The sequence below is a fragment of the Streptomyces rugosispiralis genome (genome assembly GCF_024505145.1).
Classification (GTDB): Bacteria; Actinomycetota; Actinomycetes; order Streptomycetales; family Streptomycetaceae; genus Streptomyces; species Streptomyces rugosispiralis.
Genome location: NZ_JANIAA010000005.1, coordinates 1 through 57266, shown reverse-complemented (window position 1 = coordinate 57266; position 57266 = coordinate 1). Strand labels below are relative to the sequence as shown.

At 72.0% G+C, this 57266-nt stretch carries 50 protein-coding genes (1 of these 50 running past the window's edge); 26 read left to right on the top strand and 24 right to left on the bottom strand.

Annotated features, from left to right (window positions below; translation table 11 throughout):
• Nucleotides 1-111, top strand: the 3' end of a protein-coding gene (locus NP777_RS10890) for an NAD(P)/FAD-dependent oxidoreductase (RefSeq protein WP_256649919.1). It extends 1221 nt beyond the left edge of the window; 111 of the gene's 1332 nt are visible here — the last part of the coding sequence; the start codon falls outside the window, past its left edge; its stop codon occupies nucleotides 109-111.
• A gap of 796 nt (nucleotides 112-907) precedes the next feature.
• Here the strand turns inward: NP777_RS10890 and NP777_RS10885 are convergent.
• Nucleotides 908-2155, bottom strand: coding sequence for an MFS transporter (locus tag NP777_RS10885; RefSeq protein WP_256649918.1), 1248 nt, complete (start codon nucleotides 2153-2155; stop codon nucleotides 908-910).
• A 354-nt stretch (nucleotides 2156-2509) separates the two neighbouring features.
• On the opposite strand from NP777_RS10885, the gene NP777_RS10880 reads away from it, so the two are divergent.
• Entirely contained in the window at nucleotides 2510-3271 is a 762-nt protein-coding gene (locus tag NP777_RS10880) for an ArsR/SmtB family transcription factor (protein ID WP_256649917.1), read from the top strand.
• Nucleotides 3272-3285: 14 nt separating this feature from the next.
• On the opposite strand, the gene NP777_RS10875 is transcribed toward NP777_RS10880, so the two are convergent.
• On the bottom strand, nucleotides 3286-4959 hold the full coding sequence (locus tag NP777_RS10875; protein WP_256649916.1) for a regulator: 1674 nt from the start codon (nucleotides 4957-4959) through the stop codon (nucleotides 3286-3288).
• Nucleotides 4960-5163: 204 nt separating this feature from the next.
• Here NP777_RS10875 and lipB point away from each other — a divergent pair, with 204 nt between their 5' ends.
• From lipB to NP777_RS10855, 4 genes are all read left to right on the top strand, one after another.
• Nucleotides 5164-5988, top strand: a complete 825-nt coding sequence (lipB, locus tag NP777_RS10870; RefSeq protein WP_391858479.1) for a lipoyl(octanoyl) transferase LipB — start codon at nucleotides 5164-5166, stop codon at nucleotides 5986-5988.
• A 192-nt stretch (nucleotides 5989-6180) separates the two neighbouring features.
• Nucleotides 6181-7131 carry a lipoyl synthase gene (gene lipA, locus NP777_RS10865; RefSeq protein ID WP_256649915.1) on the top strand — a complete coding sequence of 317 codons (951 nt, stop codon included), beginning with the start codon at nucleotides 6181-6183 and terminating at the stop codon, nucleotides 7129-7131.
• Nucleotides 7132-7385: 254 nt separating this feature from the next.
• Nucleotides 7386-7583, top strand: coding sequence for an SCO2195 family GlnR-regulated protein (locus tag NP777_RS10860; RefSeq protein ID WP_020871972.1), 198 nt, complete (start codon nucleotides 7386-7388; stop codon nucleotides 7581-7583).
• Nucleotides 7584-7593: 10 nt separating this feature from the next.
• Nucleotides 7594-8274, top strand: a complete 681-nt coding sequence (locus NP777_RS10855; protein ID WP_256649914.1) for a DUF4191 domain-containing protein — start codon at nucleotides 7594-7596, stop codon at nucleotides 8272-8274.
• A gap of 108 nt (nucleotides 8275-8382) precedes the next feature.
• Here NP777_RS10855 and NP777_RS10850 read toward each other — a convergent pair whose 3' ends face one another.
• The gene (locus NP777_RS10850) at nucleotides 8383-8850 is read right to left on the bottom strand and encodes an RDD family protein (protein ID WP_256649913.1); all 468 of its coding nucleotides are present in this window, start codon (nucleotides 8848-8850) and stop codon (nucleotides 8383-8385) included.
• A 254-nt stretch (nucleotides 8851-9104) separates the two neighbouring features.
• Between NP777_RS10850 and glnA the strand changes: the two genes are divergently transcribed.
• Nucleotides 9105-10514, top strand: coding sequence for a type I glutamate--ammonia ligase (gene glnA, locus NP777_RS10845; protein WP_256649912.1), 1410 nt, complete (start codon nucleotides 9105-9107; stop codon nucleotides 10512-10514).
• 92 nt (nucleotides 10515-10606) lie between these two features.
• Here glnA and NP777_RS10840 read toward each other — a convergent pair whose 3' ends face one another.
• The 4 genes from NP777_RS10840 to NP777_RS10825 all read right to left on the bottom strand — a co-directional run bounded on the left by NP777_RS10840 (nucleotide 10607) and on the right by NP777_RS10825 (nucleotide 14677).
• Nucleotides 10607-11197 carry an Ig-like domain-containing protein gene (locus tag NP777_RS10840; RefSeq protein ID WP_256649911.1) on the bottom strand — a complete coding sequence of 197 codons (591 nt, stop codon included), beginning with the start codon at nucleotides 11195-11197 and terminating at the stop codon, nucleotides 10607-10609.
• Between the two features lie 413 nt (nucleotides 11198-11610).
• A complete protein-coding gene (locus NP777_RS10835; protein WP_256649910.1) occupies nucleotides 11611-12813 on the bottom strand; it encodes an Ig-like domain-containing protein in 1203 nt (400 codons plus the stop codon).
• Nucleotides 12814-13140: 327 nt separating this feature from the next.
• Complete coding sequence (locus NP777_RS10830) at nucleotides 13141-14031, bottom strand: GNAT family N-acetyltransferase (protein WP_256649909.1); 891 nt, start codon at nucleotides 14029-14031, stop codon at nucleotides 13141-13143.
• A gap of 7 nt (nucleotides 14032-14038) precedes the next feature.
• Nucleotides 14039-14677, bottom strand: coding sequence for a LysE family translocator (locus NP777_RS10825; RefSeq protein ID WP_256649908.1), 639 nt, complete (start codon nucleotides 14675-14677; stop codon nucleotides 14039-14041).
• A gap of 402 nt (nucleotides 14678-15079) precedes the next feature.
• On the opposite strand from NP777_RS10825, the gene NP777_RS10820 reads away from it, so the two are divergent.
• A complete protein-coding gene (locus NP777_RS10820) occupies nucleotides 15080-16873 on the top strand; it encodes an ABC transporter ATP-binding protein (RefSeq protein ID WP_256649907.1) in 1794 nt (597 codons plus the stop codon).
• A 13-nt stretch (nucleotides 16874-16886) separates the two neighbouring features.
• Here NP777_RS10820 and NP777_RS10815 read toward each other — a convergent pair whose 3' ends face one another.
• Together NP777_RS10815 and NP777_RS10810 are read right to left on the bottom strand one after the other, a co-directional pair.
• A complete protein-coding gene (locus tag NP777_RS10815; protein ID WP_256649906.1) occupies nucleotides 16887-17396 on the bottom strand; it encodes an inorganic diphosphatase in 510 nt (169 codons plus the stop codon).
• Between the two features lie 83 nt (nucleotides 17397-17479).
• A complete protein-coding gene (locus NP777_RS10810; protein ID WP_256649905.1) occupies nucleotides 17480-18235 on the bottom strand; it encodes a TetR/AcrR family transcriptional regulator in 756 nt (251 codons plus the stop codon).
• Nucleotides 18236-18355: 120 nt separating this feature from the next.
• Here NP777_RS10810 and NP777_RS10805 point away from each other — a divergent pair, with 120 nt between their 5' ends.
• A complete protein-coding gene (locus NP777_RS10805) occupies nucleotides 18356-19411 on the top strand; it encodes a medium chain dehydrogenase/reductase family protein (RefSeq protein WP_256649904.1) in 1056 nt (351 codons plus the stop codon).
• A 109-nt stretch (nucleotides 19412-19520) separates the two neighbouring features.
• Nucleotides 19521-20153: a GntR family transcriptional regulator gene (locus tag NP777_RS10800; RefSeq protein WP_256649903.1), complete on the top strand. Its 633-nt coding sequence runs from the start codon at nucleotides 19521-19523 to the stop codon at nucleotides 20151-20153.
• A gap of 106 nt (nucleotides 20154-20259) precedes the next feature.
• On the opposite strand, the gene NP777_RS10795 is transcribed toward NP777_RS10800, so the two are convergent.
• The 3 genes from NP777_RS10795 to NP777_RS10785 all read right to left on the bottom strand — a co-directional run bounded on the left by NP777_RS10795 (nucleotide 20260) and on the right by NP777_RS10785 (nucleotide 23125).
• Nucleotides 20260-20655, bottom strand: coding sequence for a cupin domain-containing protein (locus NP777_RS10795; RefSeq protein ID WP_256649902.1), 396 nt, complete (start codon nucleotides 20653-20655; stop codon nucleotides 20260-20262).
• Entirely contained in the window at nucleotides 20652-21461 is an 810-nt protein-coding gene (locus NP777_RS10790; protein ID WP_256649901.1) for a carbon-nitrogen hydrolase family protein, read from the bottom strand. The genes NP777_RS10795 and NP777_RS10790 overlap by 4 nt, the downstream gene beginning before the upstream one ends.
• Nucleotides 21462-21769: 308 nt before the next feature.
• Nucleotides 21770-23125, bottom strand: a complete 1356-nt coding sequence (locus tag NP777_RS10785) for an MFS transporter (RefSeq protein WP_256649900.1) — start codon at nucleotides 23123-23125, stop codon at nucleotides 21770-21772.
• 262 nt (nucleotides 23126-23387) lie between these two features.
• Here NP777_RS10785 and NP777_RS10780 point away from each other — a divergent pair, with 262 nt between their 5' ends.
• Nucleotides 23388-24113, top strand: a complete 726-nt coding sequence (locus NP777_RS10780) for a DUF2848 domain-containing protein (RefSeq protein ID WP_256649899.1) — start codon at nucleotides 23388-23390, stop codon at nucleotides 24111-24113.
• 141 nt (nucleotides 24114-24254) lie between these two features.
• Here NP777_RS10780 and NP777_RS10775 read toward each other — a convergent pair whose 3' ends face one another.
• Nucleotides 24255-24695 carry an SPW repeat protein gene (locus tag NP777_RS10775; RefSeq protein ID WP_256649898.1) on the bottom strand — a complete coding sequence of 147 codons (441 nt, stop codon included), beginning with the start codon at nucleotides 24693-24695 and terminating at the stop codon, nucleotides 24255-24257.
• Nucleotides 24696-24828: 133 nt separating this feature from the next.
• Entirely contained in the window at nucleotides 24829-25200 is a 372-nt protein-coding gene (locus NP777_RS10770) for a 5-carboxymethyl-2-hydroxymuconate Delta-isomerase (protein WP_256649897.1), read from the bottom strand.
• Between the two features lie 133 nt (nucleotides 25201-25333).
• On the opposite strand from NP777_RS10770, the gene NP777_RS10765 reads away from it, so the two are divergent.
• Both NP777_RS10765 and NP777_RS10760 read left to right on the top strand, forming a co-directional pair.
• Nucleotides 25334-25465, top strand: coding sequence for a hypothetical protein (locus NP777_RS10765; protein WP_256649896.1), 132 nt, complete (start codon nucleotides 25334-25336; stop codon nucleotides 25463-25465).
• 72 nt (nucleotides 25466-25537) lie between these two features.
• Nucleotides 25538-26122: a winged helix-turn-helix domain-containing protein gene (locus NP777_RS10760; protein WP_256649895.1), complete on the top strand. Its 585-nt coding sequence runs from the start codon at nucleotides 25538-25540 to the stop codon at nucleotides 26120-26122.
• Nucleotides 26123-26215: 93 nt separating this feature from the next.
• Here the strand turns inward: NP777_RS10760 and NP777_RS10755 are convergent, their stop codons facing one another.
• Nucleotides 26216-28423, bottom strand: coding sequence for an MMPL family transporter (locus NP777_RS10755; protein WP_256649894.1), 2208 nt, complete (start codon nucleotides 28421-28423; stop codon nucleotides 26216-26218).
• Between the two features lie 238 nt (nucleotides 28424-28661).
• Here NP777_RS10755 and NP777_RS10750 point away from each other — a divergent pair, with 238 nt between their 5' ends.
• From NP777_RS10750 to NP777_RS10735, 4 genes are all read left to right on the top strand, one after another.
• The gene (locus NP777_RS10750; RefSeq protein ID WP_256649893.1) at nucleotides 28662-29936 is read left to right on the top strand and encodes a sensor histidine kinase; all 1275 of its coding nucleotides are present in this window, start codon (nucleotides 28662-28664) and stop codon (nucleotides 29934-29936) included.
• A gap of 231 nt (nucleotides 29937-30167) precedes the next feature.
• Nucleotides 30168-30815 carry a LuxR C-terminal-related transcriptional regulator gene (locus NP777_RS10745; RefSeq protein WP_256649891.1) on the top strand — a complete coding sequence of 216 codons (648 nt, stop codon included), beginning with the start codon at nucleotides 30168-30170 and terminating at the stop codon, nucleotides 30813-30815.
• A gap of 138 nt (nucleotides 30816-30953) precedes the next feature.
• Nucleotides 30954-34088 (top strand): alpha-N-acetylglucosaminidase, encoded by a 3135-nt coding sequence (locus NP777_RS10740; RefSeq protein WP_256649890.1) that lies wholly within the window; start codon nucleotides 30954-30956, stop codon nucleotides 34086-34088.
• A 298-nt stretch (nucleotides 34089-34386) separates the two neighbouring features.
• Nucleotides 34387-36327: a hypothetical protein gene (locus tag NP777_RS10735; protein ID WP_256649889.1), complete on the top strand. Its 1941-nt coding sequence runs from the start codon at nucleotides 34387-34389 to the stop codon at nucleotides 36325-36327.
• Nucleotides 36328-36448: 121 nt separating this feature from the next.
• Here the strand turns inward: NP777_RS10735 and pulA are convergent, their stop codons facing one another.
• From pulA to NP777_RS10720, 3 genes are all read right to left on the bottom strand, one after another.
• Nucleotides 36449-39106: a pullulanase-type alpha-1,6-glucosidase gene (pulA, locus tag NP777_RS10730; protein ID WP_256649888.1), complete on the bottom strand. Its 2658-nt coding sequence runs from the start codon at nucleotides 39104-39106 to the stop codon at nucleotides 36449-36451.
• 271 nt (nucleotides 39107-39377) lie between these two features.
• Nucleotides 39378-40766 carry an alpha-amylase gene (locus NP777_RS10725; RefSeq protein ID WP_256649887.1) on the bottom strand — a complete coding sequence of 463 codons (1389 nt, stop codon included), beginning with the start codon at nucleotides 40764-40766 and terminating at the stop codon, nucleotides 39378-39380.
• A 541-nt stretch (nucleotides 40767-41307) separates the two neighbouring features.
• Complete coding sequence (locus NP777_RS10720) at nucleotides 41308-42300, bottom strand: LacI family DNA-binding transcriptional regulator (RefSeq protein ID WP_391858488.1); 993 nt, start codon at nucleotides 42298-42300, stop codon at nucleotides 41308-41310.
• On the opposite strand from NP777_RS10720, the gene NP777_RS10715 reads away from it, so the two are divergent.
• Nucleotides 42245-42571, top strand: coding sequence for a hypothetical protein (locus NP777_RS10715; protein ID WP_256650214.1), 327 nt, complete (start codon nucleotides 42245-42247; stop codon nucleotides 42569-42571). The two genes, NP777_RS10720 and NP777_RS10715, sit on opposite strands and share 56 nt — an antisense overlap.
• Here the strand turns inward: NP777_RS10715 and NP777_RS10710 are convergent.
• The 3 genes from NP777_RS10710 to NP777_RS10700 are packed head-to-tail and all read right to left on the bottom strand — an operon-like array spanning nucleotide 42546 to nucleotide 45690.
• A complete protein-coding gene (locus tag NP777_RS10710; protein WP_256649885.1) occupies nucleotides 42546-43376 on the bottom strand; it encodes a sugar ABC transporter permease in 831 nt (276 codons plus the stop codon). The genes NP777_RS10715 and NP777_RS10710 overlap by 26 nt on opposite strands.
• Before the next feature lie 2 nt (nucleotides 43377-43378).
• Nucleotides 43379-44401 (bottom strand): carbohydrate ABC transporter permease, encoded by a 1023-nt coding sequence (locus NP777_RS10705; protein ID WP_256649884.1) that lies wholly within the window; start codon nucleotides 44399-44401, stop codon nucleotides 43379-43381.
• 11 nt (nucleotides 44402-44412) lie between these two features.
• A complete protein-coding gene (locus tag NP777_RS10700; RefSeq protein ID WP_256649883.1) occupies nucleotides 44413-45690 on the bottom strand; it encodes an extracellular solute-binding protein in 1278 nt (425 codons plus the stop codon).
• 263 nt (nucleotides 45691-45953) lie between these two features.
• On the opposite strand from NP777_RS10700, the gene NP777_RS10695 reads away from it, so the two are divergent.
• From NP777_RS10695 to NP777_RS10660, 8 genes are all read left to right on the top strand, one after another.
• Entirely contained in the window at nucleotides 45954-47624 is a 1671-nt protein-coding gene (locus tag NP777_RS10695; protein WP_256649882.1) for a glycoside hydrolase family 13 protein, read from the top strand.
• A 25-nt stretch (nucleotides 47625-47649) separates the two neighbouring features.
• Complete coding sequence (locus NP777_RS10690; RefSeq protein ID WP_256649880.1) at nucleotides 47650-48702, top strand: LacI family DNA-binding transcriptional regulator; 1053 nt, start codon at nucleotides 47650-47652, stop codon at nucleotides 48700-48702.
• A gap of 492 nt (nucleotides 48703-49194) precedes the next feature.
• The gene (locus NP777_RS10685) at nucleotides 49195-50043 is read left to right on the top strand and encodes a phosphatase PAP2 family protein (protein ID WP_256649879.1); all 849 of its coding nucleotides are present in this window, start codon (nucleotides 49195-49197) and stop codon (nucleotides 50041-50043) included.
• A gap of 141 nt (nucleotides 50044-50184) precedes the next feature.
• Nucleotides 50185-51087 (top strand): HAD family hydrolase, encoded by a 903-nt coding sequence (locus NP777_RS10680; RefSeq protein WP_256649878.1) that lies wholly within the window; start codon nucleotides 50185-50187, stop codon nucleotides 51085-51087.
• 118 nt (nucleotides 51088-51205) lie between these two features.
• On the top strand, nucleotides 51206-52315 hold the full coding sequence (locus NP777_RS10675; RefSeq protein ID WP_256650190.1) for a threonine synthase: 1110 nt from the start codon (nucleotides 51206-51208) through the stop codon (nucleotides 52313-52315).
• Nucleotides 52312-52989, top strand: a complete 678-nt coding sequence (locus tag NP777_RS10670) for a helix-turn-helix transcriptional regulator (protein WP_256649877.1) — start codon at nucleotides 52312-52314, stop codon at nucleotides 52987-52989. Before NP777_RS10675 ends, NP777_RS10670 begins: the two co-directional genes overlap by 4 nt.
• Nucleotides 52989-53915: an aminoglycoside phosphotransferase family protein gene (locus tag NP777_RS10665; protein ID WP_256649876.1), complete on the top strand. Its 927-nt coding sequence runs from the start codon at nucleotides 52989-52991 to the stop codon at nucleotides 53913-53915. Before NP777_RS10670 ends, NP777_RS10665 begins: the two co-directional genes overlap by 1 nt.
• Before the next feature lie 67 nt (nucleotides 53916-53982).
• Nucleotides 53983-54687, top strand: a complete 705-nt coding sequence (locus NP777_RS10660; RefSeq protein ID WP_256649875.1) for an MBL fold metallo-hydrolase — start codon at nucleotides 53983-53985, stop codon at nucleotides 54685-54687.
• Nucleotides 54688-54709: 22 nt separating this feature from the next.
• On the opposite strand, the gene NP777_RS10655 is transcribed toward NP777_RS10660, so the two are convergent.
• From NP777_RS10655 to NP777_RS10645, 3 genes are all read right to left on the bottom strand, one after another.
• Nucleotides 54710-55255 (bottom strand): DinB family protein, encoded by a 546-nt coding sequence (locus tag NP777_RS10655; RefSeq protein WP_256649874.1) that lies wholly within the window; start codon nucleotides 55253-55255, stop codon nucleotides 54710-54712.
• Between the two features lie 572 nt (nucleotides 55256-55827).
• Complete coding sequence (locus NP777_RS10650; protein WP_137977648.1) at nucleotides 55828-56031, bottom strand: DUF397 domain-containing protein; 204 nt, start codon at nucleotides 56029-56031, stop codon at nucleotides 55828-55830.
• Nucleotides 56032-56046: 15 nt separating this feature from the next.
• The gene (locus NP777_RS10645) at nucleotides 56047-56931 is read right to left on the bottom strand and encodes a helix-turn-helix domain-containing protein (RefSeq protein ID WP_256649873.1); all 885 of its coding nucleotides are present in this window, start codon (nucleotides 56929-56931) and stop codon (nucleotides 56047-56049) included.
• Between the last annotated feature and the right edge of the window lie 335 nt (nucleotides 56932-57266).

Here is a 57266-nt window from a genome sequence, read left to right as displayed (position 1 = left end):
GCCCTGGCCTCCGGCCGCCGAGCCGCCCGCGCGGTCCTCAGCGACTTCGGCGCCCCACCCGGCTCGGGCTCCGACGCGAATCCGGGCACGTTGCCCGCGGCTGCGGCCTGACGCGGGGCCCTGGCGGGGCTCACCGCTGAGGGCATGCTCCCGTAACGGCTCACGGCCGGGGAAGACCGGCACCCGCGACGCGGCGGCGTGCCCCGCCGCACCGGCGAGAGCTGAGACTCCCGTACGGCTCGCGCCTTACGGCAGGCCCGACTTCGGCACCCCACCAGGGGCACGGTCCGCGCGGGCTCCGGCGGCCTGACCGGCGGCGGCCTGACCGGCGGCCCCAGCGGCTCGCGGCCCGCGGCTCGCGGCCGGGGAGGACCGGCACCCGCGGCGCGACACCCCCACGGAGCTGGGACATCCGTACAGCTCGCACCCACACGGCACGCCCCACTTCGACACCCCGCCAGGGGCCGGGCCCGCGCGGGCTCCGGCGCCCTGCGCCCAGCAGCGCCGCCTCGCCGAGGTCGTCGGGGACGCTGTCAAGCCGGGCGACGAACAGGACCCGGCGGCCCCAGCGGCCCGCGGCTCGCGGCCGGGGAGGACCGGCACCCGCGGCGCGACACCCCCACGGAGCTGGGACATCCGTACAGCTCGCACCCACACGGCACGCCCCACTTCGACACCCCGCCAGGGGCCGGGCCCGCGCAGGCTCCGGCGCCCTGACCCACGGCGGCCCGACCGGCGCCACCCGCGCGGGGCTGGGCGACTCGCCGCGCGTGCCGGACTTGGTCCCGGGGGCCGGGTCCGGCGCGGGCTTCGGCACCGGCCGCGGCCCGTGCCGCCCTGGCGCGGAATACGGCACGCTCACGGGGGGCTCAGCACATGGGCACCGCGGCTGCCGTACGACTACGCGTCAAGCACCGTCCACAGCCGAGGCGTTGGGCGCGGTGCGGGCCGCGGGACCCGACAGCGCCGCCAGGATCGCGCCGCATACGAAGCATCCGGCCGCGATCACGGCGGACAGCCGCATCCCCGCGTAGAAGGCGGAGCTCGCGGACGCCGCCGCGAGGGTTCCGAACAGGGCCACGCCGATGGCGCTGCCCAGTTGCCGCGCCGCGTTGAACGCGCCCGACGCCGCGCCGCGCACCTCGTGCGGCGCGGCCTCCATCGCCGCGATCGTCGCCGACGGCATGGTGAACGAGGTGCCGAACCCGGTCAGCAGCAGCGGCACGACCAGCAGCGCGTACGGCGTGTTCGGCCCCACGGCCGCCCAGCCGAGCAGCCCCACGGCTCCGGTCAGCAGCCCGGCCACGGCCGGGACGTGGGTGCCGACGCGCGCCGCGACCCGCCCGGACAGCGGCGAGGCGAACGCCACCAGCGCGCCCATCGGCAGCAGCGCCAGACCGGTGGCGAGCGGGTCCCAGCCCCGGTGGCGCTGGAAGTAGAGGGTGGTGAGGAAGAGCAGCCCGTAGAAGCCGAGGTTGAGCAGGACCCCCACGGCCAGGGCGGCCGGGAACCGGAAACCGGTCAGCAGGCGCGGGGGCAGCGCGGGGGCCGCCGCGCGCCGCTCCAGCCACAGGAACAGCGCCCCGGCGAGCGGCGCGGCCGCCAGCGCGCCGAGCACCAGCGGATCGGTCCAGCCGCGCCCGCCCGCCTCGTTCAGCCCGGCCGTCAGGGCGGCCACCGCGACGACGCCGGTGAGCTGGGCGGCGAGGTCCAGCGGCGGACGGTCCGCGCGTGGGCGCGTGCCCGGCACACGGCGGACGGTGAGCCAGATGGCGAGCGCGCCCAGCGGGATGTTGACGAGGAACACGGTCCGCCAGCCCACGCCCCACACCAGCACCCCGCCGAGCACCGGACCGGCCGCGGCGGCGACCCCCGCGATCCCGCCCCACACCCCGAACGCCCGTGCCCGCGCGCCGGGTTCGGGATGCAGCCCCCCGAGCAGCGCGAGCGAGGCGGGCACCATGGTCGCCGCCCCGGCCCCCTGCGCCAGCCGCGCGCCGACCAGGAAACCGGCGGTCGGCGCGAGCGCGCATCCGGCGGAGGCCACCGTGAACAGCCCGAGCCCGGCGAGGAACACCCGCCGATGGCCCAACCGGTCCCCCAGCCCACCGCAGAGCAGCAACAGCCCGGCGAAGACGAGCGTGTACCCGTCCACGATCCTCCCCCAGCCTTCGGCCGGGAGGTGCCCCCTGCAGCGCCCCCTGCCCGGCGCCCAGCCCGGCCCCGATCCGGGGCACGGCCACGTTGACGACGGTGACGTCGAGGATGACCAGGAAGTAGCCCAGGCAGATGGCGAGCAGCGGCCCCTTCCGCACGGCACCCGCCACGGGCGGGTCCGAGGATCGCGGAGGCCGGTGTGTGGAGTACGTCCTCATGCCTCCAGCCTCATGCCTGATCGCTTCGGTGGGGACCGAACCATGGCACGCCCAGGACACGCCTCCTGCCCCGGCCCGGTCCGGTCCGGCACACTTCGGCCCTCGCCGAAGCGACCCCGTCCTACGCTGGAACCATGGCCACCACCACGGATGCCCGTGACGCCGACATCGCTCGCGCGGCCGCGGCGATCGCCGATCCGTCCCGTGCGCGCGTTCTGCGGGCGCTGCTGGAGGGGCGGGCGCTACCCGCCAGTGTGCTGGCGGGCGAGGCCGGGGTCAGCGCGTCCACGGTGAGTGGGCATCTGGCCAAGTTGCTGGAGGCCGGGGTGGTGCGGGTCGAGCGGCATGGGCGGCATCGGTACTACCGGCTGAGCGGTCCCGCCGTCGGCGAGGCGCTCGAGGCGCTGGCCAGGATCGCCCCGCCGCTGCCCGTCACCTCGCTGCGGCAGAGCACCCACGCACACGCCCTGCGCCGGGCGCGCACCTGCTACGACCATGTCGCGGGCGCCCTCGGGGTGGCCCTGATGGCGGCGCTGCTGGAGCGCGGGGTCCTGGAGGGCGGCGACGGGCGCTTCCACCCCGAGACGGCGGAGAACGACCGGCTCTCGGCCCCGGGCAAGGACACCGCGTACCGGCTGACGGCCCCGGGGCGCACGGAGCTGGCGGCCTTCGGCGTGGACGCGGACCAGCTCGCCGGGCGCCGCCAGCTGATCCGCTACTGCGTCGACTGGACCGAGCAGCGCCACCACCTCGCCGGGGCGCTGGGAGCCGCCCTGACGGACCGGCTCTTCGCGCTGGACTGGATCCGCCGTGACAGCCGCCGCCGCGTGATCAACCTGACCGATGCCGGCCGCACCGGTCTGGAGCGCACCTTCGGCGTCGTGCTGGACGCCTGAGCGGCGGCGGGCCGCTACCCCAGCGCCGCCACCCGCTCCCGGTAGCCCCGTACCGGTGCCGCGTCCCGGTACGGCTCCAGACGGCGCTCGAAGTCCCGTACGTACTCCGCCGCCCGCACCGACCGCATCTCCGACGCCTGCTGCGCCGCCTCCGCGCCCAGCCGGCACGCCTGCTCCAGCTCGCCGAGGCCCAGCCGCGCCGTCGCCAGCACCACCCGGCAGAACAGCCGGCTGCGGGCGAAACCGGCGCCGTGGAGCTGGAGGGAGCGCTCCGCGTGCTGGGCGGCGGCGCGGTACTGCTGCAGATCGCGGTGGCAGTGGCCGAATTCGTCGGCCAGCTGCGCCTCGTCGAACAGCCGCGCCCAGTACGGCACCTCGTCCCCCGGCCGGGCCGCCTCCAGCGACCGCTCGGCGCGGGCGAGCGAGGCGGTGCACGCGCGCACCTCGCCCAGCACACCGTGGCCGCGCGCCTCGATCGCGTGCAGCAGCGACTGGAGCACCGGCGGGGCGCCGCCGCCGACCCCCTGCTGGGCCACCCGGGCCAGCTGTACGGCCTCCCGCCCATGGCCGAGATAGACGGCCTGGCGGCTCATCGTGACCAGCACATAGCTGCCGTACGTGCGGTCCCCGGCCGCCTGCGCCAGCCGCAGCGCCTGCACGAAGTAGCGCTGCGCCAGACCGTGGGCGGCGATGTCGAACGAGGTCCATCCGGCCAGCCGGGTCAGATCGGCGATCGCCCCGAACAGCCGCCGCCCGGTCGCCTCGTTGTACGAGCCGCGCAGCATCGGCTCGCCCTCGTGCTCGAGATAGCGCACCAGTGCCTGCCGGGCGTGGCCGCCGCCGTACGTCTGGTCCAGCGCCGCGAACAGCTCGCCGACCGAGCGCAGGGCCGCGATGTCGCCGGTGGTCACCCGGTAGCCAGGGCCGCGCCGGTCGCGGTCGTGGCGCCGCTGGCGGGGCAGCGGCGTCCGGCCGTGCGGACCATGGGCGCTCTGAGGGCCATGGGTGCCATGAGCCCCGTGAGGTCCCTGGGCGCCATGGGCGCCATGGGCGCCATGCGCGCCCTGGCCGACCGCGCGCCCCGCGGCCGCCCCGGCGGGGCCGCCCACCGGGCCGCCCGCCCGGCCGCCCTGCGCGGGCAGCCGCCCGACCCCGGCCCCGGCCGCCCCGGCCCCCGGCCCGGCCCCGGCTCCCGCCGCCGCCCCCGCCGGAGGGGCCCCCGCCGGTGGCTCACCGCGCGCCACCCGGTCGTCGGGCCGCCCGATCAGCCAGTCGCGGCTCGGGACGACGAGACCCGCCGGGGTGAACGCGATCTTGCGCAGCTCCGCATGGCTCCCGGAGTCCTTGCGCCACAGCCCGCTGACGATGTCCACCGCCTCCTGCGGGGTGGCGGCGAACTCCAGCCCCGCGTAGACGGGCGCGCACGCGTCCAGGCCCAGGTCCTGGGCGGTCAGCCGGCGTCCCAGCCGCCGGGTGAACACCTCGGCGATCAGCGCCGGGGTGGTGCCGCGCGGCTGCTGGCCGCGCAGCCACCGGGTCACCGATGTCTTGTCGTACCGCAGGTCCAGGCCGTGCTCCAGTCCGAGCTGGTCCACCCGCCGGGCGAGCCCTGCGTTGGAGAAGCCCGCCTCGGCGATGAGCGCGGCGAGCTGACGATTGGGAATGCGCTGCGGGGGTCGTTCCGTCATCAGCCTGCCGGTCTCCCTGATCGCTCTGTGGAACGGCGCGAATGTAACCGCCGCTCGAGGGCTGATCGTGGCCGTCCGGCTCCATTCATCCGATCGTGTGAGAACGAGCCGGGTGCGGACGTAAGGGGACGCGGTCGTACAGTGGCGGGGGCGCCGCCGCGAGGCTCCGCCACCCATCCGACGCGGGTCGAGAAGGAGCTTGCCGTGACCGCCGTGACCACGTCTTCCCCGGGGTCGGCCCCCGGTTCATCGGCGCTGGCTTACGTCCACCTGGGATTCGGCGCGGACGCCGTGGACTACGAGGAGGCGTGGCAGGAGCAGCGCCGGGTGCACGCCGCCCGCTTCGCGGACGAGATCCCCGACACCTGCCTGCTGCTGGAGCACCCGCCGGTCTACACGGCCGGGCGGCGCACGGCCGACAGCGAGCGCCCGCTGGACGGCACCCCGGTGGTGGACGTCGACCGCGGCGGCAAGATCACCTGGCATGGTCCGGGCCAGCTGGTCGGCTATCCGATCCTCAAGCTGCCGCGCCCGGTGGACGTCATCGCGCACGTCCGCCGCCTGGAGGAGGCGCTGCTGCGCACCTGTGCGGAGTTCGGTCTGGAGACCACCCGGGTCGAGGGCCGCAGCGGGGTGTGGGTGCTGGGCGACCCGGTGGACCAGCGCCCCGCGCTCGGCGGGCTGAAACTGGACTTCGATCCGCGGCTGGCGGACGAGGAGTTCGACGCACGGCTGAACGGTCCTGAGTACGCCCCGTCCAACGCCGGGCAGCGCCGCGAGGACCGCAAGCTGGCCGCCATCGGGGTGCGGATCGCCAAGGGCGTGACGATGCACGGCTTCTCGCTCAACTGCAATCCGGACAACACCTGGTTCGACCGGATCGTGCCGTGCGGCATCCGGGACGCGGGTGTGACCTCGCTCTCGGAGGAGCTGGGCCGGGATGTGCCGATCGCCGAGGTGCTGCCGGTGGTCGAGCGGCATCTGCGGGACGTCCTGGAGTCCGCCGTCCCGCTGCCGCGCGCGGTCTGACCCTCCCGGGCCCACCCGGGCCGTTCCGGGACGGCACGGGCGGGAATGCGTCCTCGCCGCCTTCGGTTGCCCTGGACGTAAATCCGTACGAACCACGGGCGTACCCTGGTGACCGCCGACGATTCGAAAGCCCGCCGGCGAACTCGCCACGCCGAGCCGCCAAGCAGAGTCAAGCAAAGAGGAGTGCCGGACGTGTCCGCAGTCGCACCCGACGGACGCAAGATGCTGCGCCTGGAGGTCCGGAACAGCCAGACCCCCATCGAGCGCAAGCCCGAGTGGATCAAGACCCGGGCGAAGATGGGCCCCGAGTACACCGAGCTGCACGGCCTGGTGAAGCGGGAGGGCCTGCACACCGTGTGCCAGGAGGCGGGCTGTCCGAACATCTATGAGTGCTGGGAGGACCGCGAGGCGACCTTCCTCATCGGCGGCGACCAGTGCACCCGGCGCTGCGACTTCTGCCAGATCGACACCGGCAAGCCGCAGGCGCTGGACCGCGACGAGCCGCGCCGGGTGGCCGAATCCGTACGCACCATGGAGCTGAAGTACGCGACCATCACCGGCGTCGCCCGTGACGACCTGGAGGACGGCGGCGCCTGGCTCTACGCGGAGACCGTGCGCCAGATCCACTCCCTGATGCCGGACACCGGTGTGGAGCTGCTGATCCCGGACTTCAACGCGGTCCCCGAGCAGCTCGCCGAGGTCTTCTCGGCCCGTCCCGAAGTGCTCGCGCACAACGTCGAGACGGTGCCGCGGATCTTCAAGCGCATCCGCCCCGGCTTCCGTTACGAGCGCTCGCTCGAGGTGATCACCAAGGCGCGCGAGGCGGGTCTGGTCACCAAGTCCAACCTGATCCTGGGCATGGGCGAGGAGCGCGAGGAGATCAGCCAGGCGCTCCAGGACCTCCATGACGCGGGCTGCGAGCTGATCACCATCACCCAGTACCTGCGGCCCTCGCCGCGGCACCACCCTGTGGAGCGCTGGGCCAAGCCCCAGGAGTTCGTGGAGCTCAAGGAGGAGGCGGAGGAGATCGGTTACGCGGGCGTCATGTCCGGCCCGCTGGTCCGCTCCTCGTACCGCGCCGGCCGTCTGTACCAGCAGGCCATCGAGCGGCGCAATGTCGCGGTGGCTTCTCCGGCCGTCTGACTCTCCGTCGCCGGTCCGCCGTCACGTTCCGTCGGCGGCCGGCCGTGTGAGCAACACGCTGTGTGATTGCGAGCACACGGAGGTTCGAGGGCTTTGAGAACGCCGCAGGTCAAGGGCGGAATACGGGCCACAGCAGGGCTTCATCGGTGTTTGACCGGCCAGTCACGCACTGGTAACACCATTGGGTAACGATTGAGCCACGCACTGCTTATACGTTGTGCGTAGCGATCATCCGCCGCTTCCGAGGGGTATCCATGCCGGCTGCGCCCGTACGCCCGTCCGTCACCGACGCGCTCCTCGTCCTGGAAGGTCTGCTGCTGCGCGGCGGGCAGCGCACCGCCCGCCGCAACGCCTGGACGGCCGTGCTCGAGGACCGGCGCCGGGCCAAGGACCGGGACGAGGCGGAACACGTGCTGGAGGCCGTGTCCACCGGGGCTTCCCAGGCCACGTAAACTTCGCTGTATGGCGAGGAAGGAAACATCCGAGAACCCCGGGCGGCTGAAGCAGATCGCCCTGACCTACAAGATGACCAAACGGGTCGACCCGAAGGTCACACTTGTCGTCGCCGGCGTGGGGATTGTCACCTTCGGTGTCCTTCTCGCGATCGGCTTCTGGATCGGCCACCCGATCTTCCTGGGCATCCTGGGCTTCGTCCTGGCCTTCCTCGCGATGGCGATCATTTTCGGCCGCCGTGCCGAGCGGGCCGCCTTCGGACAGATGGAGGGCCAGCCGGGCGCGGCCGCCGCGGTGCTGGAGAACGTGGGGCGCGGCTGGTCGGTGACCCCCGCGGTGGCGATGAACCGCAGCCAGGACGTCATCCACCGCGCGGTGGGCAAGGCGGGCGTGGTGCTGGTCGCCGAGGGCAACCCGAACCGGCTCAAGGGCATGCTGGCCGCCGAGAAGAAGAAGATGGCGCGCATCGTCGCGGACGTCCCGGTCCACGATGTGATCGTCGGCTCCGGCGAGGGTCAGGTCGAGATCAAGAAGCTCCGCACCACGCTGCTGAAGCTCCCCCGGGTGCTGCCGGGCGCGCAGGTCACGGTGGTGAACGACCGGCTGCGCGCACTGGGCGACCTGATGAGCAACATGCCGATTCCAAAGGGCCCGATGCCCAAGGGAATGCGGATGCCGAAGGGTCGCTGAGCGCTTCCCGCACCGAAACGGATACCGGACGGCGGCCCGGACTCTCTGTCCGGGCCGCCGTTTCGTAGGTAACGCGGTCGTACACAATCCCTGGCCGATGGCAGGGGCTCAGACCCGGATCTGCACCGCGCGGGAGAGCCGGTCGTGCAGTCCGCGGGTGTCGCGGTCCCAGACCACCGCCGGAATGACCAGCACCAGCAGCACACTGCGCAGCACGGCCCGCGGCAGGCTCAGCCGCACCCCGCCCTCACCGATGACCCGCAGCTTCAGCAGCAGCTTGCCGGGGGTGGCGCCGACGGTGCCCACGGTGACCAGGCTCAGCGCCAGGAAGACCAGCAGCGCCCAGTTCCCGGCGACCTGGGCGTCACGGCCGGAGAGCAGCGCGTAGGAGACCAGCAGGCACAGGCCCCAGTCGATGAAGAGCGCCCCGAAACGGCGGCCCAGCGGCGCGATGGAGCCCGGTCCGCTCTCGGGAAGACCGAGGCCCTGACCCCGGTAGCCGAAGTCGACGCCCATCTCCTCGGCGGCCGCGCGGGGCCCGGAAAGCCACGATCCGATTGCTTGCCTCTTGTCCACCCGTCTACGTTACTGCGACCGCATACGTTCCCCCGGCCGGACCCCTTCCCAGCGGTCCCCGCGACCCCGTACGGCGCCTTTTCCGAGGTCACGAGGGCCCGCGAGCACCCTCGAGCCGGTTAACCTGGGTGAAACAAATGGGTCATGCCCGGGAAATCCCGTCTGCCTATGGTCGGCGGGAGCGCGCCACCGCACATGGAATCGCGCCACCGGACATATCCCCGTCCCACCGCGGCCGGGCTAGGAGGAGTTGGATGTTCCAGAACGCCGACGACGCTCGGAAGTTCATCTCGGACGAGGACGTGAAGTTCGTCGACGTCCGCTTCTGTGACCTTCCCGGCGTCATGCAGCACTTCACCGTACCGGCGGAGGCGTTCGACCCGCACGAGGAGCTGGCCTTCGACGGCTCGTCGATCCGCGGCTTCCAGGCGATCCACGAGTCGGACATGGCCCTGCGTGCCGACCTCTCCACGGCGCGTGTCGACCCGTTCCGCCGGGACAAGACCCTCAACATCAACTTCTTCATCCACGACCCGATCACGGGCGAGCAGTACAGCCGCGACCCGCGCAACATCGCCAAGAAGGCCGAGGCCTACCTCGCCTCCACCGGCATCGCGGACACCGCGTACTTCGGCCCGGAGGCGGAGTTCTACGTCTTCGACAGCGTGCGCTTCGACACCAAGGCGAACGAGTCCTTCTACCACATCGACTCCGAGGCGGGCGCCTGGAACACCGGTGCGCTTCAGGACAACCGTGGTTACAAGGTCCGCTACAAGGGCGGCTACTTCCCGACCCCGCCGGTCGACCACTTCGCCGACCTGCGCGCCGAGATCAGCCTCGAGCTGGACCGGGCCGGCCTCCAGGTCGAGCGCCAGCACCACGAGGTGGGCACCGCCGGCCAGGCCGAGATCAACTACAAGTTCAACACGCTGCTGGCCGCGGCCGACGACCTGATGCTGTTCAAGTACATCGTCAAGAACGTGGCGTGGAAGAACGGCAAGACCGCGACCTTCATGCCGAAGCCGATCTTCGGTGACAACGGCTCGGGCATGCACGTCCACCAGTCGCTGTGGCAGGGCGGCTCCCCGCTCTTCTACGACGAGCAGGGCTACGCGGGTCTGTCGGACACCGCCCGCTACTACATCGGCGGCATCCTCAAGCACGCCCCGTCGCTGCTGGCCTTCACCAACCCGACGGTGAACTCGTACCACCGCCTGGTCCCGGGCTTCGAGGCCCCGGTCAACCTGGTGTACTCGCAGCGTAACCGCTCCGCCGCGATGCGTATCCCGATCACCGGCTCCAACCCGAAGGCCAAGCGCGTGGAGTTCCGCGCCCCGGACTCCTCCGGCAACCCGTACCTGGCCTTCTCCGCCCTGCTCCTCGCGGGTCTGGACGGCATCAAGAACAAGATCGAGCCGGCCGAGCCGATCGACAAGGACCTCTACGAGCTGGCCCCCGAGGAGCACGCGGGCGTCCCGCAGGTCCCGACCTCCCTCCCGGCCGTCCTCGACTCCCTCGAGGCCGACCACGAGTTCCTCCTCCAGGGCGGGGTCTTCACCTCCGACCTGATCGAGACCTGGATCGACTACAAGCGCACCAACGAGATCGCCCCGCTGCAGCTGCGTCCGCACCCGCACGAGTTCGAGCTGTACTTCGACGTGTGAGCCGTGCGCGCTCCGTGCGCCCTCCGGCTCCGTCCGAGCCCCCGCCACCGCCCCGATGGGCGGGGGCGGGGGCTCGGTGGTGTGCGGAAGGGTCATGCCGTCGGGTTGACGGTCTGGGTGTCGGTGCCGGAGGACGGCAGGAAACTGGTGTCGCCGTTGTAGAAGGCGACCACGGGGGCGGTACCGACGCCCAGGGTGCTGAGGGACAGTGTCGCGGTGCCCGCCGTCAGCGGTTGGACGAACGTGCCGCCGCCGATGGCGCCGATGATGAAGGTGACCGTCCCGGTCGGGACGCCCGCGCCGGGCGCGACCGGGGTGACGGTGGCGGTGAACGTCACCGATTCACCCAGCGTGGACGGATTCGGCGTCGAGGACACCGATGTGGTGGTGGCCGACTGGACGACGAGGATGACGTTGGTGCCGGTGGACGGGGAGAAGTTGGTGTCACCGCTGTAGTTGCCGAGGACGGTGTGGGCGCCGACGCTCAGATTGGGGACGGTGACCGAGGTCGTCCCGCCCGACAGGGTTCCGGTCACGGTGGGGCCACCGGTGATGACGAAGGTGACATTGCCGGTGGGGGTTCCGGTGCCGAGCGGGATCACGGTGGCGGTCAGCGTGACCGACTGTCCGAAGGTGATTGGGTTGGGTGAGACCGTGACCAGGGTGATCGTGGGCGTAGCCATGGGTGGCCCTCCAAATGGTGTGGGGTGGTGGGCCATTACTCGCCACGCATGCGGGAGCAAGGCGCGGCTGCGCATCGGAGTCAGGGGTTGCGCGCATACGGCGATCCACGCGGGGGCATCCCGCGTCGCCGTCCCCCGGCAGATGTGGAACCCACCGGTCTGTAGCACCAGTAGGCGCGCGACTCGCCGTCACCCGCCAGGGATGTGCCGCCGAATTACCCCGGATAGCGCAGCGCTCGGCGGCCTTCCCCGCGCACACCATCCGCCCCGTGCGGCGCGCGTTCCCCGTGGCCGGGGCACCGCGTACGCACCGCGCACAGGGCGGGTACGCGCGCCGCCATGTCCCCCGGCGCGGCATGGCTGGGCCCCGCCACCGCCCCTCTCGGGCAGTGGCGGGGCCCAGTGCTGTGCGATCAGGCCGTGGCCATGGTGCCGGTGACGGTCTGGGTGTACTGGGAGACGCCCGAGGCTCCGAAGTCGGCGTCACCCGAGTAGACCGCGCTGACGTCGTACACGCCCGCCGGCAGCGCCTGGTCGGAGAGGAAGGCGAATCCGGCGGCGTCCACGGGCCGTACGGTGCTGACGCTGAACGTCCCCATGTGGATCGTGAAGGTGACCGTGCCCGTCGGGGTGCCGCCGCCGGGCGCGACGGCTGCCACGAAGGCGACGAAGTCGATGGGCGAGCCCGCCCCGGCCGGGTTGGGGTTGGAGCTGAGCGAGGTGCTCGACACCGCCAGGTTCACCACCTGCGTCAGCGTCGCCGACGACGCGGCGAAGTTCGTGTCACCGCTGTAGTTGGCCATCACGGTGTGCGAACCCGTGCCCAGGCCGCTGGTGGTGAACGTCGCCATGCCGCCCGACAGCGGCTGGGTGAACGAACCGCCTCCGCTGCCACTGATCACGAAGGTGACCGTGCCGGTCGGGACCCCGGTGGCGGGCGCGTTCGGCGTGACCGTGGCGGTGAACGTCACCGGCTGCCCGAACACGGATGGGTTCACCGAGGACATCGGCGTCGTGGTCGTGGCCGCGGGCCCGGGGTTCACGGTGTGGGTGCCGGTGCCGGTGGACGGCAGGAAGCTGGCGTCGCCGCTGTAGACGGCGACCACGGTGTGGGCGCCGACGCCGAGAGTGCTGAGGGAGAGCGTCGCCATGCCGCCCGACAGCGGCTGGGTGAACGAACCGCCTCCGCTGCCACTGATCACGAAGGTGACCGTGCCGGTCGGGATCCCGGTGGCGGGCGCGATCGGGGTGACCGTGGCGGTGAACGTCACCGGCTGCCCCGGCGTCGAGGGGTCCGGCGCCGACGTCACCGATGTGGTCGTGGACGCCTGGATCACGACGACGGCCGTGGTGCCGGTGGACGAGGTGAAGTTGGTGTCGCCGTTGTAGGTGGCGGTGACGATGTGGGTGCCGACGCTCAGACCGCTCGCGGTGACCGAGGTGGTCCCGCCGGACAGCGTCCCGGTCAGGGTGGGGCCGCCGCTGACCACGAAGGTGACGGTGCCCGTGGGCGTTCCGGTGCCGAGCGGTATCACGGTGGCGGTGAGCGTGACCGACTGCCCGGCCACGGCGGGGTTCGGTGCCGCCGTGACCAGGGTGATCGTGGGTGAAGCCATGATGGCCCTCCGAGGGGGTGGAGTGGTGGGCCGTCGCTCGCCACGCGGGACGGTGACCGCGGCACGTGGCGGCGCATCAGGGGTTGGGGGTGCGCGCTTACGGCGTCCGACGCGAGATGCGCGTCTCGCCGTCCCCCGGCAGATGTGAAACCCACCGGTCTGTAGCACCAGTAGGCGCGCGACATGCCGCCAACACCATGGATAGACCCCCGAATTACCCCATCCGGCGCAGCGCCCACCCCCTCCGCCGGCGCACCTCACACCCCAGGCGCGGCGCTGCGTGCCCGGCCGTCAACCGCCCGCGCACGCGGGGCGCCTGGCGTGGTGTCAGAGGAAGTGGCCGCTGGCCAGGTAGGGCGCCGGGGGCGGCATGGCGCGGAGGGCCAGATAGCCCTCCTGGCCGATGTCGAGGCGGGCGGCCAGGCCGACGTCGACCGCCCATTCGTTGGCGGGGGTGATGCAGTTGACGAGGGTGTCGCCGCTGGAGGCGGCCAGGGCCTCCCAGAGCAGGTCCTGGGCGGTGGCCGGATGGGCGGCGGCGAGGAGGGCGGCGCGGCCCCGGTCGTCGATGTAGACATAGCCCGGTCTGCCATAGGCGCGGGAGACGACGAGCCGCAGGGTGCGCCGCATATAGGCGTGGTCGGGGCCGTGGCCGGAACCGCGCAGGCGCCGGTCGAGGTGGTTCATCCAGTCGATGTCGTCGTCCCGTCCCTCGTGGAGGCCGGTGATGGCGGGGAGGGTGGCGCGGTCGACGGTGCCGACCATGCGCATCTGGGGGTGGAGCGAGAACCCGGCGAGGCGGTAGCGCCGGGTCGCCCCGGGGTGGACGGTGGAGGAGAACATGCCCTGGCGGCCGTCGGCATGGGCCAGGGTGGCGTCGATCAGCCGACGGCCGATGCCCTTGGCCTGGTGGCCGGGGAGCACGCCGTAGGTGGCGAGGAACCAGAACGGGCCGCGGTTCTGGGAGATGGCGAAGCCGATGACGCCGTCGTCGCCTTCGGATTCGTCCACGGCGACCCAGCAGCCGCCGGGGTCCTCGGTGCGGAAGTGGCGCATCCGGTCGATCCACTGCCGGGAGGCGGCGGCCGGGCGGGGCCGGGGCTCGGGTTCGCCGACCCTCCTGCCGCGCCGGTCGGCCTCGAGGAAGGTGATGGCCGAGGCGCGTTCGGCGGAGGGGAGGTCGTCGGAGCGCAGCGGCCTGACCCGGACGGAGTCCATACAGGCCCTAGTCCGCGCGGCCGGTCGCGGCGACGGTGACGCCGAGGCCGATCATGGAGAGCCCGCCGACGCCGCCGACCATGGCGAGGCGCCGCGGGGAGCGGGCGAACCAGGTGCGGGCGGTGGCCGCGGCCAGCCCCCAGACGCTGTCGGAGACCACCGCGATGGCGTTGAAGACCAGCCCGAGCAGCAGCATCTGCGGCACGACATGCCCCTGCTCGCGGTCGACGAACTGGGGCAGTACGGCGGCGAAGAACACGATCGTCTTGGGGTTGGCCACACCGACCGCGAACCCCTCCCACAGCGTGCGCAGACCCCCGTGGGCGGGGCTGTCGCCGGTGAAGGCGGCCCGCAGCGAGCGGCGCTGCCGCACCGCCTTGACCCCCAGGTACACCAGATACGCGGCGCCCACCAGCTTCAGCGCGGTGAAGACGAGGACGGAGCGCTCCACCACGGTCCCGACGCCCAGCGCCACGGCCACGACCAGCGCATACGCCCCGAGCGTATTGCCGAGGACCGTGGTCAGCGCGGCGCGGCGGCCCTGGGCCAGTGCCCGGCCGACCACGAAGAGCACGCTCGGACCGGGGATCACGATCAGCAGGAAGGACATGGCCGCGAAGGCGAGAAGTCGGTCGATGGACACCATGAAGCGCATCGAAGCACGCGAACGGCGCGCGGCTCCAGCGTTTTTCCCGGTCGTGTGCCGCACACCGGACGCGCTCCACGATCGGTGGACCTCGTCGTAAACCCCGGGCGCCCGGGTCCCGGTCTGCGGCAGTCTGAGACATACCGAATGGAAAACACACCCTCGGGGGGATTTGTGACGTCTCGAACCACACAGCAGGCAGAACAGCCACCGGAACAACCGTCAAAACCTTCGGACCAACCTTCGACTTCGGACCAACCTTCGCAACGGCCTTCGGACCAGCCGTCGGAACCGCCTTCGGACCAGCCGTCGGAACCGGCGGCCGAGCGGCCCGGCGAGGAGTTACGGTTCCGGCCGCCCACGCTGGTGGCCCTGGAGAGGCATCCCGTCACCACCCGGGCCATGGCCCGCCGGCTGCCCCAACTGGTGCGGCGCTCCCTGGCGTTGGCCTGGAAGGTGGACCGTAAGGCGGTGGTGGCGCTGGTGGTGTGCCAGGCGCTGTCGGGGTTCTTCGAGGCGTTCGGGCTGCTGGCCACCACCGGCACGATCACGGCGCTCATCTCGTCCGGCCACATCACCGACCGGCTCCGGGACGCGCTGCCGTCGATCACGGTGCTGGCGGGCGCGGCCGGGCTGCGGGCGCTGCTGGGGATCGCGGTCGGCAACATCTCCAGCCGGCTCTCCCCGCGGATCTCCCGGGAGGCCGAGACCCAGATGCTGGACGCGGCGATCAACGCCGAGCTGGCGGCGTACGACAACCCCGGGTTCAACGACAAGTGGGACGCGGCGGACCGGGGCGCCGAGGTGGCGCGGGAGCTGATCACCGAGTCGCAGCAGCTCATGGCGTGTCTCTCGTCGCTGATCGCGGCGGCGGGCGTGGTCACCGTGCTGCATCCGGCGCTGCTGCCGCTGTTGCTGCTGGCCGCGCTGCCGCAGGGGATCGCGGGGATGAAGGCGGCCCGGGTGCAGTACGAGACCAGTCGCGCGATCAGCGCGGACCGGCGCACGCTCGGGCTGCTGCGCTGGTACATGGTGGACAAGGACATCGCCGATCAGCTCCGTTCCGGCACCATGGCGGAGTTTCTGCTGAAGCGGTACCGGGCCATCGGCGCCCGGGTGGACGCGGCCACCGACAAGGCGGTGCACCGGGGCGCGCGGTACGCGGTGCTGGGGGCGGTGGCCGGCGGGCTGGCATCCGGGCTGGTCTGGGCGTCGCTGGCGCTGCTGCTGGGCGCGGGGCAGATGTCGGTGGCGTCGGCGGGTACGGCGGTGTTCGCGCTGCGGACGGTCGGCGCCTCGCTCCAGGGGATGGTCGGCTACGGCACGCGGCTGTTCCGTACGGGGCTGTATCTGGACGACTGGGCGGAGTTCATCGAGGAGGCGGGCGGGCACCGGATGCGGCGCGGCGCGCTGGTTCCGGCGGCGCCGCGGGTGATCAGGGCCGAGGGGCTGACGTACGCCTATCCGGAGTCCGACGCCCCGGCCCTGGACGAGGTCACACTCGAGGTACGGCGGGGTGAGGTGCTCGCGCTGGTCGGCGAGAACGGCTCGGGCAAGACCACCCTGAGCAAGCTGCTGACCGGGCTCTATCTGCCCACCAAGGGCACGGTGACGTGGGACGGCGTGGGCGTGGCGGAGCTGGACCCGCAGGCGATGTGGCGGCATACGGCGGTCGTGCCGCAGGACTACGCGCACTGGCCGCTGTCCGCCCGCGACAACATCACCCTGGGCCAGCCGCACGGCGGGGACGAGCGGGTCCGGGAGGCAGCGGTCCACTCCGGGGCGCATGAGGTGGTGGACGAGCTGCGCAGCGGCCTTGACACCCTGCTCGCCCGGCAGTGGTGGGGCGGGGTGGAGTTGTCCGGCGGGCAGTGGCAGCGCATCGCGCTGGCCCGCGCGTTCCACCGGCCCGCGGGGCTGCTGGTGATGGACGAGCCCACCAGCGCGCTGGACGCCCGCGCCGAGCACCGGATCTTCGCGGGGCTGCGGCGGATGGCGGAGGACCGCGCCGTGGTCCTGGTGACGCACCGGCTGGCGAACGTGGCCGTGGCGGACCGGATCGTGGTGCTGGAGCGGGGGCGGGTGATCCAGCAGGGCACGTTCGCGGAGCTGACGAGGTCGCCGGGGCTGTTCCGGGAGCTGTGGGAGCTCCAGAACGACCGCGGGGTGCCCGCGCCGCGCGGGGCGGCACCCTGACCTTCGGCCCCGCTCAGGGGCTCTGGGACCGGCCGGTTTCGGCCGCGCGGGCGCGGGAGGCGGCTATCTCGGCGTAGGCCCGGTCGCGGCCCTCCCAGTGGGAGCCCTCGACGGACTTGCCCGGCTCGAGGTCCTTGTAGACCTCGAAGAAGTGGGTGATCTCCTTACGGTCGAACTCGGGGACGTCGCCGATGTCCTGCACGCCGACATAGCGCGGGTCATGGGCCGGGACGCAGAGGATCTTCTCGTCCGGGCCCTGCTCGTCGCGCATGCAGTACATGCCGATGGCCCGGCAGAGGATCACACAGCCGGGGAAGGTCGGCTCGGCGACGGTGACGAGGGCGTCCAACGGATCGCCGTCCCGGCCGAGGGTGTGGTCGACATAGCCGTAGTCGGCCGGGTACTTCGTCGAGGTGAACAGCATCCGGTCCAGCCGGATCCGGCCGGTCTCATGGTCCATCTCGTACTTGTTGCGGGATCCCTCGGGGATCTCCACGACCACATCGAACTCGCCCTGGTCCATCGCGGCCTCCGCTCCCCGTCGCGCTCCGGTGTCCCTCCAGTGTGCGCCGGGCCCGCGGGGCGGGCAGCTCGGCCCCGGGCACCTCAGCCGCCCCGCACCAGGGCGTCGATCTCGGCCTCGAAGAGGACCGAGGGATCGAAGCCCATGCCCGCGAACTGGCCTTGCACATCAAGGCTGATCACGCCGTGGAGCCGGGTCCAGGTGCGCAGCGCACGGCCCTTCAGCTCACCGCCGGGCTGCTCCCCGGGCACCCAGGAGTCCACGCCCTCGAGATGGCGCGCCAGCTCGGCCTCGAGCTCGGTGAGGGGCTGCGGCCCGTGGCTCGCGGTGGCGCCGTGCGCGGTGGCGCCACCGCCATCGGCACCACCGTCGGCATCACCGACGGAATCACCGACGGAATCACCGACGGAATCACCGACGGCGGAGCAGGCCTCGAAGATGGTCCGCATCATCCCGGCCGCGATCTCGGCGGTCTCCGGCGGTGCGTGGTAACCGGGCACCGGGGTGCCGTAGATGAGCAGATAGCGGTCCGGCTGGCGCTTCGCCCAGTCGCGCAGGGCGCGGGCCATGGCGCGGAAGCGGTCGGCGGGGGCGGCGTCGGCGACGGCCTGGGCGAGGGTTTCGGCCAAATCGCGGTAGGTGTCGGTGATCAGCTCGGTCAGCAGCTCGTCCCGGCTAGCGAAATAGCGGTAGAGCGCGGGCCCGGTCATCCCCATCGCCTTCGCGATCGCGTTCACCGAGATGCCCGCCGTGCCCGACTCGGCCAGCTGGGCCAGGGCCACGGCCTTGGCCTCCTCCCGGGTCTGTTTGCGGTAGCGCTCTCGCCGTGCTGTCGCCATGGACGCGCCTCCCGTGCGGGTCTTCGAATTCGGACTTGACACCTTGAGAGTAACAGGTTCATTGTTTGGTTAGAAGCTCTCACAACCGCGAGAACTCCTCGCGCCGAAACGAGGTCAGCCATGCTCACCGAAGTCGTTCTGCCGGGCCAGGTGGAGCCCGAAGGGCTCGAGATCCGCACCCGCCCGCTGCCCGAGCCCGGTCCCGGGCAGGCGCTGGTGGCCGTCGAGGCGTCGGGGGTCTCCTTCGCGGAGCAGCAGATGCGCCGCGGGAAGTACTACGACCAGCCGCCATTCCCCTTCGTGCCCGGCTATGACCTGGTGGGCACGGTGGTCTCGACCGGCCCCGGGGCGGACCCGGTCCTGCGCGGCCGCCGGTTCGCGGCGCTCACGAAGATCGGCGGCTGGGCCAGCCACGCCCTCGTCGACGCGGGCGATCTGGTGGAGGTCCCCGAGGGGGTGGACGCGGGAGAGGCCGAGACGGTGGTGGTCAACGGGATCACGGCCTGGCAGATGCTCCACCGCGTGGCCAAGGTGCGCCCCGGCATGACCGTGCTGGTCCATGGGGCCAACGGCGGGGTGGGCAGCACCCTGGTCCAGCTCGCCCGCCACTCGGGCATCAAGGTCATCGGCACCGCCTCGCCCCGCCATCACGACACGGTGCACACGCTCGGCGCCACCCCGCTCGACTACCGCGACCCGGACCTGCCCGCCCAGGTGCGGGCGTTGGCGCCGGGCGGGGTCGACGCGGTCTTCGACCACATCGGCGGCGAGGGCATCGCGGACTCCTTCCGGCTGCTCGCCCGCGGCGGCACGCTGGTCTCCTACGGCACGGCGGCCACCCGGGACGTCCCCGGCTCATCCCGGGCCCCGGTGCTCAAGCTGCTCGCCCGGCTGGCGCTGTGGAACCTGCTGCCGAACGGACGGCGGGCGCACTTCTTCAACCTCTGGGCCGGGCGGCGGCGTCTGACCGCCTTCCAGGGGCGGGTCCGCGCCGACCTGGGGCAGGTGCTGGCGCTGATGGCGAAGGGTGAGTTCACCGCGCTGGTGGCGGCGAGGATTCCGCTCTCCGACGCCGCGAAGGCGATGCGGCTGGCCGAGTCCGGCACCGTCGCCGGAAAGGTGGTCCTGGTCGCGGACGAGGACGCCCGCCGGAGCGGCGAGGAGGGCGCGCGATGAGCGAAGTCCGGGGCATCCACGGCCGCTGGATACCCAACCTCCCCGGCGCTGCCACCGGTCCGTGATAATTTTCGTATACGAGTTGTATGCGAAGCAGCATGGGGGCCCAGTGCCAGCGCAGTCCGGACGAGAAAAGGCGTACGCGTTCCTCAAGGAGACCGTGCTGACCGATCCCGACATGCAGGGCAAGTTCCTCACCGAGCAGGAGATCGCCGACCGGATCGGCATCTCCCGGACCCCGATCCGTGAGGCCCTGCTCCTGCTGGCGGCCGAGGATCTGGTCCAGCTGGTCCCCAAGCGGGGTGCGCATATCGCCCCGCTCTCCGGCCGGGAGATCACCGAGCTGATGGAGCTGCGCGGGATCGTCGAGCGCCACGCCGCCGAGCGGACCATCGAGGCGGGCACGGTGCCGGTCGCGAAGCTGACCGAGCTGCTGGAGCGGCAGCGCGAGCTGATGGGGCCGGAGCAGGCCAAGGAGTTCATCGCCGTGGACCACCTCTTCCACGCGACCATGATCGCCGCGGTGGGCAATGAACTCCTCAACCGGCACTACGACGGGCTGCGCAGCCGCCAGATCCGGGCCGGGGTGGTGGCCCTGTACACCCAGACCGGCCGCCAGGAGGAGGTGCTCGGTGAGCACCGGGCGATCCTGGACGCGGTGGCCTCCGGGGACCCGGAGGCGGCCCGCACGGCGATCAGCGCCCATCTGGAGTCGACGCTGAAGGTACTGCTCGCCGGATGAGCCACCGCCCGGGGGCGAGCCACGCCCGGGGGCGAGCCACGGCTGGGCTCACCGCCCGGGGCCGAGCCACCGCCCAAGCGTGAGCCACCGCCCGGTGCCGGGTGCGTTACTGCCCGGGTGCCGCCTCCGGATAGGTGATCACCAGCATGGTGACGCCCTCCTCGGAGACCCAGGGGCCATGCGGCATCCCCGGCGGCCGGCAGGCGTAGAAGCCGCGCGAGAAGGTCTCCCCCAGGGTCAGATCGCGCATGCTGCCCTCCAGGAGATAGACCTCCTCCCAGCCGTCGTGGCGGGACACCCCGGACGGGGAGGTGTCCGTCCCCGGCTCCCAGCGCACCAGGGCGGTGGTGTGGGTGCCGCTCCCGTCCGTGGCCAGGATCTGCTCGCCGACCCCCACGGCCGCGCCCGGCGGCCGCCGCCAGGGCGCGGAGGGCAGATGGAACTCGAGCTCCGGTTTGGCCCCGGCGGTGCCGCTCTTGGCCGTATGCCCGGCCCCGCTCATGACTGTCCGCCCAGCTTGCGGTTGGCCAGGACGGACACCGTGCGGCGCACCGCGGCGACCTCCTCGGTGTCCACCTCACCCACCAGCAGTCCGGGCCCCGCGTCCAGCCGCTCCCGTACGGTGCCGTCGGGGCCGATCAGGGCGCTGTGGCCGATACCGGTGGGGGCGGAGGACGCGGCGGTCACACCGGACGCCGCCGGGTCGGCCTGGCCCACGGCCGCCAGCCATACGGTGGCGTCCAGCGCCCGCGCCCGGGTCAGCAGCTCCCACTGCTCGCGCTTACCGGGCCCCGCGCCCCAGGAGGCGGGCAGCAGCGAGAGCACCGCGCCCGCGTCGGCGTGGGCCCGGAAGAGCTCGGGGAACCGTACGTCGTAGCAGGTGGCCAGGCCGATCCGGACGCCGTCCAGGTCGAAGGTCACCACCTCGGAACCCGGGGCCACGGTCTTGGACTCGGCGAAGCCGAAGGCGTCATACAGATGGATCTTGTCGTAGGAGGTCTCCACCCCCGGGCCGGTGGCCAGCAGGGTGTTGGTCACCCGGCCGTCGGGCGCCGGGGTGAACATCCCGGCCACGACCACCAGCCCGGCGTCCTTCGCGATCTGCCGGACCTCGGTGGCCCAGGGACCGTCCAGGGGTTCGGCGATGGGGCCGAGCCGGGTGCCGAAGCAGGCCATGGCCGCCTCCGGGAAGGCGACCAGACGCGCCCCGGCAGCCGCCGCCCGCTGGGTCTCCTCGCGCAGCAGGGCGAGGTTCGACGCCGGGTCCGGGCCCGTGGTGATCTGGCTCAGTGCGATGCGGAGGGGCATGGCGGGTGCTTGCCTCATTTCCTGGTCGGAGGGTCGGGATGCGGTATTTCCCGGCCGGGAGGGTCGGAGCGCGGTCGGGGCTCGTGGCCCCGGCGGAGTATGCGGCCCCGGTGGGCACGTGGTCCCGGCGGGGTACGTGGCCCTGACGGGGTACGCGGTCCCGGCGGGTACGCGGTCCCATCCCGCCCCTTCCCCGGTACGGCCCGCTTTACAGCTCCACGAGGCGGGACGGGGACGGGACGGGAACGGGCGCGCGACGGGAACGGGCGCGGGACGGGGACGGGGACGGGCGCAGGGCGGGACGGCGGTCAGGACACGGTCGTGGAGGCGGTGGTGCCGACGGGGAGCGGCTCCGGCTCCTCCTCCTGTGCGGCGGACGGGTCCCGGCCCAGCCAGAGGCCCGCCACCGTGACCGCGGCGGTGACCGCGATGTAGACGGCCAGCGGCACCCAGGCGTGATAGGCCCCGAGCAGCGTGGTGAAGAGCAGCGGCGCGATCGCGCCACCGATGATCCCGGCGAGGGTGTAGGCGAGCGAGGACCCGGTGTAGCGCAGCCGCGGGGAGAACTGCTCGGCGATGAAGGCCGCCTGCGGCCCGTACATCAGCGAATGGATCACCAGCGCGCCGACGACCCCGAGGGTGAGCAGCGCCCAACTGCCGTCCGCGACCAGCGGGAAGAACAGGAACGGCCAGACCCCGGCGGCCACCGCCGCGCCCCCGTACAGCAGCCGCCGGTTGACCCGGTCCGAGAGCGCCCCGGCCAGCGGGATGAGCACGATCTGCAGCGAGGAGCCGATCAGCACGGCGGTGAGCGCCGAGCCGCGTGACATGCCGAGTTCCTCGGTGGCGTAGGTGAGCACGAAGACGGTGAACATCGCGTACAGCACATCGGGGGCGACCCGGCTGAGGATCGCGGCGGTCAGCGCCCTCGGCTGGGTGGTGAACACCTCGCGCAGCGGCGCCTCCGGGCGGTCCTGCGCGGCCTCCATCGCCTTGAAGACCGGGGTCTCCTCCAGCTTGGCGCGGATCCACAGGCCGAACACCACCAGGAGTCCGGAGAGCAGGAACGCCACCCGCCAGCCCCAGCTGTTGAACTGGTCCTCCGTCAGCGCCGCGCCCAGCGCGGCCAGGACACCGTTGGCCAGCAGATTGCCCGCCGGCGGGCCGGCCTGGGCGGCGGAGGCGTAGAAGCCACGCCGCCGCGGATCGCCGAACTCGCTGGACAGCAGCACCGCGCCGCCCCACTCACCGCCGACGCCGACGCCCTGCGCGAAGCGCAGCAGCACCAGCGCGGCCGGGGCCGCGACGCCGACCGTGGCGTAGGTGGGCAGCAGCCCGATCAGCAGTGTGGCGCCGCCGATGAGCACGAGCGTCGCGATGAGCACCTTCTTGCGGCCGATGACATCGCCGAGCCGCCCGAAGACGAAGCCGCCCAGCGGCCGGGAGACATAGCCGACGGCGTAGGTGGAGAACGCCAGCAGGGTGCCGGTGGTGGGGTCCTTGGAGGGGAAGAAGAGATCGCCGAAGACCAGTGCCGCGGCGGCGGAGTAGACGGCGAAGTCGTACCACTCCAGGGCGGTGCCGGTGAGGCTGGCGACGAAGGCGCGGCGGACCCCGGACCGGTCGGCCGGGGGTGGCGGTGCGCTCGATGCGGTGGGCTGCATTTTCCGTCCTCGAGGTGGTGCATGAGGCTTACGGGATGGTACGTGGCGTTTTCGTGGCGATGCGAAGGGTGGGGGTTGCGCGGATCGACCTTCCGGCATACTTCTTGTATACCAAGCGTATGCGCAACCCCTTCGGAGGAAGTTAACCGCTTCGAAACCGCGAAGAGCGCGGTCACCCGCGGCCGCGGGTGACCGCCCGGCAAGCGCAGAGACCGCAGATCGCCCCCACACGCCCCACCGCGCCCTGGAGAGCACAGCAGCCATGACAACGAAGCCGTCGCAGCCCGCAGCTCAGTCCGCCCCGTCCTCGCTCACCTTCGAACTCCCCGACGGATCCCTGCACCATGTGGAGGTCGTCCAGGTGCTCAACGCGGGCTACGCGGGCCGTAGCCAGGAGGATGTGGCCGCCCATGTGGCCGAGCTCGCCGAGCTGGGCGTGCCCGCGCCCTCCGTGACACCCGCCCTCTACCCGGTCGCCCCCTACCTGGCCCAGCAGACCGGCCGCGTCAGCGTCCAGCACGCCCGCACCTCGGGCGAGGCCGAGTGGGCGCTGGTCGTGGCCGCGGACGGGGAGCTGCTGCTGACGGCGGCCTGCGACCACACCGACCGCGAGCTGGAGGTCCACGGCGTGGCCTGGAGCAAGAACGCGGCCCCCGATGTGCTGGCCACCCGCGCCTGGCGGCTGTCCGATGTGGCGCCCCGCCTCGACGATCTGACGCTCCGCGCCTGGGTCACTCACGACGGTGAGGAGACCGAGGTGCAGAGCGGCACCCTCGCCGAGCTGCTGCCGCCCGCCTACTGGGTCGAGGTGCTGCGCGAACGCGGCGACCTGGTGCCCGGCACCGTGCTGATCTCCGGCACCATCCCGATGGCCGAGGGCGTGGACCAGTTCGCCGGGCGCTGGCGGGTGGAGCTGGGCGACCCGGCCACCGGCCGGACCATCGAATGCTCCTACGACGTGGTCCCGCTGCCCGAGCCGATCGGCTGAGACCCGCGCAGGAGCCCGCGCCCGAGCATGGACGCCCCAGAGCGTGGGCAACGCGCGAAGGCCGCCCGCCGCACGGCCCCGAAGGGGATGCGGTGGACGGCCTTCGCCGTTGTCCAGACGGTTCGGTGATTCAGCGTCCGGTCAGGTTTCCCTGCCCTTCCGCATCACCATGCCGGCTGCGATCAGGCCGAACAGGCAGGTGACAGCACCCACGACGACATTGTTCACGATGATCCCGGCATCGGCGCCCCGGGCGACCACCCAGGGAGAAATGATCATCCATACACCGATCGCGGACATGGCCCAGCACAGGCTGTACATCCTCCTCGGCGCCGTGGTGAGGCCGAGCCCCAGCAGGGCGATGGTGATACCGAGGACGAGGTTGTTGACCATGAGGTTGGGGCTGGTGCCCGAGAAGTGCACCACCCAGGGAGAGATGGCGAAGTACAGACCGGCGAGAAGCACCGGCCCGTCGAGGAAGACAACGTCCCGCGCGTCCATCATGCGTGCGTAGCGCTCCCGCATCTCGGACACGTCGGGGTGGCCCGTTATATCGCCTCTCGCACGTGAGACGTCGGCCATTCGACTCGCCTCCTTCGATCCATGCAAGTCTGACCGCACAGTGCGGCAAGAACACCGCACCCCCATTGTGCGCCTCGACTTGGTATATAGGTAGATGCCGGATTTGCACTTAAAGGTGTACCGTGCGTCTCCGTCAGGCGGGATGGACCACCTCGTGCTTCTGGTAGCAGTCCCGGTCGAGATCCCGCACGTCGACGGTGGTCTGCACGGTCAGCCCCGGCACCGGCGCCACATGGGCGCGTGCCACCTCCACCACCGCGGCGGACAGCTCCCGCTTGGTCTCCGCGTCGCGCCCGGACAGGATCGACACCTCGATGTGGATCATGGCGAGGTCCTCGGCGCCGTCCGCGAGATGGGCCTCCGCTATCCGCCGGAACCGGGTCTTGCAGCCCGCCACCGCCGTGTCGACGGTCTTGGCGACCACCGGGTGCAGGGCGGCGCCGAAGCCGGGGCGGTCGAACGCGTCGGTCAGGGTGTCGGAGTATTCGACGACGATATGCGGCATGGGCTTGCGCTCCTCACAGGGGGTACGCGGCGGCCTGGAGCTTTCCGCGCGGGGCCTCTTACCGGGGCATCGTCGCACCTCTTCCCGGTCAACGGCCGAGCGCCCCGGGCCCGGTATCTGCTTCAATAGGGCCATGGCCAGCCTCCACGACATCGCGACGGGTCGTTACGACCTCGAGCCGTTCTGGCCGTCCCGGCAGGCGCACCACTTCGACCGCGAGTGTTGCCGCGCATCCGATGCGCGGGCCCGCTCGCTCGGCCGCTGACCTCTCCGCCCGGCCGCCCAGCCCGCGCGCACGACGTCCACTGACGCCCTCTCGCGCGAAAGAGCTGACCTCATGACGAACCTCCGTGGCCTGTCGTCCGCCTCCGCCCCTGCCTCCGCTCCGGCGGCCCCGTCCAGCCCGACCGTCCCACCTGCCCGCCAGCGGCTGCGAGCCGTCGCACCGGACGAGGTGCCACCGGTCGCCGATCTGCTGCACCCCGGCGCCACCTGGCTGCCCGCTCCCCCGCACACCGTGCCCGCGCTCCCCGGCCATCCGCCGATGGTCGGCTATCTGGTGCTGGTCCCGGCCGACCGGCAGCGCCCCGAGGCGGCGGGGCCGCCCCCGGAGGCGGTTCCGGCGACGTCGGGTGACGAGCTGATACGGATCGACCCCGACCAGCGCACCGCCGAGGTCGCCGGGCGGCCGCTGGATCTGACGTACCTCGAGTTCGAGCTGCTGACCCATCTCGTCGCCCATCCGCACCGGGTGCACACCCGCGATCAGCTGGTGACCACGGTGTGGGGATACGGCCATGTCGGCGACGGCCGGACCGTCGATGTCCATGTGGCCCGGCTGCGCCGCAAGATGGGCCCCGAGCACCGGGGGACGATCGTGACGGTGCGGCGGGTGGGGTACAAGTACGTGCCCACCGTCTGAACGCGCCAATGAACCCATGACGCCCGCCGTGCCCGGCAGGCCAGGAGCCTGTCCGGCACGGCGGGCGCATGCGCGCGGCGCGGGTCCGGGCCCTCAGCGGCCCGCCCCCACCAGCGGCGGCCGCGGCCGCTCCACCGGCTCCTCGCCGTGGCTCACGCTCGGCAGCCACCGCAGGGCGCGCGGCAGATACCAGTTGCGCTCCCCGAGCAGCGCCATCACCGAGGGCAGCAGCACCATCCGCACCAGCGTGGCGTCCACCAGCACCGCGACCGCGAGCCCGACGCCCATCTGCTGCATGTCCTGCATCCGCAACAGCGCGAAGACCGCGAACACGGCGACCATGATGGCGGCCGCCCCGGTGACCGAGCCCGCCGTCGTCCGGATGCCCTCGCGGATCGCGTCCCGGGTGGCGAGCCCCCGCTCATGGGCCTCCCGGATCCGCGAGACCACGAACACGTGGTAATCCATCGACAGCCCGAAGAGGATGACGAGGACGAACAGCGGCATCCACCCCTCGATCGCCCCGGCCGGCTCCATCCCCAGCCACTCCGCGCCCCAGCCGTGCTGGAAGACGGCGGTCATCGTGCCGTACGCGGCGCCCACCGACAGCAGGTTGAGCAGGATCGAGACGACCGCGATCGGCAGCGACCGGAAGCAGAGCAGCATCAGCACGAAGGTCACGGCGGCGATGAAGAGGAAGACCGGTGCGATGTCGGTCTTCAGCTGGTCGTTGAAGTCGCGGCTGGAGGCGAGCTCACCGCTCACGTACACCTGGTCGGAGACCGGTCCGAGGATCCTCGGGACCAGATCCTCCTCGAGCGTGTCCAGAGCGCGCCGGGAGGTGGCGTCCTGGCCGTCCCCGGCCAGCGGCACCTCGATCCGGGCCACCCCCTGCGTACGGTGCGCCTCGACGTCCACCGTCTTCCCGAACCGTCCGGAGGCGGCCAGCTCCTTCCTGAAGTCCGCCACGGCCGCGTCGAAGCGGGCCGAGTCGACCTCGTCGGAGCGCAGCACCACCTCGGCCGGGGCGGGGCCGCCGGGGAAGGCGCCGGTGATCTCCTGGTACGCCACGGTGATCGCGGCCTCGGAGCCGAACTGCTTCTCCAGGCCGAGCTGTTCGGTCTTCATCCCGAGGGCGGGGACGCACAGCGCCAGCAGCAGCGCGCCCGATACGGCGGCGAACAGCTTCGGCTTGGCCAGGACCGGCCGCATCAGCTTGCCGGAGAGGCCGCCGCCGGCGTGCACGCCCTTCCGTGCGCCCCTCTTCCGGCGGCGGTTCAGCAGCGGCACCCGCTCGGCGTCGATCCGGTCGCCCAGCCAGGACAGCATCGCGGGCAGCACGGTCACCGAGCCGAGCATCGCCATCAGCACGACCAGGATGGTGGCGACCGCGAAGCCGTGGAACAGCAGCAGCCCGGACAGGAACATCCCGGACATCGCCAGCATGACCGTGACCCCGGAGATCAGCACCGCCCGGCCGCTGGTGGCGGCCGCGATCCGCAGCGCGGTCCCGGCGTCCCGGCCCGCGGCCCGCTCATCGCGCTCCCGGCGCAGGTAGAACAGCGAGTAGTCGACGCCGACGGCCAGGCCCACCAGGAACATCACCGAGTTGGTGGAGTCGAACAGGGGCAGTTGGTGGCTGACGAGGGCGAGCAGTCCGAAGGTGCCGACGCAGGCGGTCACCGCGAGCAGCACCGGCAGCAGCGCGGCCACCAGCGCCCCGAAGACCACCAGCAGAATGCCCAGCGCCAGCGGTACGGCGGTCAGCTCGGCCTTCTTGAAGTCGTCGGTCAGCATGTCGTCGAGCCGATGCTGGGCGGTGGCGTCGCCGAACTCGTAGGCCACCACGCCCCGATGGGCCGACTCGGTCTTCTCCACCGCCTCGACGACCGGCCCGACCCGCTCCCCGGCCGTGTCCGGGTCGCCCTTCATCTCAAAGCTGATCAGTGCCTCCCGTCCGCTCTCCGAGCGCACCGGGGGCTGGACGCGCACCATCTCGCCGGTACGCTCCAGCCGCGCCGAGAGGTCGCGGGCCGCGTCCCGCCAGCCGTCCGGGTGGTCGCTGCGCAGCATCACCATCTCTCCGGCCGGGGTCTGGAGGCCCGCGTCCTCCAGGATCTTCTCGGCGCGTGCGGAATCCCCCGCGCCGTTCTCGGAGTTGGTCATCTGCCGGGACCCCGACATTCCGCCGACCACGGCGACGACCACGACGAACAGCAACCATCCGATGATCGCGGTCCTGCGGTGGCGGATGCTCCACCCGCCCAGCCGCACGGCCAGGCCCTTCCTCGTTGCGCTCATGGCGTCTCTCCCCGTGCGGTACGGACGGAACAGGTCATGCCACGACGTTAGAAATCCGCAGGTCCGCGCCCCAGCCGGGCAGCCACCCGGTCGCCGAGCCATAGGGCGAGACGGGGAGGTGGTGCCAGGTACACCCCGGGACGGTGTCCGGCCCCCGTGTCCGGGTGGCGGGCCGCTGACACACTGAGGTGGCCCGCCGGTGCGGGCACGACGTTCCGACCAGCGAGGGGGAAGCCTGATGAGGGCACGTAGAGCGCTGACGGCCTGCGCACGGGGGTTCGCCGTCTCCTGGCTCGCGCTGGTGTCGATCACCCTGTCCGTGCTGACGATCCTGTCGATCGCCTTCATCCCGCTGGCCATCGGGGTGTTCACCACCCCTCCCCTGATCCGCGCGGTGCGGGCGCACGCCAATCACCGCCGGCTGCTGGCCGCCGCCTGGGCCGATGTGCGGATCCAGCTGCCGTATCGCGCGCTGCCCGCCGACCGGCGCTCCGGGGTCACCGGGCAGGTGGAGCTGTGCACCTTCCTGCTGAAGGACCCGGCCACCTGGCGCGATCTGCTGTGGCTCCAGGTCGACATGACGGCCGGATACACCATCGCGCTGCTGGCCTTCGCCTTCCTGCCGTACGGGCTCGAGGGGTTCGTGCTGGCCGCCGGGGTGTGGGAGCCGATCGTGGACGCGGGCGGCACCTACTGGTACGCGTTCCTGCCCATCGACTCGCTGGGCACCGCCCTGCTGGCCGTCCCGGTCGGCATCGGCTTCGTCGCCCTCGGCTCGGTCCTCTCCCCCGTCCTGCTGCGCGGCCACTTCCTGCTGGCGCGCTCCTTCCTGGACCCGACCCCGCATATGGCGCTCGAACACCGGGTGCGGCGGCTCACCGAGACCCGGCACGACGCCGTGGACACCTCCGCCGCCGAACTGCGCCGCATCGAGCGCGATCTGCACGACGGCGCCCAGGCCCGGCTGGTGGCGATGGGCATGAGCCTGGGCACCGTGGAGGCCCTGATCGAGAAGGACCCGGCCAAGGCCAGGGAACTGCTCGCCGCGGCCCGTACGAACTCCGCCGAGGCCCTGGCCGAACTGCGCGACCTGGTCCGCGGCATCCATCCGCCCGTACTGGCCGAGCGCGGCCTGGGGGACGCGGTGCGCGCACTGGCGCTGCGGATGGCGGTGCCGGTGGAGGTGGACGTGGAGCTTACGGGCCGCCCCGACGAACCGGTCGAGTCGGCGGCGTACTTCGCGGTCAGCGAGGTGCTGACCAACGCGGCCAAGCACGCGGGCGCCTCGCGGATGTGGCTGGACATCCACCACCAGAACGGCATGCTGCGCATCACCGTGACCGACGATGGCCGCGGCGGCGCGGAGATCACCCCGGACGGCGGGCTGAGCGGCGTCGAGCGGCGGCTGGGCACCTTCGACGGGGTCCTCGCCGTCAGCAGCCCTCCCGGCGGGCCCACCATGGTGACGATGGAGATCCCCTGCGCCCTCTCGGCGCCCAACGCCGCCCGATGACCGCACCGAGCAGTACACCGGCGAGACCAGCACCGTCCCTGGCGACATTGGCCGCCGTCGGCCGATCGCAGGAAACCGGACAGGTAGTCCGGTGCTCCCGCTGCCCAAGAGCGCGTCGCCCAATGGCCACCGGGGCGCGCCGGGGCCGGTAGCGGCCGCCCCCGGCGCGGTAGATTCGACGGCGATTCGGCCGTGTCCCCGCCCGGGGCCCGAGGACGTCATGGAGCAGTCGTGCGTGTTGTGGTCGCCGAGGATCTGTTCCTGCTGCGGGACGGGCTGGTGCGGATGCTGGAGGCGTACGACTTCGAGGTCGTGGCCGCCGTGGAGAGCGGGCCCGAGCTGAGCAAGGCGCTGGCCGAGCTGGAGCCGGACGTGGCGGTGGTGGATGTGCGGCTGCCGCCGTCGTTCAGCGACGAGGGGCTGCAGTGCGCGCTGGCGGCGCGCCGGGCGCGGCCGGGGCTGCCGGTGCTGGTGCTGTCGCAGCATGTGGAGCAGCTGTACGCGCGGGAGTTGCTCGCGGACGGCAGCGGCGGCATCGGGTACCTGCTCAAGGACCGGGTCTTCGACGCCGATCAGTTCATCGACGCGGTGCGCCGGGTCGCCGCCGGGGGCACCGCGATGGATCCGCAGGTGATCTCGCAGCTGCTGGACCGGCGCGCCCAGGACCGGCCGCTGGGGCGGCTGACGCCGCGGGAGCTGGAGGTGATGGAGCTGATGGCGGAGGGGCGGTCCAACGCGGCGATCGCGGCGCAGCTGTTCGTCACCGAGCGGGCGGTCGCCAAGCACACCTCCAACATCTTCGGCAAGCTCGGCCTGCCGCCGTCGGACGACAACAACCGGCGGGTGCTGGCGGTGCTGGCCTACCTCGACCGGGGCTGAGCCGGCGGCGCCGGCCGGCCGTGACGGGCCGGCGAGGTCCGGGCCGGGACCTCCCGTACGCCCCATTGCTCCCACCCCACAACGCTGGTTAAGTGCCTTGTCCATATGACCCATTGGCCGTAGTCCGTTGGGGGGCGCATGAGCGACCTGAGCAGACGCACGCTGATCGGAACCGCCGGAGCACTCGGGGCCGGGGCCACGCTGGGGAGCCGGATCCCCGCGGTGGCCGACGCGCCGCACGACGCACAGGACACCGCCGTGACCGCATTCGACACCGCCCCCGCACGCGCCGCGCTACGGCGGCTGCTGCCGGACCACGCCGATCAGTTCCGGCTGGTGGCACTGGAGAAGCGGGGCGCCGAGGAGCGGTTCGAGGTCGGCGGGTCCGCGGGGCGGCCGACGGTCTCCGGGACCAGCCCGGCGGTGCTGCTCACCGGAGTGCACTGGTACCTCAAGTACACCTGTCACGCCCAGATCACCTGGTCCGGCGATCAGCTGAACCTGCCGGGGAAGCTGCCCGCGCCCGCCGAGCGCGTCACCCGCTCGACCGCGCTGCCGCACCGCTTCGCGTTCAACGACACCCATGACGGCTACACCGCGCCGTTCGCCGACTGGGACCGCTGGGAGCACCTGATCGACGTCGCGGCCCTGCACGGCTGCAACGAACTGCTGGTCACCGCCGGTCAGGAGGGTGTCTACCACCGGCTGCTGCAGGACTTCGGCTATACGGAGGACGAGGCGCGGGCCTGGCTCCCCGCCCCCTCCCACCAGCCGTGGTGGCTGCTGCAGAACATGAGCGGATACGGCGGCCCGGTGTCCACCGCGCTCCTGGCCAAGCGCACCGAGCTGGGGCGGCGGATCGCCGACCGGCTGCGGGAGCTGGGTATGCGGCCGGTGTTCCCCGGCTACTTCGGCACCGTCCCGGACGGCTTCGCGGACCGCAACCCGGGGGGCCGTACGGTCCCGCAGGGCGACTGGAACGGGCTCCGGCGGCCCGACTGGCTCGACCCCCGCACCGAGGTGTTCCGAAAGGTGGCCGCCGCCTTCTACCGCCATCAGCACGAACTGTTCGGCGAGGCCGAGCTGTTCAAGATGGATCTGCTGCACGAGGGCGGCGACCCCGGCGACGTCCCCGTGCCGGAGGCCGCCCGCGCCGTGGAGACCTCGCTGCGGACCGCCCGCCCCGGCGCCACCTGGGTGATCCTCGGCTGGCAGGAGAACCCCCGCCGCGATCTGCTGGACGCCGTCGACCACGACCGGATGCTCATCGTGGACGGCCTCTCGGACCTGGACACCGTCACGGACCGGGAGAAGGACTGGGGCGCGGTGCCGTACGCGTTCGGCACCATCCCCAACTTCGGCGGCCGCACCACGATCGGCGCCAAGACCCATATGTGGACCAAGCGGTTCACCGTATGGCGCGACAAACCGGGCAGCAAGCTGGTCGGCACGGCCTATATGCCGGAGGCGGTCGAGCGGGACCCGGCCGCGCTGGAGCTGTTCAGCGAGTTGGCGTGGCGGGACGAGGCGGTGGACCGGGCCGAGTGGTTCCGCACCTACGCCGATGTGCGCTACGGCGGACGGGACACCAGGGCCCGGGAGGCGTTCGCCGCGCTGCGCGACACCGCGTACGAGATCAGCAGCAAGGACGGCCGCCCGCATGACTCGGTGTTCGCCGCCCGGCCCTCCCTGACCGCGCGTTCGGGCACCAACTACTCGACCCACACCCCCGCCTTCGACCCGGCCGGGTTCGACGTGGCCTTCGCGGCGCTGCTGGGCGTGCGCGCCGGGCTGCGCGACAGCGACGCCTACCGCCACGACCTCACCGACATCGCCCGGCAGGCGCTCGCCAACCGCTCCTGGCAGCTGATCCCGCAGCTCCAGGACGCCTACGGCCGTAAGGACCGCACGGCCTTTCAGACGCTGGCCCGGCTGTGGCTCAAGCTGATGCGGCTCAGCGACGACATGACCGGCGCCCACCGGCGGTTCCTGCTGGGCCCGTGGCTCGAGGACGCCAAGCGGATGGCGTCCGGCGAGGCGGAGTCGGCCCAGCTGGAGCGGGCCGCGCGCACCCTCATCACCACCTGGGCGGACCGCGCCACGGCCGACGGCGGCAACCTGGCCAACTACGCCAACCGCGACTGGAGCGGCCTCATCGCCGACTTCCACCTCCCCCAGTGGCAGTCCTATCTGGACGAGCTGGAGGACGCGCTGGCGGAGAACCGGGCGCCGCGCTCCTTCGACTGGTTCGCCGTCGAGGAGCCGTGGACGCGGGAGCGCAAGAGCTACCCCGTACGGCCGACGGCGGACGCCCACCGCACCGCCCAGCGGGTGTACGAGGCGCTGGCCAAGGCCCCGTACCAGGGCACGCTGACCGTCACCGCGGAGCCCGCCACCCTGCCGCCCGGCGGCTCCGCGTCCCTCACCGCCGCCCTGCGCAACGTCAACGGGCTGCGCCCCACCGGCCGCGTCGACTTCGACCTCACCGTGACCGGTCTCGACCCGTCCCCGGACGGGCCGACCCGGCTGCCGGGCGTCCCGGCGGGCGGCACGGGCGAGGTCTGCTGGCGCACCACCGCGCCCGGCGAGCCGCCGCGGCACCCGCTCGAGCCGCTGCCGTACGAGCTGGGCGTCACCTACGGGCCGCGGGGCGAGGAGCGGGTGCGGGCCGTGCGCACCGGGACGCTGTGGATCGCCGGACCGCTGGCGGAGGGGATGCGGACGGTCACCAACAGCGGTGCGGTCTTTGGCCAGTTGGACGAGCGGTTCGCGATCGACGGCGCGGGCCAGGACCTGTGGAAGGGCACCGCCGAATTCGGTTCCGTCTACCGCGATGGCGTCCTTACGGTGGGCACGGCCATGACCGTGAAGGTGGACGCCCAGGCGGCCACCGGGCCCTGGGCGCGGGCCGGGATCATCGTCCGTAACGACCTCGCCACGGCGGGCTCCCCCGGCTTTGTGAACCTCTCCGTCACCCCGGCCAACGGTGTCGTGCTGTCGTACGACTCGGGTGGCGACGGCACGCTGGACACCTACCAGCGGATCACCGGCGTCAAGGCGCCCGTACTGCTGCGGCTGACCCGCACCGCCGCCACCTCCTACACCGGCGAGCTGTCCACGGACGACGGCGCGAGCTGGCGGAAGGTGGCCACGGTGACGGCGCCGGGCGGGGCGGCCGCGCAGGACGCCGGGATCTTCATGAGCGCGGCGAACGGGGGCTCGGGGGCCCGGGGGACGGTCGAGTTCGACGGCTGGACGACGGGTACGCGGTAGCGGGTCGGGTCGGGGCGCAGGGAGTGTCCGGCGGTACGCGTACGCCTGCGGCGGGCTGTTCCCCTACCCGCCCCTTCCCTCAACTGGGGCTCCGCCCCAGACCCCGCTCCTCAAACGCCGGAGGGGCTGATTTCAGCCCGTCCGGCGCTTGAGGACACGCCCGAAGGGCGTCCGGGGTCCAGGGGCGAAGCCCCGGTTCGGGAAGGGGCGGGGAGGGGATAGCAGCCCGCCGCAGGCGCCAAGTCCCGCCCGACACCCCCGTAGGTGACCTACCCACCCCGCCACTCGTTCACGAACCGTGGACCAGCACCAGGCGACAGCCGCCACCGATGACGAAACCACCGGCCCGATCGACGTCGAGCAGGCCGAGGCCGCCATCGTCGAGCACTACCCACGGCTGGTGCGGCTCGCGTATCTCATCCTGCCGCCGGGCATCGGGCGCACCCGCCGGGTGCTCGCGGCACACGCCCTCGCCCAGCGCGCCCTGCCCCGCAACCGGGGCTACGGCACCGGCCCGGACCCGCACCCCGATGTCGAACTGCCCTGGCAGCGCGGGACGAAGAGCCCGGGGGCCGACACGGGCTACGCCTATGTGCGGCTGCGGGTGCTGCGCCTGGCGCTGCGCGCCGCCCGGCAGCGGCCCTGGTGGCAGCGGCCCCCGGCGCTACCACAGGTGTTCGGGCTGCGGCTGTTCCCGCGCTCCGGCGGTGCCGATGAACTCGCCCTGGAGAAGGCGCTGTCGGAGCTGTCAGGACCCGGCCGCGCCGCGTACGTCCTGCTGGAGCTGGAGCAGCTCGACGAGCACGAGACGCGCGCCCTGCTGCGCTCCGCCGGGGTCGCCGACGCGCGGGACGCGGTGGACGAGGCGGAGTCGGTGCCGGATCCGGCGGGCAGCCGGGACGAATCGCTGCTGGAGTCCGCCGAGTTCGACCCGTGTTCGCTCCAGGCGCGGCCCACCGATCTGATGCGCCGCCGTCAGCATCTGCGGGCGGTGCTGGTGGCCGTGGTGGCGCTGGTGGTGTGCGGAACGCTGCTGGGGATGCCGGGGCGGGGCTGGGGGCCGAGCGGCGCCGCCGCGCCCTCGTACGCCCGCAATCCCGCCTCCGAACGGGCCCTGGACCCGGACAGGTTGACCCGCGCCGCGCCCGACGCCTGGCGCACCGCGTCCCGCGCCGACTTCTCCTCCTGGCCCGCGCGCGGCGACCGGGTCCGGGACACCGCGCTGCTGCGCCGCGCGCTGGCCGTCTGGGCGCGGCCGGGCGGTTCGGTGCGGGTGTCGGCCACCATGGGCACGCAGTCCGGGCCGCCGTCGGGGCCGCCGCAGTTGCTGTTCGCGGGCGAGGTGGACCAGGCCACGGTGGTGCTGCTGTACGACGGGCTGCGGGTGGCGCGGTACGCGGAGGCGGTCGAGGGCCGCGCGGTCGCGCTGGACTTCGCCCGGCTGGACGCCGCCGACGCGGGCACCTCGACCGCGCTGGTCCTCAGCCGCACGGACGGCAACGTCCGTTATCTGACCGCCCCTTGGGTGCGCCACGCCTGGGTGCGGGATCTGCTGCACCCGGCCGGGGCGCCGCGTCTGCTGCGCCGCACCGGGGACGGGGTGACCGACCCGGTGCGCACCGTTCCGCGGCTGCGCCCCTGCCGTGGCTGGCCCGCGCTCCAGTTCGGCTCGCGGCTCGTGGCCGACCTCGGCGAACTGGCCCCGGCCCGGCTCACCTACGGCACCCCCGGCGCCGGGGTGCGCGATGTGGCGGGGCGGGCGGCCCGGACGAGCTGGGCCAGGACCGGGTGCCGACTGGCGCTGATGCGGGCGCGCGGGGTGCGTTCGGTCAACGCCTGGCGGTTCGCCGCCCAGGCCCTGCCGGAGGCGGGCGGTCACGCGGCCTGGCTGTGCACCCGCGCCGACACCTGGCGGGGCACGGGCAGCAAGGTCCTGGCCCAGTTCCAGCCGTGGGACACCCGCCGGGGCAAGGCGGGCGCGGTCGCGGCCGGCGCCGACAACTCCCCCGCCTGCGGCCCGCGCGAGCCGCGGGTGCTGGCGGGGGTGCTGTGGAAGGCGCGGTCCGGCCACTGGTATCTGCTGGCCGCCGGAAGCCGCCAAGTGACCGGAATCGTCGCCACCGGCGGCGTCCGGGGCCGCACCTACGGACGCGGCCTGACCCTCCCCGCCAAGGCGGGCGCCCGCGCCGACTTGAGGGCCCGCCTGGCGAACGGCGACCGGCTGCGCCCCCTGCGCTGACGCTCCGCCGGAAGTGGCCCCACCTGCTGGCCGTCGATCGTCTGCGGCACCGTCGTCGCCGGTCGCGCCCACGCGGCGGAGCCGCACATCGGCGCGGCCCCGCGTCCCTTCGGGGCGCTGCTCAGCGCCCGGCGGCCCCCGCCGTGAAGACCGCGACCGTGCGGCCGGGCACGGTGAAGGTGCCGGTCGCGCGCTCGTAGCCGGACGTCCGCACCGTGGCGTCGGCGCCGTGCGCCTGGATCGGGTGGAGGGCGTACGGGGCCCCGGCCAGGGCGGGGACGGTCTGCGACTGCCGGGACGGGGCCGCGTTGAAGACCACGACGAGCGGGCCGAGCCGCATGGTGATCACGCCGGGCGTCTCCCCGGTCCCGGACAGCGGGAAGGACATCGCCCGCCGCACCCCCTCCGCCGTGGTCTGGCTGAACGCCTTCTCGGTGGTGCGGATCCGCACCAGATCCCGGTAGGCCGCCGAGGCGCCGGTGATCTCGGAGCAGTCGGGGCGTGCCGCCGGGTTGGTCAACAGGGGCTTGGCGTAGGGCCACTTGGACTCGTTGTCCGCCGCCGGGGGCAGCCCCCGGCCGAAGCCGTTGCCGGACGCGCAATCCCAGTGGATCGCGTTGAACCAGTCCCCGCTGTCGAAGGAGTTGCGGTCCAGCGACTTCGAGCGCAGCAGATCGGTGCCCGCCTGGCTGAGCGCCGGGCCCTGGGAGAGGGTGGCGGTGGCCAGGGCAAGGACCTGGGCCCGGCCCCGGTCGGCGGCCGAGGTGGTGGCGGGGAGCTTGTAGGCGAGCGCGTCGTAGAGGGTCTCGTTGTCATGGGCGTCGGCGTAGGCGAGCGCGTCGCCGGGGGCGGCGGCGTAACCGGCCGGGGCGCCGTTGTAGTCGACCTCGGAGCCCTTGACCCGGCGTCCGCCGGTGTCGGTGAAGGTGTAGTCGGCGAGGTTGCCGGAGAGCCCGACCTTGATCAGGTCCTGGGCGTGCAGCAGCCGGGCCCGCTGCTCGTCCCGGCCGCCGTTGGCCGGTGAGCCGTTGGGGTCGGTGAAGAGCCCGGAGGCGAAGCCCTGGACGCGGGGGTCCTCGTCGAACGGCCCGCCGCCGCGCACCGCGTCCCGCGCGCGGTCGCTGAAGGTGGCGATGCCGGTGCCGGCCATGTTGCGCTGGGTGGCCTGGACGAAGCGGGCGTCGTCGGCCACCTCGCCGAAGTTCCAGCCCTCGCCGTAGAGGATGATCGACTTGCCGTCCACCCCGTCCTTGGCGGGGGTCAGGGCGTCGAGGGCCTTGCGCACGGCCAGGATGTTGGCCTTGGGGTGGTGGCCCATGAGGTCGAAGCGGAAGCCGTCGACCTTGTACTGCCTGGCCCAGGTGACGATCGAGTCCACCACCAGCTTGCCCATCATCGCGTGCTCGGGCGCGGTGCCCGCGCAGCAGGTGGAGGTGGCCACGCCGCCGTCGTCCAGCAGCCGCTGGTAGTAGCCGGGCACGATCCGGTCGAGCACCGACTTGTCGTCCTGCCCGGCGGCCACGGTGTGGTTGTAGACGACGTCCATGACGGTGCGCAGCCCGGCGTGGGCCAGGCCCTGCACCATCTGCCGGAACTCGCGGGTGCGGGCCGGGCCGTCCGGGTCGCTCGCGTAGCTCCCCTCCGGCACGGTGTAGTGCAGCGGGTCGTAGCCCCAGTTGTAGCCGTCCCGGTCGGCGGTCCCGGCCACGCACTTCTGCTGCTGGTCGGAGTCGGCGGGCAGGGCGGCCAGATCGCAGCCGGGCCGGGCCTGGCCGGAGCGCCGCTCCGGGACGGTGCCGAAGTCGAACGCGGGCAGGAGGTGGACGTACGAGGTGCCGGACCGGGCCAGCCGCGTGAGGTGCCGCATCCCGTCCGAGCCGCGGTCGGTGAAGGCGAGGTACTGGCCGGGGTGGGCGCTGGTGCGGTCCGCGATGGAGAAGTCGCGGATCTGCAGCTCCTGGATCCGGGCGTCGCGCAACGGAACGGCCCTGGGCTTCTTCAGCGCGGCCCAGCCGGCGGGGGCGAGCCGGGGATCGGCCAGATCGGTGACCAGGCTGCGGGCGGAGTCGGCGGTCAGGGCGGTCGAGTAGGGGTCGGTGACCTCGTTGGTGACGGTCTTCCCGACGCTCGGCGCCCACACCCGGACCCGGTAGCGGTAGGGCCTGTCCCGCCAGTCGGGGCTCCCGGTCACGCTCCACACCCCGCTGCCGGGGTCCCGGCGCATGGCGACGGTGCGCCCGTCGAGGTCGAGCGACACGGTCCGGGCGGTCGGCGCCCAGACGGAGAGGGTGGGGCGGCCGCCGTGGAAGACCGGGCCGAGGCGGGCCCGGCGGGCCCGGTCGGCGTAGAGGTCGTCCAGGACTCCGGGGATCTGCACCCCGGTGCGGTGCAGTACGTGGTCGCGGTCGTCGGCCGCGCGCTGGACGGCGGTGAGCGGGCCGCGCAGCGCCGTGGCGGCCTTGCCGCGGTCGCGCGGGTCGAGCCGATAGGCGGGGCGGTCGGCCAGTTGCGGGTAGGCGGCCTTCTGCGCGTCGGTCAGGGCGGCCGGGGCCAGCCGCAGGGTGCCACCGTCCGCGAAGCGCAACTCCTCGGCGGTCGCGGCGGTGTGCTCGGCCTTCCAGACGACGGTGGCCCGGTCGATCCACTGCGCCTCGGCGGTGGCGGCGGTCGCTGCCGTGGCCCGAGCGGTCTGCGAAACGGCGGGCACGGCCGCCGCGCCCAGCGCCAGGGTGGCGAGCGCGGCGGCCGTGCGAAGCAGGGTTGATTTCACGGGTTTCACGGCCGTGGTGGCTCCTTGAGGTGTGGTGTGGGGGTGGGCTCCGCGCGCCCGTCGAGGCGTGGGTATGGGCTCCACGCCCCCGTCGAGGTGTGGTGTGAGTACGGGCTCCGCGCGCCCCAGTCCCCGGCCCGGTGGCGGGGCCGGGGGCCGCCCGCCCCCGGCCCTCCACCGAGCGGCGGAGAGCCTCGGGACGAGGGAGGCCGCGGCGGTGCCGGGCCCGGGGCAGGGGCGGAGCCCCTTGCCTCCGGGCCCGCCGGTGTGGGCCGGCGGCCTATCCGCAGCTACGCGCGCCCGTGTGCAGGGCCACCGCCGTGTTCGCGCCCAGCGTGGCGGTGAACTGGCCCGAGGAGTCGACCGTGACGGACTTCCCGCTCTGGACGTCGCAGTAGCCACCCGCCGGGAGCGAGGTCTGGAAGGTCCGGGTCAGGGAGCCGCTCTCGTGGTTGATGGCCACGTACGCCTTGTCGCCGCGCCCGAACGCGATGGCGTTGTTGCCGTTGTCCCACCAGTTGGTCACCGAGGCGCCCCGCGCCGTGTTGCGGAAGGCGACCATGCTCACGATCTCGGGCCACTTGTGCTGGCACTTCCAGCCGTCCTGGTAGCAGGCGCCCACCGCGCCGCCGTTCGGCGGGCCCGCGTCGTTGTCGCTGAACTCGTAGCCGGAGTGGACGTCCGGGGAGCCGTAGGGCCAGGCCAGCATGAAGACGTTGGCCAGGGTGTAGTCGGCGCCGTTCTTGTAGGTGAGGGTCGAGCCGTTGCGCTCGGTGTCCCAGTTGTCGACGAAGACCCCGGACTGGCCGCCGGCCATGTACCCCCAGCCCTCGCCGAAGTTCTTCAGATACGCGAGCTTCTCGCTCTGGAACACCCGCTTGAGGTCCCGGCCGTAGCGGAACTCCTGCACATCGCCGTTGCGCAGATACTCCGTCGGGGAGACCGCCTCGCCCGCGCCGTAGATGACCTCCTGCTTCCAGTAGACGCCCGGGTCGCTCAACTGGCCCTTGATGGCGGCCAGATCGTCCGTCGGGATGTGCTTGGCGCCATCGACGCGGAAGCCGTCCACGCCGAGCGAGAGCAGGTCGTTGAGGTACTGCGCGAGCCGCTTGCGGACGTACTCCTCACCGGTGTCCAGATCGGCGAGGCCCACCAGCTCGCAGTGCTGCACATTCCAGCGGTCCTGGTAGTTGCTGATCTGCGCGGTGCAGTCGTCCATGTCCTGGGGCTGGTAGATCCCCGGGTAGTCGTACTTGGTGTACGAGGAGCCACCGGTGCCGGTGCCGGACCCGGCGGACATGTGGTTGATGACGGCGTCGGCCACGACCTTCACGCCCGCGGCGTGACAGGTGTCGACCATGTTCTTGAACGCGGCGCGGTCGCCGAGCCGTCCGGCGATCTTGTAGCTGACGGGCTGGTAGGAGGTCCACCACTGGCCGCCCTGGATGTGCTCGGTGGCCGGGGACACCTCGACATAGCCGTATCCGGCGGGGCCGAGGGTGCTGGTGCACTCCTTGGCGACGGAGTCGTACTTCCACTCGAAGAGTTCGGCGGTGACGTCCTTGGTACCGGGCGGTGTCGCCCGCGCGGACTGGGGCAGGGCGACGAGCGTCACCGCGCTCGCCGCGAGGGCGAGCGCGGTGGCGAGGGGGATGCGGCTGCTGGCCATCGTTCCTCCGTGGGGGGAGTTCGGGGGTGCCGATTGAGCCTCGTACGGCAACGCGCCATGCCCGTAAGGCCAGTTGAAGGTTCTTGCTGCAAGGCGTCAGTGGTGGGGCGTGACGGGACCGTACTCGCGAGTTTTTGTTGTTGCAAGACCTTTCGCAAGCAATTGCGGCGGTGTTACGTTCAACCGCGTTCTCCGATCCGGCCGGCCGGGGGCCCGTCCAACGGGCCCCACGCGCCCGGCCGGTCGGATCGGTTTCCACGGGGTGCCCGACGTGCGGACCACGCGGCGGAGCCGCACATCGATACTTCCCCCTCCCCGCCCCTTCCCATGGCATCGGTATGCCGCTCCACCACGTGGTGGGGGCTCCGCCCCAGGCCCCGACCGGGCGAACCGGATGTGCGCGGGCGTCCGCCCGGCCAGCCGCTCGACCACCGCCTCGCAAGGTGGCACGCCCCGGGGTCCAGGGGCGGAGCCCCTGGTAGCGGGAAGGGACGGGGAGGGGAACAGCCCCCGCGGAGGCGGCGCGGTCCGGTGGGTGCTCCTAGCGGAGCCTCGCCGTGGAGCCGCGCACGACCAGGTCCGGCTGGAAGACGAACTCCGTTTGCTGGACCGGGTTTCCGGCCATCTCCTCCAGCAGCGCCCCCACCGCCGCCGTCGCCATCGACTGCACCGGCTGGCGGACCGTGGTCAGCGGGGGATCGGTGAAGGCGATCAGCGGGGAGTCGTCGAAGCCGACCACCGAGACATCGTGCGGCACCCGCAGCCCGCGCCGGGACGCCTCCCGGATCACCCCGAGCGCCATCAGATCGCTGCCGCACACGATGCCCGTACAGCCCTGGTCCAGCAGCGTGGCCGCCGCCACCTGCCCGCCCTCGACGCTGAAGAGCGTATGCCGCACCAACTGCCGTGCCTCGTCCGCCGATCGATCCAGCAGCTCCGCGCTCGCCGCGAGGAACCCCTCGACCTTGCGCAGCGCGGGGACATAGCGGGCCGGCCCCACCGCGAGGCCGATCCGGTGGTGGCCGAGCGCGGCCAGGTGGCGGATGGCCATCCGCGCCGCCGCCCGGTCGTCGGGCGAGACGAACGTGGCCTGGATGTGCTCGTTGTAGCCGTTGATCAGCACGAACGGCACCCTGCGCCCGGCCAGCCGGGCATAGCGGGCGGGGTCGGCCGTGGTGTCGGCGTGCAGCCCGGACATGAAGACGATGCCCGCCACATCGCGTTCCTCCAGTTGCTCCACCAACTCGTCCTCAGTGGCGCCACCGGGCATCTGGGTGCACAGGATCGGGGTGTAGCCATGACCGGCCAGCACCTGCTCGATGATCTGCGCGAAGGCGGGGAAGACCGGGTTGGTCAGCTCCGGGATGACCAGGCCGACCAGCCCGGCGCTGCGCCGCCGCAGCCGCACCGGCCGTTCGTAGCCGAGCACGTCGAGGGCGGCGAGCACCCGCTGCCGGGTGGTGGCCGCCACGCCCGCCTTGCCGTTGAGCACCCGGCTGACGGTGGCCTCGCTGACCTTGGCCTGTGCGGCGATATCGGCGAGCCGCGGCGGCGCCCCCGGTGAGCCCGACGCGGACGGGCCCGACGCGGGTGAGCCCGACGCGGGTGAGCCCGACGCGGTCGGGCCCGACGCGGGTGAGCCCGACGCGGACGGGCCAACCGCAGGTGAGCCCGGCGCGGACGGACCGGCCGCAGAGATGTCGGCCGCGGACGGCCCCGCCGCCGGTGGCCCCGCCTCCCCTGCCCGCGCCGCCGACGGCCCCGCCGCCAACGGACTCGTCACGACTTGGTCGCCCCGGCCGTGAGCCCCGCCACCAGATGGCGCTGGGCCCAGGAGAACACCAGCGCCGCCGGAATGGCGATCATGACGGCCGCGGCCGTCATCGAACCCCAGTCGGAGGTGTACTGGTTGACGAAGGTCTGGAGACCCGCCGCGAGTGTGAGGTTCTCCTCCCCCGTCATGAAGGCGGAGGCGTAGGCCACCTCGGCCCACGCGGTGATGAAGGTGTAGAACGCGGTCACCGCGAGCCCCGGTTTGGCCAGCGGGACGACCAGCCGCCAGAAGGTCCCGAAGGGGTTGAGCCCGTCGACCCGGCCCGATTCGTCGATCTCCACCGGGATGGTGTCGAAGAAGCCCTTCATCATCCAGGCGCAGAACGGCACGGCCACCGTGAGGTAGGTGACGATGAGCGAGATCGGCTGGTTGAGCCAGCCCAGCGTCGACATGATGTTGTACAGCGGCACGATGAGGATGGCCACCGGGAACATCTGGGTGATCAGCAGCAGCCACATCAGCGGGCGCATCCCGGGGAACCGGAAGCGGCTGACGGCGTAGCCGGTGGTGGCCGCCACGAAGACGCCCAGGAGCGTGGTGATGACCACGATGAACAGCGAGTTGCCGAACCAGGTCAGGAACTCGGTGTCACCGAGGACGTGTTGGTAGTTCCGCAGCGTCGAGTCCTTCACCACATCGGTGCTGAACGCCTCGCTCTTGGGCTTGAACGAGGTCACCACCAGCCACAGCGGCGGGAAGACCGCGATGGCCGAAGCAAGGATCAGGGTCGTGTGCAGCCCGACGGAGGCGAGCGGGCCGCGTCGTTGGTCGCGCATGGCTACCACACCTCTCCCTGTTTGCGGAGCGAACGGCGGTAGATCACCGCGAAGAGCATGAGGATGAGCAGGATCAGCACACCCCAGGCCGAGGCGCCGGCGAAGTCGCGCGGGCTGTTGACGAAGGAGAGCCGGTAGGCGTACGTCACCAGGATCTCGGTGGAGTCGCCGGGCCCGCCGCGGGTCAGCAGGAAGATCACCGGGAACATGTTGAACGTCCAGATGGTCGACAGCAGGATCACGGTGGAGCTGACCGAGCGCAGTCCGGGCAGGGTGATGTGGCGGAACCGCTGCCAGGGGCTCGCCCCGTCCATCTCGGCGGCCTCGTACAGCTCACCGGGGATGGACTGCAACCCGCCGAGCAGCGCGACCAGCATGAACGGCACCCCGAGCCAGATGTTCACGGCGATCACCGAGACCTTGGCCATGGTGGGGTCGTTCAGCCAGGGCACCGCGTCGATCCCGCCGCCGTGCAGCACCTTGTTGAGGATGCCGTTCTTCTCGTTGTAGAGCAGCCGCCAGGCGAAGACGGAGACGAAGGCGGGGACGGCCCACGGCAGGATCAGCAGCGACCGGTAGAGCGCGCGTCCGGCGAACCGCCGGTTGAGCAGTACGGCCAGGCCCAGGCCGATGGCGAAGGTGAGCGCCACACAGCTGACGGTCCAGGTGACGGTCCAGCCCAGCCGGTCCCAGAAGACCTGGTCCTTCAGGATCGCCTGGAAGTTGTCGAGGCCGACGTTCTTGTAGGTGGCGGGGATGTGGTTGATCCCGATGGTGCGCTCGACGTTGGCCTCGTTGGCGTCGGTCAGCGACAGATAGACGCCGCGGACCAGCGGATAGCCGATGATCAGCCCGATGACGAGCACGACGGGCGCGACCATGGCCCAGGCGTACCAGTGGCGGGCGAGCGCGTCGCGGATCCGGCGCGGCGGTGGGGCGCCCGGTTTGCGGACCCGGCCGCCCCGGCCGCGGGCGCCCTTCGCGCCCGCGGCCGGGTCCATCGCCGGGCTGGTGTCGACAGCCATCGTCGTCGGCCCTACTTCCAGTCGCCCTTGAGGAGCTTGCGGTACGCGTCACCGACCGACTTCGCGGCCTTCTCGGGTGAGGTCTTGCCGGTGAGGACGCCCGGGAACTGCACCAGGATCGCCTGGAAGAGGCTGTTGCCCTCGGGGATCCAGGGGCGCTCGACCGCCTTGTCGACGGCGGCCTTGAAGAACTTCACATTGGGGTTCGCCGCGACCGTCTTGTTGGAGTAGACGGAGGTGCGGGTGGGCAGCAGGGAGAGCTTCTCGGTGGTCTTGGCCTGCACCTCGGCCGAGCTCATGTACTGCGCGAAGGCGTAGGAGGCGTCCAGGTTCTTCGATCCGGCGTAGACGGTGAGGTTCTGGCCGCCCTGCGGGGCGCCCTGGCCCTTGCTGCCGGCCGGGACCGGGACCACCCCGAGGTTGGACTTGTCCTTGAACGCCTTGCCCGCCAGGGTGTCCTCGATCGCCCACGGCCCATTGATCGTCATCGCGACGTCGCCGTTCTTGATGGCGTTCTGCATGTTGTCCCAGCCGTCGGTGGCGTCGGTCTCCGCCGCCTTGGAGGTGACCAGGTCGCGGGCGGCCGCGAACGCCTTGATGCCGGGCTCGTCGTCGACGGTCACCTTCTTGGCGCCGGTGTCGAGGAGGTCGCCGCCCTCGCCGTAGATGAAGGGCAGGTACCAGTACGCGTCGTCGCCGCGCAGATAGAGGCCGGTCTTGCCGGTCTTCTCCTTGATCTTCTTGGCGGCGGCCTTGAGCTCGGTCCAGTCCTTGGGCGGCTGGACCCCGGCGTCCTTCAGCATCTTCTTGTTGTAGAAGAGGCCGAGGGTGTCGATGACCTGCGGTACGGCGTACGTCTTGCCCTTGAACTCGGCCCCGGCGAGCGCCTTGGGCAGATAGTCGGACTGGTCGGCGAGGGCGGGGGTGCCGTCCAGCGGGGCGAGATAGCCGATGTTGGCGAGGTCCTGGGTCCAGGCCACCTCGGTGCGCAGGACGTCGGGCGCACCGGAGCCGCCGGAGCCCGCGGCGTTCTTGAACTTGGCCAGCGCCTCGCCGAAGGGCACATTGACGTAGTTGACCTTGACGTCGGGGTGGTTCTTCTCGAAGCCCAGGGCGAGCTCCTTGTACGTGCTCTTCTCCGCGTCGTTCGACGTGTCCCAGTACGTCACGGTGCCGGAGAGATGGCCGCCGGACTTCTTGTCGCCGCTGCCGCCGTCGTCACCGCCGCACGCCGTCGCCGCGAGCGCCAGGGCCGCGACGAGTGCGGTGGCCGCTATGCCACGTCGCATCTGAACTCCTCCAAAGCCGGCCGCTCCCTCGCGGCCCCAAGTTGCGGAGGAACGTAACAGGGCCGCAAGCCCGCCGAAAGACCTTGCGGCAAATTTCTGCAAGGCGCCCGGCATCGTTACGTCCGCGTGTCCCCGCGGTGGCCGCTCCGCTCCCGTCCCGGCGCTTGACATACGCCCACAGCACGACCGGAGCGCCCCCGAAGAGCACCAGCGCACCCTGCAAGCTCTTCCGCAAGCCATTGCAGAGCTGTTACGTTCGCGCCATGACCCAGGAGCTCACGACCTCCCTTGCCACCGAGCCGGCGCGACCGTCCGAAGGCCCCGGATGGTGGCGCGACGCCGTCATCTACCAGGTGTACGTACGCTCCTTCGCCGACAGCGACGGCGACGGGATCGGCGATCTGCGCGGCGCGCGGGAGCGGCTGCCGCACCTCGCCGGGCTGGGTGTGGACGCCGTCTGGCTGACCCCCTTCTATGCCTCCCCGCAGGCCGACGGCGGCTACGACGTGGCGGACTACCGCGCCGTGGACCCGCTCTTCGGCTCCCTCGGCGACGCCGACGACCTGGTGCGCACCGCCCATGAGCTGGGGCTGAAGGTGATCGTGGACGTCGTCCCGAACCACAGCTCGGACCAGCACCCGTGGTTCCGCGAGGCGCTGGCCGACCGGCCCGGCGGCGCGGCCCGCGCCCGCTACCACTTCCGCCCCGGCCGCGGCGCCCACGGCGAACTGCCGCCGAACGACTGGGAGTCGGTCTTCGGCGGCCCCGCCTGGACCCGTACCACCGATCCGGACGGCGCCCCCGGCGAGTGGTATCTGCACCTCTTCGCCCCGCAGCAGCCCGACCTCAACTGGGACTCCCCCGAGGTCCGCGCGGAGTTCGACTCGGTGCTGCGCTTCTGGCTGGATCTGGGCGTGGACGGCTTCCGTATCGATGTCGCCCACGGCATGGTCAAGGCCGCCGGGCTGCCCGACATCGGCCGCACCGAACAGGCCAAGCTGATCGGCTCCCAGGTGCTGCCGTTCTTCGACCAGGACGGGGTGCACGAGATCCACCGCTCCTGGCGGCGGCTGCTGGACTCCTACCCCGGTGACCGGATCGGCGTCGCCGAGGCCTGGGCGCCCACCTCCGAGCGGCTGGCCCTCTACGTACGCCCCGACGAGCTGCACCAGGCGTTCAACTTCCAGTTCCTGAAGTGCCCGTGGGACGCGGCCGCGATGCGCGAGGTGATCGACGAGTCGCTGGCCGCGACCGGCTCCGTGGGCGCCCCCACCACCTGGGTGCTCTCCAACCACGATGTGGTCCGGCACACCACCCGCTACGCCGACGGAGCCGGCGGCGGCCCGGAGCGGGGGCTCGCCCGCGCCCGCGCCGCGGCCCTGCTCATCCTGGCGCTGCCCGGCTCGGCCTATCTCTACCAGGGCGAGGAGCTGGGCCTGCCCGAGGTGACCGAGCTGCCGGACGAGCTGCGCCAGGACCCGGCCTTCTTCCGCACCTCCGCCGACGGACAGGAGGGCCAGGACGGCCAGGACGGCTTCCGCGACGGCTGCCGGGTGCCCCTGCCCTGGACCCGCTCCGGCGACTCCTACGGCTTCGGCCCCGGCGGCAGCTGGCTGCCCCAGCCGGGGGACTGGGCCGGGCTGTCCGTGGAGGCGCAGACCGGCGACCCCGGCTCCACGCTGGAGCTGTACCGGGACGCGCTCGCGCTCCGCCGTGAGCTGCCGGGTCTCGGGGACACCCCGATGAGCTGGCTGGACGCCCCGGCGGGGGTGCTCGCGCTGTCCCGGCCCGGCCTGGTGTGCACGCTCAACACGCTCGGCGAGGAGGTCGAACTGCCGGTTCCGGGGCGTGCGCTGCTGTCGTCGGCGCCGCTGGCGTACCAGGCCGGAACCGTGTGCATTCCGCCTGATTCATGCGCGTGGTGGGCAATCTGACACGCGACCGGTACAGTCCCACTCCATGACCGCACGGCTTGCTGACATCGCAGCCCAGGCGGGGGTCAGCGAAGCCACCGTCAGCCGCGTCCTCAATGGCAGGCCGGGGGTGGCGGCGGCCACCCGCGAGTCCGTCCTCGCCGCTCTGGACGTCCTCGGCTATGAGCGGCCGGTGCGGCTGCGGCAGCGCAGCGCCGGGCTGGTGGGACTGATCACGCCCGAGCTGGAGAACCCGATCTTCCCCGCGCTCGCCCAGGTCATCGGGCAGGCGCTCACCCGGCAGGGCTACACCCCGGTGCTGGCCACCCAGACCCCCGGCGGTTCGACGGAGGACGAGCTGACCGAGATGCTGGTGGACCGGGGGGTGGCCGGGATCATCTTCGTCTCCGGGCTGCACGCGGACACCTCGGCCGATATGCAGCGCTATGACCAGCTACGCGGCCAGGGTGTGCCGTTCGTGCTGGTGGACGGCTTCTCGCCGAAGGTGCGGGCGCCGTTCATCTCCCCGGACGACCGGGCGGCGATGGGGCTGGCGGTCACCCATCTGGTCTCGCTCGGGCACACCCGGATCGGTCTCGCGCTCGGGCCGAAGCGATTCGTACCCGTACTGCGCAAGATCGAAGGCTTTCAGCAGGCGATGCGGGACCGGCTGGGGCTCTCCCCGGCCGAGTCCGAGGAGCTGATCCAGCATTCGCTGTACACCCTGGAGGGTGGCCAGGCGGCGGCGACCGCGCTGATCGACCTGGGCAGTACGGCGGTGGTGTGCGCGAGCGACATGATGGCGCTCGGTGCCATCCGGGCGGCCCGGCAGAAGGGCCTTGCGGTCCCCCAGGACATCTCGGTGGTCGGCTTCGACGACTCCCCGCTGATCGCCTTCACCGATCCGCCGCTGACCACGATCCGTAAACCGGTGCAGTCGATGGGGCAGGCGGCGGTGCGGGCGCTGCTGGAGGAGATCGGCGGCACCCCGGCCCCGCCCAGCGAGTTCGTCTTCCTGCCCGAACTGGTGGTGCGCGGCTCCACGGCGTCGGCCCACGGTATGGAGTCACGGGGCCGGGCGGCCGGGGGCGCGGCCTAGGCGGTGGCCGCCGGGGGATCGTGGCGCCTGCGGCGGGCTGATCCCCTACCCGCCCCTTCCCGAAACTGGGCTCCGCCCCAGACCTCCGGGGTCCAGGGGCGAAGCCCCACCTTCCAGCCCCTCCGGCACTTGAGGACCCGGACCTGGGGCAAAGCCCCACCTACCAGCCCCTCCGGCACTTGAGGACCCGGACCTGGGGCAAAGCCCCACCTTCCAGCCCCTCCGGCACTTGAGGACCCGGACCTGGGGCAAAGCCCCACCTACCAGCCCCTCCGGCGCTTGAGGAGCGGGGTCTTGGGGCGGAGCCCCAGTTTCGGGAAGGGGCGGGTAGGGGAAAGCCCCCCGTCCGGGGCCCCGTCCAGCGGCCCGGCACCCAGTGGACGTATAGGGGCATACGCCCCTTGGAGGACCCCCCGGACCAGGACATAAGCAACGAAGACCCGATGCCGTGGATGATCTGCGGGTGGACGTCGTCTGGCAGACTGTTGCCCTATGGGTGGAGCGACGATCAGGACCACGGCAGGCCGAACAGCCACCCCGGCACCCATCGCGGACACCGACGCGGAGCGGGCGCCGGGCACCACCCTGATGAACCGGCTGCGTACCCCCAGAAGGCCCCGGCTCTGGTTCGAGATCGTCCTCATCGCCGTCAGTTACTGGACGTATTCGCTGATCCGCAACGCCGTCCCGGAGCAGCGCCCGGAGGCGCTGCGCAACGCGACCTGGATCTGGGAGTGGGAGCACCGGTTCGGATTGGCCTTCGAACGGGGCGTCAACCATGCGATCGACTCGGTCAGCTGGCTGATCGTGGGCATGAACTACTACTACGCGACGCTCCACTTCATCGTGACGCTCAGCGTGCTGGTGTGGCTCTACCACTGGCATCCGGGCCGTTACGCCGCCACCCGGCTGGCGCTCTTCGCGACCACGGGCGTGGCCCTGCTCGGCTACTACTTCTTCCCGCTGGCCCCGCCCCGGCTGATGAGCGGCGGCCATTTCATCGACACCGTGGTGGTGCACAACACCTGGGGCTCGATGGCCTCGGGAAACCTCGCCGATATGTCGAACCAGTACGCGGCGATGCCCTCGATGCACATCGGCTGGTCGCTGTGGTGCGGTCTGACCATCGCGACACTGGCCCGTCCGCTGTGGGTGAAGGCGCTGGGGCTGCTCTACCCCTCGGCCACGCTGCTGGTGATCGTCGCCACCGCCAATCACTTCTGGATGGACGCGGTCGGCGGGGTCGTCTGCCTCTCCTTCGGCTTCGCGCTCTCGTGCGCGTGGTACGGCTCGCTGCCGTACCGGCTGCCGAAGCAGGTGGCCGTGATCTGCACGGCTTGATCGTCCCCGGCGGAGCCGCCATTCTCTGTTCCGCAAGGTCGACATGAGTTCACATGCCGACATGGTTCAGGGGCTCCATGTGTCGCGCTGATCGACGCGGAATGAGCACGATGAGCGTGACGAAAGGGACCACCCTCCACCGTGCACACCGCCGACACCGCCGACACCGCCGCCGCTGCCGCCGCTGCCGCTTCTTCCGTATCCCCGGGCGCGCTGCTCCCCCGGCCGCGTACCGCCGGGCGGCCCCGGTTCCCGCTGGTGGCCACCGACCTCGACGGCACCCTGCTGCGCGGGGATCTGACCGTCTCACCGCGCAACCGTGAGGCGCTCGCCCAGATCCGGGCCGCCGGGGCGCGGCATCTGGTGGTCACCGGGCGCCCGGCCGCGTCCTGCCGGGAGTACCTGGCGGCGATCGGCTACCGGGGGCTCGCGGTGTGCGGGCAGGGCGCGCAGTTGTACGACGCCTCCGCGGACCGGCTGCTGGTCTCGGCGTCGCTGGACCGGGAGCTGGCCCGGTCGGTGGTGGAGCGCACCGAGGAGGCGCTGGGCGCGGGTCCGCTGGAGCTCGCCGTGGTGACCGCGGCGCCCGAGAACCGCTTCGTCGTCACCGCCGGCTTCACCGACCGGAGGCACCCGGAGTGGGGGCTGGCCGAGCGGGAGGAGTTGTGGGCGGCGCCGATCGAGAAGGTGCTGATGTGCCACCGGACGGTGGCGGACGGACTGGTCGCGGCGGCTGCGGCGCGGGTGGGCGGGGGCGAGGTGGCGGTGACCCACTCCGAGAAGGGCATGATCGAGGTGCTCCCGGCCGGGACGGACAAGTCGGTGGGGCTCCAACTGGCCGCCGACCGCATGGGGTTCACCCCGGCCGAGACGATCGCGTTCGGCGACATGCCCAATGACATCCCGCTGCTGGGCTGGGCCGGATACGGGGTCGCGATGGGCAACGCCCACCCGGATCTGAAGGCGATAGCCGACGAGGTGGCGCCGACCAACGAGGACGACGGGGTCGCGGTGGTGCTGGAACGGCTGTTCGCCCACCCTTGAGCGGCTCTCGCACCGCACTCGCGATGGGCTCGAGCAGCCCATCACTCCCTTGACTAGATATACACAACTAAACAAAATATCTAAGGTGCGAGCTGAACCAGGATCCGAACCCCACTACGTGGACGAGCGCTCCGGCGCCACGTACCCGATCGACGACCCCCGCTGGTGCGGCGATGACGGGGCTCCCCTCACCGTCTCCGCACTGCCCGGCATCACCCGTGAGCAGGTGGACACCGGGGCCCGGTCACTGTGGCGCTACCGAGCGGCCCTCCCGGTGCGCATCGACGCCCCGGTGTCACTGGGAGAAGGGTGCACCCCGCTGGTCGAGAAGAGCTGGGGGGAGGATCGGATTCGCTTCAAGCTGGAGTGGTTCAGCCCCACCGGCAGCTTCAAGGACCGCGGCACCAGCGTGATGATCTCGCTGCTCGCCCAGCGGGGCGTACCGGAGGTCATCGAGGACAGCTCCGGCAACGGCGGGGCCTCCGTCTCCGCGTACTGCGCCGCCGCCGGCATCCGGGCCCGGATCCTCACCCCCGCCACCACCTCCCCCGCGAAGGTCCTCCAGAGCCGGGCCTACGGCGCCGAGGTCCAGCTGGTGCCGGGCGACCGCGACGCCACCGCGGCCGAGGCGCTGCGCCAGTCGGCCCATACGTACTACGCCAGCCACAACTGGCACCCCTTCTTCCTCCAGGGCACCAAGACCCTGGCGTACGAGCTGTGGGAGGACCTGGGCTTCACCGCACCGGACGCCGTGGTGACCGTGGCGGGCGCGGGCAGCACCGTACTCGGCTGTGACCTCGGCTTCTCCGAGCTGCTGGCCGCGGGCCAGATCGCCCGCCGCCCCCGGCTGCTGGTGGCCCAGCCCGCCCACTGCGCCCCGCTCCACGCCGCGTTCCGCGCGGGGGCCGAGACCCCGGTGCCGTTCGACCACGCCCCGACCATCGCCGAGGGCACGGCCATCCGCGAGCCCGTCCGCTTCCCCGAGGTGCTGCGCGCCATCCGCCGCTCCGACGGCGACATGGCGGCCATCCCGGAGGACGCGATCGCCTCGGCGGTCCGCCGGCTGGCCGCGATGGGGCTGTACGCGGAGCCGACCAGCGCGACCGCGGCCGCGGCGATCGAGGTCTTCCGCGCCCGGGGCGCGATCCGCCCCGGTGAGACCACCGTGGTGCTGCTGACCGGCTCCGGCCTGAAGGCGACGCCGACGATGACGGAGCTGTTCGGATGACCGGGGAGAGGCGTCAGGAGACGACCGGAACCCCCGAGGACGAGCTGCTGCTCCGCGAGGCCGAGAAGATCGTCGTCGCCCTCGGCCGGATGTTCCCCGGGCTGTGCGAGGTGGTCCTCCACGATCTGCGCAACCCCGACCAGTCCATCCGCGCCATCGAGAGCAATCTCTCCGGCCGCGAGGTGGGCCAGCCCGCCACCGAGCTGGGCCTGGCCCGGATGCGGGACCCCGGCTTCCCCGACATCGTCCAGAACTACGCCAACCGCTTCCCGGACGGCCGCCCCGCGAAGAGCACCTCGATCGGCATCAAGAACAGCGCGGGCCAGTACGTCGCCGCCATCTGCCTCAACCTGGACGTCTCCCTCTTCGCGAGCGTGGCCCGCAGCCTCACCAACCTCGTCCGGACCGATGAGCAGGAGCAGCCGCTCACCGAAACCCTCCGCGCCCGCACCGCCGCGGAGCTGCGCACCGTCATCGAGGAATTCGCCGCCGCCCGCGGCCAGACCCCGCGCAGCCTGGGCACCCCCGCCAAGAAGGAACTCGTCCGCACCCTCAAGACCAGCGGCTACCTCCAGGTGAAGCACTCGGTCCAGGTGGTCACCGAACTGCTGGGGGTCTCCCGCGCCACGGTCTACAACTATCTGCGTTCGCCTGACGCCGGAGACCACCCCTGATGACCCCACCGGCCCACCGCATCGACGTCCCCGAAGCCTTCGCCGCGTCGTTCGGCGAGCACGACGCCGCCGGACGCGCCTGGCTCGCCGCGCTGCCCCGGCTGGCCGCGGACTTCCTCGACCGCTGGGATCTGCGCCCGGCCGGTCCCGCCGCCCATGGCATGGCCTCGCTCGTGCTCCCGGTGACCGGCGCGGACGGATCTCCCTCGGTCCTGAAGCTCCAGCAGGTCAGGGAGGAGACCGAGGGCGCCCCACTGGGCCTGCGGACCTGGAACGGCGACGGCGTGGTGCTCCTGCTCGACCACGATCCGGACACCGGCACCATGCTGCTGGAGCGCCTGGACGCCTCCCGTCCGCTCTCCTCGCTGCCCGACGACACCGCCGCGATGCGCGTCCTGGCCGACCTCCTGGCCCGGCTGACCTCGATGCCCGCCCCCGGCGGCCTGCGCCGCCTGTCCGACATCGCCGTCGCCATGCTCGAGCAGACGCCCGACGCCGTACCGGCCCTGCGCGACCCGGCCGAACAGCGGCTGGTCCGCGTCTGCGCCTCCGCCGTGGCCGAACTCCTCGACGCACCCGGAGACCGGCTGCTGCACTGGGACCTCCACTACGACAACATCCTGGCCGGCCAACGCGAGCCCTGGCTGGCCATCGACCCCGAACCGCTCACCGGCGACCCCGGCTTCGAACTCCTCCCGGCGCTGGACAACCGCTGGGACGAGATCCTGGCCACCGGTGACCCCACCCGCGCGGTGCTCCGCCGCTTCGACCTGCTGACCGAGGCCCTCGACCTGGACCGGCGGCGGGCCACCGGCTGGACCCTGGGCCGCGTCCTGCAGAACGCCCTCTGGGACATCGAAGACGGCAAGACCACCCTGGAACCGGCACAGGTCACCATCGCCACGGCCCTGCTGACCCACCGTTAGCCGCTTGCCGCTCTGCCCTCGGCAAACCCCCGTGCGGGCGGGCCTTGCACCGGGCGACCATGACGGGATGGCCAACGACATCTCCGTGCGCCGCCTCGACCTCGGCTACTTCGTCCGCCCCGCCCCCGAAACCGGCGGACCGGAGCCACGGGTCGAACCCGTACTCGCTTATCTGGTCCGACACGACCGTGGGCTGATCCTCTTCGACACCGGCATCGGCGCCGCCGACCCCGAGACCGAGGCGCACTACCGCCCCCGCCGCCGCGCCCTGTCGAAGGCGCTGGCGGCGGCCGGGGTCGGCCTCGCGGACGTCTCACTCGTCGTGAACTGCCACCTCCACTTCGACCACTGCGGCGGCAACCCGCTGCTGCACGGCAGGCCGATCCTGGTCCAGGACGTGGAGCTGGCCACCGCGCGCGGAGGCGGCTATACGTTCGACGAGCTGCTGGACTTCCCCGGCGCCACGTACGAGGAACTCGCCGGGGAGGCCGAGATCTGGCCGGGCGTCCACATCATCCCGACCCCCGGCCACACCGACGGCCATCAGTCACTGGTCGTCCGCCAGCCCGATGGCACGGTGATCCTCGCTGGTCAGGCGCATGACTTCGGCTCCGAGTTCGCCTCCGACCACTTGGCCCGCAGGGCGGCCCTCGATGGCGTGACGCAGCCCCTTCCGCCGTACCGGCCCTGGCTGGACCGCCTTGCCGACTTCGACCCCCGCCGCGTCCTCTTCGCCCACGACTGCGCGGTCTGGGAGCCGTCGGACGGCTGACGGTCTCGTCCCAACTTCCCGTTCACCCCATGGTCTTGGCGCCGTCCAGGGACTCGCGAATGATGTCGGCGTGCCCGGCGTGCTGCGCGGTCTCGGCGATGATGTGCAGCAGCACCTGACGGGCCGACCAGCGTGCGCCGGACTCGAACCACGGCGCCTCCGGCAGCGGCTGGGTCGCGTCCAGGTCGGGCAGGGCGGCGATCAGCTCGTCGGTCCGGTGGGCCACCGCCGCGTACTCGGCCAGTACGCCGGCCAGCGTCTCGCCGGGCAGCAGCCGGAACTCGTCAGCCCGCTTGGCGAAGTCGGCCTCAGTCATGGCGGTGAAGTCGGGCATGGCCGACGGGCCCTCCAGGATGAAGTCCACCCAGCCCCGCTCCACCGCGGCGACGTGCTGCACCAGGCCGCCCAGGCACAGTGCGCTGACGGTGGTGCGCAGCCCGGCCTGCTCGTCGGTGAGATCGCGGGTGGTGAAGCGCAGGAAGTGCCGGTGCTTGTTCAGCGTCCGCAGCAGGTCGGCGCGCTCGCCGGTGAGGGTCGCCGACTCGCTCAGGCTCGGGGTCTCGGTCATGATCTCCGCCTTCGGTTGGTCCCGTGTTCCTCGGTCAAGAACGACAGTAGGAGTCACTGCGGACAACTTCTGTCCTCAATTCCGGGAGAATCGGAGACATGACGAACACCAGCGCGTGGGCTTTTCCCCCAGGGCTGTGCGGACTGGGAGCCGTCGGGCGACTGACGGCCTCGCGCCTTCGGCGCCTTTGAGCATGGGGCCGGGGGTGCCGGGCTCGCGCTTTCGTCGCCGAGCGGCGGGCCGTGGGTGGCGGGGCCGGTGGCGGCTCCCGTACTCAGGGGCCTGTGCCGATGCCGGACCGCCGGGGGTGGGGTACCCCCCTGGAAAACCTTTGATGAATTAGTTGCTTCAGATCAAGCGTTTTTGAGAGGGGTACCCGGAGAGGCCGTCAGTCCGGCCGGGTCCCAGCCCAGGAGCACAGGAGCCGCCACCGGGCCCACCACCACCGGCCCGTCACCCGGCGGCGAGGCCCGCGCCCCCATCCCCCGCCCCCCATGCTCAATGGCGCCGAAGGCGCGAGACGAAACCCGCACCGCGCAAGCGGCCCCAGCACAGGAACGCGGCCACGACGGTCACACGCTCCCCGACAGATGGTCGAAATCGCCCCGCTTGAGCCCACGGATAAAGGCAGCCCACGGGGCTGGCTCCGTGGCGATCACGGCCGCCGGGGCATCGCTTTCACGGATGAGTATGAGGTCGGCAGACGGTGCCGAGACCTCGACACACTCTGCGCTGACTTGACCACTGCTGAAACTCGACTTGCGCCAACAGGACATGTCCAGGGCTCCCCTTCACAAGGTGTACAGCAAGTGCTGGATGAGCTGGAGTGAATCCCTCTCGGTATAGCACTTGCGTTCGCCCCGGAGGGCAATGGGCGGGAGAGCCACCGCGCTGAGGTGCTCGAAGGCCGAGTTGTACTGGGTCAGATGCTCACGGTCCCCCAGGAACACCGATGAGACCGGATGCTCGACATAGACCGTGCTCAGTTCGGGGACCCGACTATCCAAGAGGCTGAAAGGTGCTCCCGGCGTCGTCGAGTTGACGTCCGACTTGAACGGCAGCAGCTGGATGCGCACATGAGGCAACTCGGCCATGGCGACGAGGTGCTCGATCTGGCGGCGCATGACGTCGCCGGGCACGAACTTCATCAGGAGGGCGGCTTCATGGATGACCGCATGGAAGAGCTGCGATCCGTCGGCCAGCACGTGCTGTCGCCGCTGCCGGAACTCAACTCCCGCATCGACCACTTGCGGGCTGTCCGGCTGCCCGCTCTCGAACAGGCAGCGCATGTACTCCGCCGTCTGGAGCAGACCTGGCACGTACATCCACTGGAACGAGCGGTGCGCCACGGCACTCGCCTCCAGTTCCGCGAGATCGAGGGCTCGGGCGTTGTGGCTGACTTTGTAGGGCGACCACCACCCCCGACCTGTGGCCCGGCTCAGCTCACACAACCCTTCGACCAAGGGATGGCTTGTGCAACCGTACGCCGCCGCGAGAGCCCGTAGTTTCTCCTCCGGGATGGCCGTGCGACCCGTCTCGATGTGACTCATGTGCGCTCGCCCGAGCCCCGCGTGGGCTCCCGCCTCCGTTGCGGACAAGCCACTCGCCTCGCGCAGCTTCCGTAGCTCCTCACCCAGCCGTCGTTGCCGTTGGGTCGGGTTGGCCCGAAGCCCCATCGCGTGACTCCCTTCATGGATCAGGCGCAGTCTGCCCGCTTTTGCGGCGAGCGGTCCACTCGGGAGGGGGAATTTCCGACATTAGGTTGCGCTAGCTAAACCGACATCTCTACCGTCGAAGGCACATCGCCCAACCGGCGTCCGCCGAACGGCCGTTGGCCGAAGGAGGCAACATCACCATGAGCGCCCAGTTCCCCCGCGCCGACTTCTCCCTCGTCTTCCCGCCCGACCCCGGTTGGGTCCGTACCGCCCGGGAAGCCGTCCGCACCGCCCTGCACACCGCGAAGCGCACCGACTTAACGGATACCGCTCTGCTGCTGACCTCCGAGGCCGTC

Coding starts and splice junctions, on each gene's coding strand:
- NP777_RS10780 (WP_256649899.1), top strand. CDS start 23,388: ATGACAACGAAGCCGTCGCAGCCCGCAGCTCAGTCCGCCCCGTCCTCG.
- NP777_RS10690 (WP_256649880.1), top strand. CDS start 47,650: ATGACCGCACGGCTTGCTGACATCGCAGCCCAGGCGGGGGTCAGCGAA.
- NP777_RS10665 (WP_256649876.1), top strand. CDS start 52,989: ATGACCCCACCGGCCCACCGCATCGACGTCCCCGAAGCCTTCGCCGCG.
- NP777_RS10810 (WP_256649905.1), bottom strand. CDS start 18,235: ATGGCGACAGCACGGCGAGAGCGCTACCGCAAACAGACCCGGGAGGAG.
- NP777_RS10790 (WP_256649901.1), bottom strand. CDS start 21,461: ATGCCCCTCCGCATCGCACTGAGCCAGATCACCACGGGCCCGGACCCG.
- NP777_RS10695 (WP_256649882.1), top strand. CDS start 45,954: ATGACCCAGGAGCTCACGACCTCCCTTGCCACCGAGCCGGCGCGACCG.
- NP777_RS10760 (WP_256649895.1), top strand. CDS start 25,538: ATGACGAACCTCCGTGGCCTGTCGTCCGCCTCCGCCCCTGCCTCCGCT.
- NP777_RS10705 (WP_256649884.1), bottom strand. CDS start 44,401: ATGGCTGTCGACACCAGCCCGGCGATGGACCCGGCCGCGGGCGCGAAG.
- NP777_RS10770 (WP_256649897.1), bottom strand. CDS start 25,200: ATGCCGCATATCGTCGTCGAATACTCCGACACCCTGACCGACGCGTTC.
- NP777_RS10805 (WP_256649904.1), top strand. CDS start 18,356: ATGCTCACCGAAGTCGTTCTGCCGGGCCAGGTGGAGCCCGAAGGGCTC.
- NP777_RS10660 (WP_256649875.1), top strand. CDS start 53,983: ATGGCCAACGACATCTCCGTGCGCCGCCTCGACCTCGGCTACTTCGTC.
- NP777_RS10725 (WP_256649887.1), bottom strand. CDS start 40,766: ATGGCCAGCAGCCGCATCCCCCTCGCCACCGCGCTCGCCCTCGCGGCG.
- NP777_RS10645 (WP_256649873.1), bottom strand. CDS start 56,931: ATGGGGCTTCGGGCCAACCCGACCCAACGGCAACGACGGCTGGGTGAG.
- NP777_RS10670 (WP_256649877.1), top strand. CDS start 52,312: ATGACCGGGGAGAGGCGTCAGGAGACGACCGGAACCCCCGAGGACGAG.
- NP777_RS10830 (WP_256649909.1), bottom strand. CDS start 14,031: ATGGACTCCGTCCGGGTCAGGCCGCTGCGCTCCGACGACCTCCCCTCC.
- NP777_RS10700 (WP_256649883.1), bottom strand. CDS start 45,690: ATGCGACGTGGCATAGCGGCCACCGCACTCGTCGCGGCCCTGGCGCTC.
- NP777_RS10765 (WP_256649896.1), top strand. CDS start 25,334: ATGGCCAGCCTCCACGACATCGCGACGGGTCGTTACGACCTCGAGCCG.
- NP777_RS10825 (WP_256649908.1), bottom strand. CDS start 14,677: ATGGTGTCCATCGACCGACTTCTCGCCTTCGCGGCCATGTCCTTCCTG.
- NP777_RS10750 (WP_256649893.1), top strand. CDS start 28,662: ATGAGGGCACGTAGAGCGCTGACGGCCTGCGCACGGGGGTTCGCCGTC.
- NP777_RS10795 (WP_256649902.1), bottom strand. CDS start 20,655: ATGAGCGGGGCCGGGCATACGGCCAAGAGCGGCACCGCCGGGGCCAAA.
- NP777_RS10685 (WP_256649879.1), top strand. CDS start 49,195: ATGGGTGGAGCGACGATCAGGACCACGGCAGGCCGAACAGCCACCCCG.
- NP777_RS10815 (WP_256649906.1), bottom strand. CDS start 17,396: ATGGACCAGGGCGAGTTCGATGTGGTCGTGGAGATCCCCGAGGGATCC.
- NP777_RS10655 (WP_256649874.1), bottom strand. CDS start 55,255: ATGACCGAGACCCCGAGCCTGAGCGAGTCGGCGACCCTCACCGGCGAG.
- NP777_RS10855 (WP_256649914.1), top strand. CDS start 7,594: ATGGCGAGGAAGGAAACATCCGAGAACCCCGGGCGGCTGAAGCAGATC.
- NP777_RS10875 (WP_256649916.1), bottom strand. CDS start 4,959: ATGACGGAACGACCCCCGCAGCGCATTCCCAATCGTCAGCTCGCCGCG.
- glnA (WP_256649912.1), top strand. CDS start 9,105: ATGTTCCAGAACGCCGACGACGCTCGGAAGTTCATCTCGGACGAGGAC.
- NP777_RS10840 (WP_256649911.1), bottom strand. CDS start 11,197: ATGGCTACGCCCACGATCACCCTGGTCACGGTCTCACCCAACCCAATC.
- NP777_RS10860 (WP_020871972.1), top strand. CDS start 7,386: ATGCCGGCTGCGCCCGTACGCCCGTCCGTCACCGACGCGCTCCTCGTC.
- NP777_RS10710 (WP_256649885.1), bottom strand. CDS start 43,376: ATGCGCGACCAACGACGCGGCCCGCTCGCCTCCGTCGGGCTGCACACG.
- NP777_RS10775 (WP_256649898.1), bottom strand. CDS start 24,695: ATGGCCGACGTCTCACGTGCGAGAGGCGATATAACGGGCCACCCCGAC.
- NP777_RS10740 (WP_256649890.1), top strand. CDS start 30,954: ATGAGCGACCTGAGCAGACGCACGCTGATCGGAACCGCCGGAGCACTC.
- NP777_RS10880 (WP_256649917.1), top strand. CDS start 2,510: ATGGCCACCACCACGGATGCCCGTGACGCCGACATCGCTCGCGCGGCC.
- NP777_RS10785 (WP_256649900.1), bottom strand. CDS start 23,125: ATGCAGCCCACCGCATCGAGCGCACCGCCACCCCCGGCCGACCGGTCC.
- NP777_RS10650 (WP_137977648.1), bottom strand. CDS start 56,031: ATGTCCTGTTGGCGCAAGTCGAGTTTCAGCAGTGGTCAAGTCAGCGCA.
- NP777_RS10755 (WP_256649894.1), bottom strand. CDS start 28,423: ATGAGCGCAACGAGGAAGGGCCTGGCCGTGCGGCTGGGCGGGTGGAGC.
- NP777_RS10820 (WP_256649907.1), top strand. CDS start 15,080: ATGGCCCGCCGGCTGCCCCAACTGGTGCGGCGCTCCCTGGCGTTGGCC.
- NP777_RS10835 (WP_256649910.1), bottom strand. CDS start 12,813: ATGGCTTCACCCACGATCACCCTGGTCACGGCGGCACCGAACCCCGCC.